Source organism: Sulfurospirillum deleyianum DSM 6946 (assembly GCF_000024885.1).
GTDB classification, from domain to species: Bacteria; Campylobacterota; Campylobacteria; order Campylobacterales; family Sulfurospirillaceae; genus Sulfurospirillum; species Sulfurospirillum deleyianum.
In genome coordinates this window covers 2,183,080-2,240,750 of sequence record NC_013512.1, presented here as the reverse complement: position 1 = coordinate 2,240,750, position 57,671 = coordinate 2,183,080, and the positions used below count along the sequence as shown (strand labels likewise).

The following is a 57,671-nucleotide window of genomic DNA, read 5'->3' as shown; positions in this document are numbered from 1 at the left end:
CAATAATCGAATCCGCCCCTGCTGCAAAAATATCACACGTTGGACTAAAGGTTTGCTCACGTCCTCCTGCTATCATTAAAACGCTCTCTTTAGGCAGTTTGGCTTTAAATGTTTTAATAATTTCAAGTGCTTCTGCTTCGCTTAAAGGGTTTGCTTTGAGTGGCAAGGCAGGATTTGAGATATAAAAATTAAGAGGAACAGTTTCAGGGGAAAGTTCACAAATACTTTGGAGTAAAGAGGCTCTATCCGCTTCACTCTCTCCTAGACCGATAATGCCTCCTGTAAATAAAAAGAGTCCTGCTTCTTTTACATTCAAACAGGTTTGGTAACGCCCTTCCCATGTATGCGTGGTACAGATATGAGGGTAAAACTCTTTGGAACTCTCTAAATTATGGTTATACGCATTGACTCCCGCTTCTTTGAGGGCTTTGAGTTGCTCAACACTCGCCGTTCCATTACACGCGATTAAAAGAAGATGTGGAAGTTCGCTTTTTACCGCACGAGCCGCTTCGCAGACGAAGGAGAGTTTTTTATCATCCAGTCCAAGACCTGATGTGACCAAACAAAAACCAAGCGCACCGTTTTGTGAAGCGCATTTGGCTTCGTGAACAATCTGCTCAATGGCTTTGTACTTGTAGCGTTCAATATCAGCGTTATGGTGCGCACTTTGGGTACAAAATCCGCAATCCTCCGCACAACTTCCACTGGAAATATTGCAAATAGAACATAAAAAAATAGGTTTTTTCATTAGGTATTTTTCCTTACATGTAAAAATAGGTGAGATGGTTTTGGAAGAGAAAAAGAGTGCTTACGCCTCTTCTTTGTGTTTGCATTTAATGCATTCATATATCTCTTTTTTACGCAGTTCTCGTTTTGCCATAATGTAACCGCATTCTGGGCATTTTTTATCGGTTGGTTCGTAATTGGAGATAAATTTACATTTGGGGTAATTGCCACAGCCAAAGAATTTTCCCCTACGTGAGCTTCGCTCAATAATCTCTCCCCCACATTCAGGGCAAGGCACACTCAGTGTTACTTTTTCTTTAGGAGCACTTTCACTGACTTTTTTAAGGTTTTGGGTGTATTTACATGTAGGATAAGTACTACATGCTATAAACTCCCCAAAACGCCCTTTTCTTCGCACAAGCTCTTTGCCACATTCAGGGCACATTTCGCCTGTGAAAACGATGACTTTTTGGCTTTGAATCTCCGTTTTTCCTTTGGCAACTTGCGCATCAAAAGGCTCATAAAAATTCCATAAAATTGCCTGCCAATCCTCTTTGTCCTCCGCAATTAAATCCAGACGCTCTTCCATAGTTGAGGTAAAAGAGGAGTCCACAATTTGCGGAAAGTGTTGTTCTAAAAGCTCCGTGACTTGAAACGCCACTTCGGTAGGGACAATCTGTTTCTTTTCAATATTAATGTAATCCCTAGCACTTAAAACCGAAATCGTCGGTGCATACGTGGAAGGTCTGCCAATGCCAAGGCTTTCTAGTTTTTTAATCAAACTGGCTTCTGAGTAGCGAGAAGGTGGCTCTGTAAAGTGTTGATTGGCATCGAGTTTGCTTAAGGTTACCTCTTGTTTGAGCGCTAAATCAGGAAGCAATTTATCTTTATCGTTGTCACCATAGACTTTGTAAAAGCCATCAAACAGGAGTTTTCGTCCACTGGCTTTAAATTTACCACTCTGGCTTTCAAAAATAAGGGTTTGGCTCTCAAAACGGGCATTGTTCATTTGAGACGCTAAAAAGCGGTTGTAAATGAGTGCGTAGAGCTTAAGCTCATCTGGGGCTAAGTACGCACTGGCAATGGCTGGGGTAAACTCTAAAATGGTCGGGCGAATCGCTTCGTGTGCTTCTTGAGCACCTTTGCTTTTGTTGGCATAAAAACGTGCTTTTTCAGGCAAATAGGTTTTGCCGTATTGGCTTAAAATTTGCTCACGTGCCGCTTCAATCGCCTCTTTAGAAACGTTTAAAGAGTCCGTTCGCATATAGGTAATAACCCCTTGCACCCCTTGATGGGTTTTAACACCCTCATAAAGGGTTTGCGCCAGCATCATGGTCTTTTTAGGTGAATACCCCAAAGCGCTTGAGGCACTTTGTTGCAAGGTTGAGGTCATAAAAGCAGGACTTGGGGAGCTTTCACGCTCTTTTTTCTCCAAAAGTGCGACATGAAAGGCTTCTTTTAAGAGTTTTTCTTTAATGGCATAGGCACGCTCTTGATTGCCAATGCTCATTTTTTCAATTTTTTCACCCTCAAACTCTACCAAAGAGGCTTCAATGGTTTTATTAAAAAGTGCGTCAATGCTCCAAAATTCTTCCTCTTTAAAGGCTCGTATCTCTTTTTCTCTATCGACCACAATTTTAAGCGTGGAGGATTGCACACGTCCCGCACTTAAACCTTTTTGAATTTTGGAGGAGAGTAAGGGGGAGAGTTTGTAGCCTACAATTCTATCAAGCAAACGTCTAGCTTGTTGCGCGTTAATGCTACTCTCATCTAAAATACGAGGATTTTCCAGCGCATGAGTGATGGCGTTTTTGGTAATTTCGTGAAAAACAATGCGTGGCAAGCTTTTTGGGTCTTTGCCAATAGCCGTGGCAATGTGAAAACCAATCGCTTCACCCTCACGGTCCTCATCGGTTGCGATATAGACTTGATCGGCTTCTTTGGCAAGCTCTTTAATCTCTTTGACCACACTCGCATGATCTTTAGGTACACGGTACTCTGGAATAAAGGTTTGGTTATCTATTTTTATACCAAAACTGCTTTTGGGAAGATCGCGAATATGCCCTTTTGAGGCGACAACGGTATAGTTTTTACCTAAAAAATTTTTAATCGTTTTGGCTTTAGTGGGTGATTCCACAATAATGAGATTTTTCAATGATTTTTCCATCTTTACATGTAAACGTTTTTTCGTATTCTATCGAAAAAAAAAATCTATGCCAACCGCTAAAGTTTTTTTTTGAGGTGTCGATCTTGTTTTCATCAAAGGCAAGGAAGCCCGAGAAATAAAACGATAAAAGGATTTATCATGCGTATTAACACTAACGTCTCTGCTCTTGCAGCACAAACCAATCTTTCTAAGACTAACAGTGCTCTAAGCAGTTCTTTGTCTAAACTCTCTTCAGGTTTGAGAATCAACACGGCGGCTGATGATGCATCAGGTATGTCTATTGCGGATTCTCTTCGTTCACAAGCAAACTCTTTAGGTCAAGCGATTGCCAATGCGAATGATGGTGTATCTATCGCTCAAATTGCAGACGGTGCGATGGATGAACAGATTAAAATTCTTGATACCATCAAAACCAAAGCAACCCAAGCAGCGCAAGATGGACAGAGTGCTAGTTCACGTAAAGCCCTTCAATCAGACATCTCTAAATTGATGGAAGAGCTTGATATGATTGCAGGTACGACTTCTTTCAACGGTAAAAACTTGCTTTCAGGAACATTTACGAATGCAGAGTTTCAAGTTGGCGCTTACAACAACCAAACGGTTAATATGAGTATTGGTGCCACTAGTTCTGATAAAATTGGTCAAACTCGTTTTGAAACCAGTGAAATGGGAACAACACTGGGTGCTCAAACTATTGTATATACTGATGCAAATGGTACAGCAACAACATTTGAAACAGCCATTGTAAGTACCAGCGCAGGCACAGGTATTGGTGCAGTGGCTGCCGTTATTAACAAAAACTCTGAAGCAACAGGTGTTACTGCAAGCTGGAGTTTAACCCAAACAGGTACTGCAGCAGTTGCATCAGGCACTGTAACAAACTTAACCATCAATGGAACTGTTGTTGCAGCATCTTTAGATGTTGCAGACAATGATAGTACAGGTGTATTGATTGATGCGATTAATCAATACAGCGCGACTACGGGCGTAACTGCAAGTATTGACCAAGAGGGTCAGTTAGAGCTTACTTCAACCGATGGTAGAGCAATTCAGGTCGCCGGTCTTGCAACAGTTGGTACTATCGCAGATGGTACGTCTACTGGTCGTTTAACCTTGACAAAAGCGGGTGCTGCCGATATCAATATGACTATCACAAACTTTGCGACAAGCAATGTTGCGAGTTTAGGTTTAAGTGATATGATGGGTGAAATTAGTGCAGCTAACGCAGAAGCAATTGGTGCATTTACGAGTGATAATGCTTCAGGTTCTGGTCAAAAATTAACTGCGGGTGTTACTACTTATGCGGGTGCTCAAGCGATGATTAAAATCGCTCAAACAGCGCAAGAGAAACTTGATAGCGTTCGTGCGGACATCGGTTCTGTTCAAAATCAGTTGACATCAACCATCAACAATATCTCTGTCACACAAGTAAACGTAACATCAGCGGAATCTCAAATCCGTGACGTTGACTTTGCTGAAGAGTCTGCAAGCTTCTCAAAATATAACATCATGGCGCAAGCTGGAAGTTATGCTTTAAGTCAAGCAAACTCTACACAACAGAATGTATTGAAATTGTTACAATAGTAACAATCTTCTCTCTAAGGGTAGGTGGGGCAACTCATCTACCCTTTTTTTGTAGGTATAGTTCTTGCTTTTAAAAGGGCTACGTGACACAAAAGGTGAACCATGGCTTTGTATGAAAAAAATTTCTCAGCACTTTTGTTAAAAAATCCTTCTCTTGCCCATGTACTAAGTCGCCTGTCTTTAGAAATTCCGTATGAGATTTTTATGGAAAATGAAGCGCTTGAAACGCTCAATCTCATCCATACAACAACGTTTGCACCTTTGTATGCGACCAAACCACACGTTGTTTTAGAAGTGCAAAAAGAGCAGTTTAACGTCTTTCAAGAGTACCCCTACCTTTACTTTTTTGGAATGGGCAATGGGGCATTGTTGAAACACCTTTTGGCAAACAAAAAACACCAACGCATTGTGGTCATTGAGCCTGAGCCATATATCATCCACATTCTGTTTCACTTGATTGATTTTTCAGAGGAGTTAAACAGTGAACGCTTGATACTTCTTGGAAAAGATGAGCTTAATTTTCCTATCATTTCCACACTTTTTAGTACCTTTGAGACACAGCGTTACGCAAAGCTGTATGATTTACATGTAAATGGTGCGTTTTATGAGATACATGAAGAGCTCATCCTTCAGTGCAATCGTCTGTTTTTGGAGTGTTTGCAACAAAACGTGCAATTTGCTGGCAATGATATGCACGACGCACTTGTGGGGGTGGAGCATCATTTTATGAACCTTCCTTTAATGCTTACTACACCTCCTTTGCTTCAGTTTTTTAAACGAGCTAAAACGACTGAGGTAGCGGTCTTAGTCTCTACCGGTCCTTCTTTGGCAAAACAGTTACCGCTTTTGAAACAGATGGTACCGTACATCACGATTTTTGCGGTGGATGCGAGCTTTCCTGTTTTAACACGCTATGGGATTAAGCCCGATGTGGTGGTCTCTATGGAACGCATTCCTTTAACGGGGCGTTTTTTCAAAGAGACGCCCAAAGAGGCGTTTGAAGGCGTTATTTTTTCTCTAAGCTCCTTGCAACACCCTGAGGTAGTGGGAAGCATAAAAGCTGGGATTATGCAGATGAATATGCGTCCTTTTGGCTATATGATGGAGACAGGTGCGCATGCGTGGGGGTATGTGGGTATTGGGATGAGTGCGGCGAATAAAGCGTATGAACTTATTTACCACAGTGGCTTCAAAACCTGCGTGCTCATTGGGCAAGATTTGGCGTACAGCGATGAGGGCAAAAGTCACTCAGCAGGGCATGTGTTTGGTGAAGATGAGGTCAAACATAAAGCAGGCGATGGCTATACTGAGCGTTACGGTGGTGGTGGGGTCATCAAAACCACGGCGGTGTGGAACTGGTTTCGAGCCTTTTTTGAAAAAGATATCGCCGAAACCAAAGGGCGTATGCAAACCATCAATGCCACGGAGGGTGGTGCTCGCATTTTTGGAGCGATGGAACGTCCGTTTGCTGAGGTGATGGGGGCGGTAGATAAAAGCAAGACCAAAAAGCCCATTGAATTAACACCTCTTAGTGAAGGAGAACTTAAGCGTGTGCAGCACGAAGTGGCGCAGAAGGTTGAAGCCATAGGCTCTTTTTTAGCAGAGCAGAGGGCAAAAGCAGAAGAACTTTTTTTAAAAACCGCAGTGCTGTGTGAAGCCTTAGACGCACATGAAAATGTGGAAATGAAGCGATTAGAAGCTCTTGAAGTAGAGATTTTGGAATTTCGTAAGGGAGCAAGAGAAGAGCGTTTTGAACGGTTAATTTGGCATGTGGGACAATCCATGCTTTTGGTGCAAGAGATGGAACTTGCCCGCATTGAAGTGCGTTTTACATGTAATGATGCGGAACGCTATGAAAAGCTTACGTTATGGATACACGCCCATAAAGGGTGGCTGTTTGCGCTTGCGGGGTGCATTGATGCGATTCAGGTGGCGATGGAGCGTAAGGGAAGCCACTATAGTCATACATCTGAGGTAAAGGCATGAATGTGATGATAGATGATGCGTATGTTGCAAAACTCGCTGAAGTGCTCTCTCATCCCTTGGATTTTGAGACATTTGAAGGTGTTTTACGCTCCAATATGCCTGAGCTTTATAAGCGTTCAAGCGTGAGCGGAACATTGCAATGCTCCCATGAACATGTGATAAATCTTTTGCAAGCCTTACGTGTTCGGTTGTATGGGTATCTTAAAGAGGGTCACCTTCTAGAGAATAATTATATTAATCTGTGGTTTTTATTTTCTCAAACGCCCTTGGTGCAGGATGCAACATTAAGCTCCTTTATAGCCTTACTTGAGCAGAGTTATGCGACGTATGATGTCACTCAAAAAGAGTGTTTTATCTTTGCGCATCTTTTGTTCGTTTTAAAAATGGCAAATGGCGAGGGAGTAAAGTGTTTGTCGTGGTTTATGGGGGAGCACCTGTGGTTTGATGGAAAAAGTTATCATCTCATGGATGCCAATGCCAAAGCCCTAAGAAGTTTTTGTGAATCGTTTGAAATCCCTGTGGAATGGGTGATTCAAGGCTTAGCAGACTCGTTGGACATAGAGCGTTTTTTAAAAGCAAACTATGCGACTCGTATGGGGATTGGTACATGGATACTCGGCTTTTTTTGGCAAATCAAGGGGTTTGAAAATCATGCTTCTTGGAGAGATATTTTATACCCCGTTTTGAAGCAACTCTTTGTTACATGTAAAGAGCGTGGGATGATGGAGGAGGTGATGAATTTGCACTTTTTAATGAGTCATATTGTCACCAATCGTATTCAAACACAAGAAGAGATGAAAGCATTTAACATTGAAATTGAAGAAGAGGCAAGTGCTTTTTATGCCAAATGGGCGGAAGAACAGAAGCTTCCTTTGCCTAAAATATCTTTACATGTAAAGAAGAAAATCGCATTGGTGAAAGATAGAATCGTGGAGAATTCTCCTTTTAAGGTCGAGTTTTCGCTTCTTAGTGCATTGGCGGAGGATAAAGATTTTAAGGAAAAATACGAATTAGTTGTTTATTCGATGGCAATCATTGAAAAAAGTCTAGACGATGAAAAATGCATTGAAAGTATCCGAAATTTGGGCTTTGATGTAAGATGTGTTGCGTTTGAGAGTCTCAACCTCGCAAATAATTTTCAAAGCCATTTAACACGGGCTTTAGCGATACGTAATGATATGCAAAAAAATGAAATTGACACCATGATTGTAGCCAATAACAACACGCCCATTGCGAGTTTTTTATTGAGTTCAAGAAGTGTAGAAAAACAGATATTTTGGAGTCATGGAAATTTTGAGTATGATGTGCTGGGAATCGATAAGAGAATGAGTCATTTTTCAGCAGAAACAAAATTTAAGTTTAGTCTATTTGACATTCCTATTTTAGAACAATTTTCAAATCCTCAGAGTGATTTTTTTGAAAAAGAAGCCATTAAGATACGTAAAAAATGGACTGGAAAGCGTATCCTTGGAAGCATTGGGAGGTTGATTAAGATAGATAGTGATATGTATCTTGAAGCACTTTCAAAAATACTTAACAATAATCCAAATACGATCTATCTTGCCTGTGGAAAAGGAGATATGCAGAATATTCGTGAAAAGCTTATTCGTTACAATATAGACGAAGAGAGGTTTATTTTTACAGGTTTTGTGAATCCTCATCTTTATGGTTATGTTATTGATTATTATTTAGATACGTTTCCCCTGCATTCAGGGGAAGCATTGAATGAATACATAGCAAAAGGGCGTGTTCCTTTGATTTTATTAAATAAAAATCATATTGCAAAAGATGCTTATATTAGGTTGGGTATGTTGGATTCTCTTGAGAAAATACATGCATTTAGCGTGGAAGAGTATGTCAAAATAGCCAATTACATTTTAAGTGATGATACTATTTTTGAAAAAGTGAAAAAAAATATGATCCTTTTTGCAAAGCAGGTAAGTGAAAAACTTTTAGAGATTAAAAAGACAGTTGATGACTTTGTAAACATTGTAGAAGAAGTAAATCATGCGTAAAGATGGTTTAATTATTTTAGAAGAAGAATACACGCCAATTGCATCGGCTTTAAAAACATTAAAACACAGTTTTTTGGTCAAAATTGTTGGATTTTTTGGAGCTTTAATTTTTATGGTTGCTTTGCCAGTGGTTGGATTATTGAATGTAGTATTCCCTGTGAAGAAAAAACGTGTTATGGTTGGAACACATTCTCTTGTCAGCAATATTCACTATAAACATCTGCTCAATGGAGCTTTGGCTGATTATGACATTGAAATTTTTGTTTTTACCGATTGGCTAAATGAACCTTCTTATTATGATATTCAAGCAAAAGATATTTTGCCAAAATGGTTGATGTGTTATGATGTTTACTTGCTCTCTCCTTATGTTGTATTTATTTGGGCGATGCGTCGTTATAGAGGATTTTATTGGCATCTTGATGGTGCTATTTTAGAGAGAACTGCGTTGTGGCGGTGGGAGCCGTTGCTTTTAGAATTATTTTCTAAGAAAGTTATCATCCAGGCCTATGGATCAGATCAGTGGACTTTATTGCAAAGTACGGATAATATAAATTTTAAATTTGGACTCTCAAGATTTAGAAAACGTTATTTTATGATGGATTTTAAACGCATAGAAAGAAGTTATATGTGGGCACAATATGCTCATTTAATAGCTGGAGATATACGCTATTTGCCTCGCGTTAGTTCCTTTAGTATGGCACATTTTTATGTAGATTTGGATCTTTTGCCTTATAGATATAATGAAAATATGGATAAAATTATTATTGCTCATTTTGCTAATCATCGTGAGCGAAAAGGCTCTTATGCCATTGAAGCGATTTGTGAAGAGCTTAAGGCTGAGGGATATGCGATAGAGTATAGGAGTATTTATGGGGTCAGTCGCCAAGAAGCACTGAACATTTTAGATGAGTCTCATATATTTATAGAACATCTTTTTAATGGCGTTATGGGAACAGGAGCCCTTGAAGCAATGGCAAAAGGAAATGTAGTCTTGACAAATTTTGATCAACGTTTGATCGATTTTTGTTTAGTTCAAAATTATACGTTTTATGCTCCATTTTTTAAAGAAATGCCTATGGTAAATGTGAATGTTTATACACTTAAGCAAGCGTTGGTCTCACTCATAGAAGATAAGGATACGTTAAAAAAACGAATTGAAGATTCTCGTAAGTTTGTTGAGCTGAGTAGCAAACGGGTTGTTGATGGTTTTAAAAATGAAAGTATGATTAAACAAATTTTTGAAGATTAAAGGATGTTGTTTTGAAATATAGTTTTGATATTGAAATTTCTTCTGCATGCAATCTCTCCTGTATAAATTGTGCATACAATAAATCAATATCAAAAAAACAATTTATGACGTTGGAAAATTTTATAAATATTCAAAAACATATTGAAGCTCAGTTCCCACAAAATAGGTCTATCAGTCTTATTGGCTTGGGAGAACAAACACTACATCCTCAATTTTCAATAATAGTAGACAATTTGAAAAGTGGAATTAAAAAAGATCTTTTTATTTCAACTAATGGAACAACACTCAAAGAGTTATATAATGATTTGAATAAATTTGATTATGTTAGTGTTAGTGTGGATGCAATAAGTAGTTCAGTATATAATAAAGTACGTCCAGGATTTGATTTTGATCGTTTGGTTCAATCTTTCTCTTTATTGCGTCCTTTGAAAATAAAACAATCTTCGTTTGTAATTAACGAAGATAATGCCCATGAAGCTAAAGATTTTATAGCTTTTTCTTTGGATCATGGTTTCAATAAAATTTATTTTGAAATTGCTAATTCTCCATGGCACCAAAACCATAAAGATTTGAAACCGTTATGGTTAGAATTACAACATTTTGTAAAAAAACAAAATTTAGATCATTTTGTTTCATTTCAAAAACCTACATCAAGAATTTGTGATTATGTTTCTACGATTATCAAAATAGGTGTTAATGGAAACATACGTATATGTCCTTTTATAGATAAGGAAGGGGCAGAATTTTTAGCTAAAAGTAGTGTTTGGATTGATGCGCAAAATAAATTTTTATTAAAACAAATTGAGCTTGGAAAGATGAAAGAATGTTTTACATGTAATCATCTTGGTCTGGATTCATTAAAGGTAGATTAATTATGAAATATGGATTTAAAAAACATTTATCACCACATTTTCCTTCTCAGATTATTGTTGATTTAACACAACTGTGTAATCTTGCTTGTATTCATTGTCCTCATCCAATTTTTGTTAAATCCTCACATTTTACTGGCAAACACCTTGATGTTTCGTTGCATAATAAAATGATTGATGAGGTTGCTAAAGAATCGAATGGCTTGTGTCAATATATTCGTTATACTGCAAATGGAGAGACTCTTTTGCATCCACAGTTTGAAGAGATTATTGGTTATGCAGGGGAATATTCAAAAACAAAAATTAATATAACGACCAATGGACACTTACTTGATGATAAGAAGATAAAGGCTATTTTAGATGCAAAAGTAGATGTGATTGATATTAGCCTTGATGCTTTTACTCCCGAAACGTATGCTAAAATTAGAATTCATGGTGATCTTGAAAAAGTGCGAAACAATATTTTACATGTTCTATCGATTATTAAAGAAAAAAAGTTGCCAACAAAAATAATTGTTAGTTTTGTGGAACAGCCTCATAATGTTCACGAAAAACAACAATTTTACGATTATTGGACGGAAGTAGGGGCTCATTTTGTTGTCATGAGAGAGCTACACTCTTCTGCTGGCTTTAAAGCACAAATATCAAAAAAAATGCAACAAAATAGTGATGCTGAAAAAAAATTGAGAAGACCTTGTATGTATCCTTGGGAAAGGCTTACACTCGCTCCAGATGGTATGCTGGCATTTTGTCCTGCTGATTGGAAGAGCGGTTCGCACTTTATAGATTTTAGAACAACAACGATTAAAGAAGCATGGCAGTCCGAGTTTATGCAGAAATTAAGAGAAGCTCATCTTGAAAATAATTATAAAGATTTTCCTCTTTGTGAAAAATGTCCAGATTGGGTCAATACAAAATGGGAAGATGATGAGGGTATTATGTATCATGACGTTATGAAGTCATTAATGGTAGATGATACTAGCAAAAAAGGTTAGCGCATGAATCATCTTTTTTATCATCAAAACTCTTTTACTGTTGTCAATGATTTGACACCTCCTTTTTCTGCAAAAGATGAGTTGATTTATTTTTTAAAGCGTTTGGTGATAGATATATTCGTGGGTACTCCAATTATATTTTTGCTAATAATTGCTATTCCTTTTAGATTGTGGCTTATGCCAATGGTTAAAGGAAAAATTTTGCTTGGCACTATACCTTTGATTATTTTCAAAACGTATCATGCTTTATTATCGAAATCATTTGATACTACATTGTTTGCTATGGAGGATTACTCAAAAGGATCTTTTCATGATGGTGAGACACTTCGTACAATAGCTCCATCATGGATAGCTCGTTATACTTATTTTATAGGTCCTTATTATGCCTTTGTTTGGGCATTATGTAAGTTTGAGGTATTTTTTTTGTATTTTGATAGTGGATTTCTAGAGAGAACATTTTGGTGGCGTATAGAGCCGATTTTATTGCAATGGTATGGTAAAAAAAGCGTTATGGTTCCCTATGGTAGTGATGTTTGGTCTATTGAATCAATGTCTAATTTAATTAAAAAATTAGGATTAGGATTATTTAAAAGAAAATATTTTGGGCTAGATTTTAAAAGAAGAGAGAGAAACTACTGGTGGTGTAAGTATGCTACTGTAGTTTTTGGCATTGTTGATTTTGTAAAATATCTCCCAAGAGTAGATATTCTTACTTTAAATGGGCATATTATATTGGAAGATGAAAATAGTTATGTTCCATGTGTGGTAACTGCTAAGATTAAAATTATACATATTGCTAATGATGCATATCGTAAAGGTTCAATGGAAATAGATAGGCTTTTAAAAAACTTATCTTTGAAAAGAGATGATTTTGAGTATGAAATATTAACAGGATTGCCGAGAGAAGAAGTCATGCAAAAAATAAGTGAGGCACATATTGTTATTGATACTCCCATTGACGGTTTTATCCAATATACAACTATGGAAGCGGCACTAAAAGGTAAGATTGTTATGGCACATTTGGATCATAATCTTAATAACTTTTTTTGTTATTTAAATCCTAGTTACTATAAAAAACATTTTGAAGATATGCCAATTATTGATATCGATCTTGAAACATTAGAGAAAAAATTGATTGATGTTTTGGATAATCGTGATTCTTTTGAAAAAATTAGTCAATGCACACGCTCTTTTGCACAAAAGACAATAGAAGAAAATAGTCAATTTTTAATTAACTTTGTGAGAGCACTGCTTGATAATCAGCATGATAAAATTATAAATAAGGATCTTTAATGAAAAAAACGTTTCTCATTACGGGTGGAGCTGGATTTATAGGTTCTAATTTTTTACATTACATTTTTACTACGTATCCTCATTCAAAAATTATTGTTTTAGATCTTTTAACGTATGCGGGTAATGTAGATAATTTCCCCGTTAGACCCAACAATAATTCTGGACGTTTTGAGTTTTGGTATGGAAGCGTGACCAATAGCGCATTGGTGGAAGAACTTGTTGAAAGAGCTGATATCGTGGTGCATTTTGCAGCAGAAACACATGTGACACGCTCTATTTATGATAATCGAAATTTCTTTGAAACCGATGTTCTTGGAACGCAAACAATCGCTAATGCGGTACTTAAAAATAAAAAAAGTGTTGAGAGGTTTATTCACATCTCTACTTCAGAAGTGTATGGGACGGCTGAGAATTGTGCCTTTATGGATGAAAAGCACCCCCTAAACCCAGCATCTCCTTATGCTGCAGCAAAGGTAGGTGCGGATAGATTGGTTTATTCGTATGTAAATACCTATGATATTCCAGCAACCATCATTCGCCCTTTTAATAATTATGGGCCTAGACAGCACCTTGAAAAAGCCATTCCTCGTTTTATAACCTCTCTTCTTTTAGGTGAAAAATTGACGGTTCATGGAAAAGGAGAAGCTTCAAGGGATTGGATTTATGTGGAAGATACATGCAGGGGTATCGATGCTATTTTATCTGCTCCAATCGATAAGGTGAAAGGTGAAGTTTTTAACTTAGGAACCAGTAAAACCATCTCTATTCGTGATGTAGCATTACGTGTTGCTGGTTTATTTGGTTTTCGAGAAGAAAAAATTATTTACAATGAAGACAGACCTGGCCAAGTCGATTGCCATTTAGCAGACATTTCTAAAATAGAACGTATGTTGGGGTGGACGCCAAAAGTTACTTTTGAAGAGGGGCTTCAAGAGACAATAGCATGGTATAAAAACAACAAACACATGTGGGAAAAACAGATTTGGATGCGTCAAGTGCCTATTATTTTAAAAGATGGTAAGAGAGTGATTCATTAAATATGTGTAGCATTATTCCAAAGTTACTTTATGCGGATGTTCTAAAGAATTATAGAGAGTTACGTAAAAAACTTGTCCCATCATCTAGTGAAGAAGTACTTGAAGATTATATAAATTCGATTTGTAAAATTAATGAATTACCTCGTTTTGAAAAGTTTTTTACCAGCAAAAAAGAAGATAGGCGTTATCTTGAAATCGGAAGTGGTTTTGGGTTTAATCTTATCAATGCCATTCAAGCAGGCTATAACATCGTAGGTATTGAACCTGGGAAAAGCATAGGTTTTGAAGATAGATTTAATCTCGCTTTGAAGCTTATAGAAGCAAATGGCATTAGCCCCGCTGAACAGTATCTTTACGATATGGTTGCCGAAAATTTAAGTCATTTTGAAAATGAAACCTTTGATATGGTGTTTAGCATTGCTGTATTAGAGCATGTTCGGGATATAAAAAAATCACTGAGTGAAGCACAAAGGGTTTTAAAAAAACAAGGCATTATGTATATGAATATTCCAAATTATAACTCTTTTTTTGAAGGGCATTACACGATGCTTTGGCTTCCATACGTGTTACTTTATAAGCCTCTTGCAAAATTATATGTTAGATTGAGAGGAAGGTCTGATTTTTTTATTGATGAGCTTAATTTTACAACACCTTCACTCATTGATGCTTTGGCACACGAAGTTTTAAAAGAGGGAAAGTATTATATCTTGCCTCATTTTGATGGTTGGCTTGGAAAATTTGGATTTTATTACTATTTTTTACGTACCGACTTACCAAATAATAATGCTTTTTTGCTTTTTGTAAGAAAAAAGAGTTGGTTGAAATTTCTTGCAAATGGTGTGGTGAGTGTGGTTGTGAAAATGGGGATGTTTTTAGGTTTATGTAAAGTATTTAATTTGCTCTATATTAAAGATGAGCAAGGATTTAAAGGACGATTTTATGCATAAAAAAGCATTAGAGTATTTGGTGTGCCCTTCTTGCCAGAGTGATTTTGAGCTGAAAGATGTTGTTGAAGAGAGTGGCTGCATCAAAGAGGGAAAACTTTTTTGTCCATCGTGTCAAGCATCGTTTAAAATTCATCATTTTATTCCTCGTTTTGTAGAAGATCAAGAATATGTTGCTTCATTTGGTGAAGAGTGGCACCTTTTTAAAAATGTAAAAAATACAAGACCATATATGTCAAAAGATGAAATGCATCACTACATGGGACTTATCAAAGAAGATATTGAAGGCAAAGAGGTTCTTGAAATTGGGTGTGGGGCTGGGCCTTATTTGGATATAAGTGCAAGAGAATTTAATGCCAAACACATCATCGGTGTCGATTTGAGTCGTGCCGTGGACGCTGCTTATGAAAACGTAGGGCATTTGGACAATGTAACGATCATTCAAGCCAATCTTTTCAATCTTCCTTTACGAAAAAAGAGTTTTGATGTGGTGTATTCTTTAGGTGTCTTGCATCATACGCCAGATACACACAAAGCATTTCAAGCCATTGCCCCTTTTGTGAAGCCTAAAGGGCTTTTGAGTATTTGGTTGTATGGAGCGTATTGGTTGAAAAAAAGTGTGAATCAAGACCGCATTAGAAAGCTTTTTACGTCTAAAATGTCACCGATGGCACTGTATCGTTTTTCTATGATCGCTTCATGGCTTTATTATCTCTACAAAATTCCTTTTATAGGGCATGCGTTTAGGGAAACATTGCCGATTGCGATGGATAAAGATCGTCATGTGAGGGCACTCAATACCTATGATCTTTACAGCCCAATGTATATCAATCGGCATTATGTCGATGAGGTGTATCGATGGTTTAGCGAAGAAGGGTTTGAAAAAATTGAGCCGTGTCATTATATTTTGGGCATGAAAGGCTATAAGCGTGAAGTATAATCCTCCCTATATTTTTAAAATAGCAGATATCCCAGAAGATCGTTCCTTGATACTGTACGGTGGGGGACATGCTGGGAAAATTTTAATGGCTCTTTTGCGGATATATCGCCCACATCAGCGCATCAGTTATATTGTTGATGATGCACACGTTGGTGACATAGATGGTATCGCTATTATTTCTTCTGCTGAACTTGAGCAAATTTATACGCCAGAATATTTGATTTTGGTTTCTGTGCTTTTATGTGAGAATATTTTAAGTGTATTAGAGCGAATGAATATAACGCATTATGCATTGATTCGGTTGAATTACCCCCACGATTTAAAAGAGTGTGAAGCATTAGCAAAAATGCATCAAGACTCTTATGCCATAACTCCAAGCTATCGTTCAATAAAAGAGTATTGCAACGGATATTTTGAGCGTGTCATAGAACTGTTTGAAAAAGAAGAAGACAGAGCGTTATACAGCATGATAATTCATAATTGGCATAAGCGAAATTTTGATGTGAGGGATTATTATGTTCATCATTTTCCTTTTATAGGAAGGCATTATTTGGAGCATTTAGATTTTTCTGATGTTAAAGTAATGATAGAAGGTGGACTGGCTGATGGTACCAATACGATTGAATTTTTACATGTAATGCCACATATAGAAAAAATATATGGATTTGAACCTCTTTATAACTCTTATGAGCACCCTTATGCATCGTATCTTATGTCAAATCCAAAGATAGAAATTGTAACACAGGGTCTTTGGCATGAAGATAGTGTGTTGGCAATAGATACATCCAGTGATCTTCCACTTGCGAGTGTTAGTACTTTAGAGGACGTTCATTTTGCTTCTCATGTTGAAATTGAAGTGGTGAGTATAGATCATTTTGTGGAAGAGCGAAAGATTGAAAAGGTTGATTTTATCAAATTTGACATCGAAGGCGCAGAATTAAATGCGCTTAGAGGCGCTTCTAAAACCCTTCAAAAAGATAGACCAAAATTAGCCATTTCCATTTATCACGCTTATGAAGATTTATACCAAATTGCCCTTTATTTAAATGAAACACTGAAGAATTATAGTTATCGTTTAGGGCAGTACCACTATGATTTAGGTGAGACGGTGTTGTATGCTTTTCCGAAGGAGATGTAAGGCGTGAATAGGGTAGAAAAATTTTCAAACTTTTGTGCCTATACGCTCATTCCTTTGCTGACGGGTGCTAAGAAAGCGCCAGATGTATACATTACCGATGGATTTTATCTTAATTGGAGGCAAATGAAGCACTCTATGCACAAAGCAAAAGAGTATGCTACGGGGGTCTGCTTGGACATTGGCGCTGGTAAAGCACCTTACAAGCACTACCTTGAGTCCCATTGCAAAAACTACATTATTACCGATAGTGAAACAACACATAGTCATATGTTCAAAGACTCACACACCAATTTTGTGATAGCAGAAGCCACGTTGCTCCCTTTTGATAATGAAAGTATAGATACGGTTATTTTAACGCAAGTGCTAGAACACGTCTTTGATTATGAAAAGGCTTTGCGTGAAGCGGTGAGAGTTATGAAAAAAGAGGGTGTTATGTTGCTCTCCGTTCCTTTTATATATCAAGCCCATGCAACGCCCTATGATTATCATCGTTTTAGTGAATATGGATTAAAAATACTTCTCCAAACGTATGAATTAGAAGTGCTTGAATGGCATTATCAAGGTTATCTTGGAACCACTCTTTTTTCTATCATCAATGGTTTTATATGGGAAAAACTAGCCTGCATACGATCTCTTCGCAATAGTGTGTTGCTTCCTTTTATCTTGACGATATTTACATGTAACAATGTTTTTGGGTTGATTGTAGATCTTATCCCTGCGAAACATTTTTCACCAAATTTTTTTGTGATAGCTAGAAAAAAAGCATGAAAAATATAGCAATTATTACCCACAATCTCTGTCTTGGTGGTGTGCAAAAAAATGTTTCATTGCTTGCAAATGCACTCTCTTCAACCCATAAAGTCACTCTTATTTTATTTGAAGATAAACCTTTTTCCTATCATTTGGACTCTACAATAACCGTCTATACCCTTTCACCCCATGCTTTGCAGCTGGACAATAAAACAAAAGAAGAACTTCAAAACATAGGCGAAGTGCTTTTTGATGCGAGAAGCAAAGAACTTGCACACCTTTTTGAAAGTCATGTATTTGATGTTGTGGTTTCCTTTGAGGATTATAATAATCTTTGCACACTTAACGCTCTTAAAAAAGGAATGAAAGCTATTGTCTCTTCACGGGTGAGTTTGGAGCATGGCTATAAAAATCGCTTGATTCATCTTTTGCCCCCTTCTTTTTACAAAACAACGATGCAAAAGCTCTACCCAAAAGCTGAATGTGTGGTATCCGTCAGTGATGGCGTCAAAGAGGAGTTGGCAAAACTTGGGATACGTGCTAAGACCATTGCGAACGGAATAGAGCTTAAAAAACTTCAAACACTCTCTCAAGAAGCGTGTGCATTGAATGATGAATTCTTTTTACATGTAGGACGGTTTGATACCGCTCAAAAAGCACAACATGAAGTCATAGAGGCATACAGAAGTGTGGCAAAAGAGCTTCAAAGCGCACTGGTGTTTGTAGGGGATGGAAAAGACAGAGCTAAGCTAGAAGCGTTGGTTGGAAATTACGGTTTGCAAAAGCGTATTTTTTTTATGGGATTTGACGAAAATCCTTACCGATATATGCAAAGATGCAAAGGTTTTATCTTTTCATCTTACTACGAGGGAATGCCAAATGCTTTATTGGAAGCATTAAGCCTTGGGTGTGCGGTTGTGGCGTACAAGTTTGAGCCATCATGGAGAGAATTTGATGGCAAAGAGGCAGTTTTATTTGTAGAAAAAGGCGATATAAAAGAGCTTTCAAAGGCTTTAGTGCGCTTGGAAAAAGAGCCGATACTAAGAGAAACATTGCAAAAAAATGCCCAATGTCTTATTCAAAAGTATTCTCAAGAGATGTGTCAAAAGCGTTGGAGAGAGCTTATAGAAACTGTTGCGAAAAAGGAAGATCAATCGTGTGCGGAATTTTAACAGCCATTGGCAATCATAATAAAAAAACCTTTGAAAAAGCGCTGTGTAAACTCTCCCACCGTGGACCTGACGCTTTTGGAATTTGGAAGGAAAAAGATGTTCTTATGGGGCATACAAGGCTTGCTATCATAGACCTTGATGCAAGAGCAAATCAGCCGATGGTTGATGAGCGGTATGCGTTGGTGTTTAATGGCGAGATTTACAATTTTGAAGAACTAAAAAAAGAGTATAGCCTTACATGTAAAACCACCAGCGACACGGAAGTGCTCATAAAGCTCTATGAAAAATTGGGTCATGCCATGCTCTTAAAACTCAATGGCATGTTTGCTTTTTGCCTTTACGACAGGCTCAAAGAGGAGCTCTTTATGGCACGAGACCGCTTTGGGAAGAAACCTTTGTACTTTAGTCAAAGCAAAGGCTTGATAGTCTCCAGTGAAATAAAGGCGATTTTAGAGCTTTTAGGAACAATGCCTGCGATGAATCAGCAAGGGGTTCAGAGCTATTTTGCTTTTCAAAGTACCCTACCGCCTCATACGTTTTATGAGGGAATTCATAAGCTAGAAGCGGGCATGTATGCAACCTTTTCAAAAGGAACGTTTACATGTAAACGCTACTACGAGGTTGGAGCAAAAGCACTTTTACATGTCAGCGAAAAAGAAGCACTCGAAAAGATAGAAGCATTGCTTTTAGATGCCGTGCAAAAGCGTTTGGTGGGCGATGTCGAGGTGGCTTCATTGCTTTCAGGAGGGATTGATTCTTCACTGGTGAGTGCTATTTATACGAAAGTCTCGGGCAAAAAAATCAATACCTTTTCCATCGGGTATGATGAGCATTTGCATTACGATGAACTCACTCAAGCCAAAGAGGCATCGGTGCACATTGGTTCACAGCATCATGAGCTTCGCATTAACAAAAAAACCTATATTGACGCTATTGAAAATACCCTAAGCCATTTGGATGAACCGATGGGCGATACAGCGTGTATGCCGACCTATCTGCTCTCACAAATGGTGCATGAACAGGGTATTAAAGTCTGCTTGAGCGGCGAGGGAAGTGATGAAATCTTTTTGGGGTACGATAACTACTTTGAGATGGCAAAATACTATCAGATGCATTCGGAGCTTTCAGCACCCAGTAAGATGCTCTTAAAAAACTACTTAGAACGCAATCCTAATTGGTCTCGTAATTGGGAGTCTTTAAGGCGTATTAGCTCTGATGAGCATCCCTTTTACAGTGGAGGTGAAACCTTCACAAAACGCCAGTTTGATGCCCTCTGCGGTGTAGAAACGAAGGATGTACGCACACGCGTTGCTATTGATAAGAATTCGTTTTTATGGATGAGTACGATTGATTTTAAGATTTGGGTTGCTGAGGTGCTGATGAGCAAGATTGACCGTATGTCGATGGCGCACTCTTTAGAACTTCGAGCTCCCTTTTTGGATTATCGTTTGGTGGAGTATTGCCTTGCCCTGCCTCCTGCTTTACGAGCGGGCGATACCAACAAATACCTCCTCAAGCAGATTGCTAAAAAATACATCCCTCTTTCTATCATTGAGCGTAAGAAGAAAGGGTTTAGCTCACCCTTTATTGAGTGGTTGTATGCTGAATATGGCGATGAAATTTTAAAATTAATGGTACATGTAAGCCATCATAGTGGTTTATTTGACCCTACATTTGTGACATTTTTATACCACGAAGGCAAAGAGGGGCGCTTTAAACAGCATGTTTGGTCACTGTATCTCTTTTGCAGATGGTATAATCAGTTTTATTTATAAGGATAACCATGCAATTAACATCTCATGACCATACCATTTTTGAAGCCATTGAAGCGATTCGGACGAAGCGAAAAGCACAAGATACGCTCATTGCTCTTGTGGATTATGGTGCAGGAGATCCTGAGGCGACACGAAGTCCTGAACAGATGTATCAAGGGGTTCCAAAAGAGACTACCATCGCACAACTTTCATCCATTGGCTTAAAGGGTGAATGGGCACAGAGGCTTTATTCTTTGGTGCAAAAGCATCGTCCCAAAAAGGTTTTAGAACTTGGAACGTGTTGTGGTTTTTCAGCGATTTATATGGCAAAAGCGTGCAGTGATTCACATATTTATACCCTTGAAGGTGATCCTAACGTTGCCGCTTTGGCGAAAGAAAATATAAAAGAAGCAGGGTGCGAAAATATCACGCAGTATATTGGGCGTTTTCAAGATGTTTTACCTACGATTTTAGAAGCACCTTTGCAGATTGATTTTGCATTTATAGATGGGCATCATGACAAAGAGGCAACGGTGCGTTATTTGGAGATGCTTAAACCTTATTTGAGTTCAAAAGCGGTGGTGGTTTTTGATGATATTTCATGGTCTCAGGGTATGCAAGAGGCATGGGAGAAGATTTGTAAAGATTCTTTTTTTGAATCGTGTGTGGATATGAAAAAATTAGGAATATGCTTTGTTCAAGGAGAGATGAATGATTTGGTTTGACCTTGTGACTCCAAAATCGGTACTCTTTTTTATTCCCATTATCAAGCAGATTGAAAACAAAGGGCGTAAGACACTTATTACGGCACGTGAAGGAGAAGGCTACAGTGAAGTTGTGGAATTGTTACGTTTACATAACATCCCTTTTACCAATCGTGGTGAGTTTGGTGGGGCGTGTTTGAGAGATAAATTGCACGCTTCCATTGAGCGTCAAAAGGCGTTGATGGAATTTGTGAGCCTATACAACATCGACCGCTTGGTCTGTCTGTGCTCGGTGGATGCCAATCGTGTGGCATTTGGACTGGGCATTCCTGTGATTAATTTTTACGATATTCCTTTGTCTGACCATAAGGAAAACTTCAAAAAAGCGCTGCCTCAAGCCCGTTTGACATTGCCACTTTCTAACCGTGTGATTAAACCGTTTGTCGTTCCCGATGATATTTTTCGCCGTTTTTCACTGGACGATGAGCAGATTTTTTCTTATGGGTTTATCGACCCTGTCATTTGGCTCAAAGATTTTAAACCAGAGCGAAAAAGCCTTGAAGCGATTTTGGAGCCTTATAAGCTTGATTTGAAAAAGCCGTTGATTGTGATCCGTGAAGAGGAGTACAAGGCAAGTTATGTCGATAAACACTACCCCATTTTGTACGATGCGATGCAAGAGATTGCGGAACAAACAGGGGCAAATATTGTTATTATTCCTCGTTATGAGAGTGCGTATCTCAAAGCGCAATTTTCTTTTGTGAGTGTGTTGGAAGAAAAGGTGGTCATTCAGCATCTTTTAGCCTATGCGGACTTGTTTATCGGAGGGGGTGGAACGCTCAATACTGAGGCGTGCTACTTTGGAACACCGACCATCTCCACACGCAGCTTTATCAGCCACTATGACAAATACCAAATTGACCAAGGCTTGATGGAGTGGGTCAACACGAAAGAAGAACTCTTAGAAGCGGTGAATCGTATGCTCTCCAAACGCTACGATGCCAAAGCCAAAGAGGTGTTTGGTGCGATGGTGGTCGATGTTGAGGGCATTGTCAAGGCAATTTTAGACTAACATCTCCCACGTAAGACGCTCTCCTTTGTGCAGATGCTTAGAGGCACGTTTGCCTAAAACTTCTCCTAAATGTTTGGGGTGCAAGCCATACCCTGGGCGAATCGAGCGGATATTTTCCTCAGTGAATACTTCACTTTTTTGTATCTCTTTTGTCACATACAAGCTTCTTGCAAATTGCCGTCCTTTGATGGTGTGAGGCTCATGATGGTAATGCACTTCCCCTCGTAATTTTTCCGCCTCACGCACCGCTTTGCTCATTTGAGAAAAGGCTTCCACATCCAGTGAAAAAGAGGCATCGGCTCCGCCAATGCTTTTATCTAAGATAAAATGCTTCTCAATCACTTTGGCTCCAAGGGCTACTGCCATGACAGGAGCGGTGATACCTAGCGTGTGGTCTGAAAATCCCGCAACAACTCCAAAACGCTCTTGTAAATCAGGAATCATTAGAAGATTGGCGTTCTCTAGTGGGGCTGGGTAAGCGGAAGTACATTGAAGCAAAACAATCTCCTCATTTCCCTCTTCTTTGCAGATGCGCACCACATCTTCGATTTCTTCAAGCGTGGCAATGCCTGTGGAGATGATGATGGGGCGTTTTTTGGAAGCCACATAGCGCACCAAAGCGTAATCACTCACTTCAAAACTGGCAATTTTGTAGGCGGGCGGGTTAAATTGTTCTAAAAAATCCACCGCACTTTTATCAAAGGGAGTGGAAAAACAGAGCAATCCCTCCTCTTTCGCACACGCAAAAAGCTCTTCGTGCCACTCCCATGGCGTATAAGCTTCTTGATAGAGTTCATACAAGGTTTTATTATCCCAGAGTGTTCCGCCTTTGAGCACAAAATCCTCTGTGTTGCAGTCAATGGTGAGTGTATCGGCGGTGTAGGTTTGAAGCTTGATGGCATCCGCCCCTGCTTTTTTAGCCGCTCGTATTGTTTCTTTTGCTGTTTCGAGGCTATTGCCATGGTTCGCTGAGAGTTCGGCGATGATAAAGGTGTGTGGTTGTTCTAAATCAAAGTGGGCGATTTTCATAAGCTAACTCCATACAAATAATCTCGTGTTTATTTATTGTTTTTCGTGCTGTCTCGCAAAATCCAAAGGTTTCATACAGTGCTTTCGCTTTGGTATTAAATGCAAAGGCTTCCGCACAAAGTCTTTTTACATGTAAGGTTTCAAAACCATACGTGATGATAGCACGCATCAGCTCTTTGCCTACACCTTTGCGAGAGAGTGTGGGATTGGCGTAGAGTCCTATGGTTGCCCTCAACGGCGTAATATCCGTAAAATCAATCACCCCAATGGCAACATCTTCGTTATAGACCAAAAAATAGCGTTTATCCTGCGCTGTTTTTAAGCTCTCTATAAAACGCAAGTGCTCTTTTTCTGAGATGGTATGTGTGGTGTACATAAACGCCTTGATTTTTTCGTGGTTGCGCCATGTTAAAACCATTGCTTTTTGGGCATCACTGAGCGTTGTAAAGTCGCATAAATGAAGATGCATTCCACTCCTTTAGTACAGGGTATCCTTTTTGTTGAAGGTACGTAGCCATTTCTTCTTGATTTTGGGCTGTTTGAATGGCAAGAAAGGGCAGTTCCATAAAAAGCACTTCCTGTACCATTACACTAGGTGTTGTGATGACAAAACAGCTTTGGTGAAGCACTTTTGCAACCTCGTTGGAGTTTACATGTAAAGCGATGTTGGGCTTATCCGCTACAAAAGAGTGTAGGTCTTTAAGATGGGCATTCGCTGTGGTGGTAAGAATGCTTACATGTAAGGTGCTAGGAAGGGTTTTTAAAACGCCAAGCGTGATATTCGCACTATCACTTCCACCCATGGCAATACACACATCGTAGATTTTCTCACGCTGAATCGTTTTTTCTGTATGGAACTCTTCTCGTATCAAAGGCTTTCCACAGCGTAATTCACACCCTTTTGGTACAAAAGCTTCATAACGTGAAGCATCAGCATACACATTAGGGTTGAGCAGAATGTCACAGTGGTGTTTTTCGTAGGTATCATCAAGGCTGAGGATTTTCACCCCTGTCGCCTCTTTCACCGTTTGCTCGTAAATGGCATCAATGCCATAATGGTCAATCACCAAAAGGGTTACATGTAAAGATTTTATGAGTGCGATAAGCTCATCCACATCGTTGGATTGTAAGATTTTGACTTCGTAAGGAATGTGCTCTATGATATTGCCCTCTAAATTTTGGCAGGCAAAAAACACCTCTTCTTTAAATTCTTTGGCAAGCACCACATCTCGCATAATGTGCCCAAGACCGATGGTGCTTGAACTATCAGCTCGTATGAGTGTTGTCATGAAGAACCTTATACATGAGCTCCGCTCTCACCCAATCCTCAAGCGTGTCGATGTCTTGCACTAAATGGCGGGGCAAAAGGATGGGAATACTCTCACTTCCAAAGAGAACATCGTGCGAGGTTTTATGAAGATTGTGCCAGTAAAATTGCCCCGCATCCTGATACGCTTCTTCTAAATCTTGTGAGCGTTTTGAAAAATTTTCCTTCCAAAACATTTCACAGCGCTCATTTTGGGTAATTTTAAAGGTGCGCCAAATGGGAAAGGGCATAGAGGTCGCCGAAAACGAAAAGATGGCGTCACTGTGTAAAAGCTTTTCAAACCCTTTGATGAGGTAAGAGGGCTCTAGTAAAGGAGCCGTCGCATACAAGGTACACGCAAAGTCATAGCGCTCCCCTGCATGTGCAAGTGTTTCAAGAGCATGCGCTACGACCGCTCCTGTGCCTGTAAAGTCATCACTTAGCTTAGAAGGTCTTAAAAAAGGAACGTCTGCTCCGTAGTCTTTGGCAACACGGGCGATCTCTTCATCATCGGTGCTGACGATAATTTTCTCAAAAAGCCCACTTTTTTGAGCAGTTTCAATGCTATAAGCGATGATGGGTTTACCGCAAAACTCCTTGATATTTTTGCGAGGAATGCGCTTGCTTCCTCCTCGTGCTGGGATAATCGCCACATTCATCGGTGACACCCTTTGATGGATTCGCAGACTTCCAAAAGGGTTTGAATGACATACTGCGCCTCTTCCATGCTCATGCCTTGATGGCAAGGAATAGAGAGTTCGGCTCGGTAAAAATCCTCGGTATTGGGCAGGTAAAGCTCCCCAAAACGCTCTTTGTAGTAGTTAAATTGGTAAATGGGTTTATAATGTACTTGAACGCCCACCCCTTTTACATGTAACGCTTGAAAAATTTCCTCTTTAGAGCACCAAAGATTTTTGGCGAGCAAAATGGGGTAGAGGTGGTGGCTACTTTTTTTGCTTTTATCGATACCAATGGGTGTAAAGTAGGGCGTTTGCGCAAAAGCGACATCGTAAGCATGAGCGATGGCGTTTCGCTTTGCTATAAAGCTATCTAAGCGTTTAAGCTGACTTAGCCCCAAAGCGCACGCCACATCACTTAAGCGGTAGTTCTCCCCCAAAAGCACCATATCAGAGTTCCATAAGGTTTTTTTCACAATGCCATGGCTTCGGTGTAGTTTGGCTTTTTCGTAAAAAGCGGTGTTATTGGTCGCAATGGCTCCACCTTCAAAGGTGGTGATAGGTTTAATGGCATGAAAGCTAAAAATGCTCATATCTGCTTTCTGTCCCACTTTTTGCCCGTTGATTTCACTGCCTAGAGCATGGCTTGCATCTTCAATTAAAAAGAGATGGTGCGCATCGCACAGTGTTCGAAGCGCATCTATCTCCACAGGATTTCCGCCAAAGTCCACAGGCACGAGGGCTTTCGTGTTGGGGGTAATCAGTGCTTCAACTTTTTTCTCATTGATGTTGCCATCAAATTTAATGTCGCAAAAAATGGGAGTCGCATGGCATTGAAGAGCCGTGTTGGAGGTGGCGGCAAAGCTCAGAGGGGTGGTAATGATTTCATCTCCCTCTTTAAGCCCAATGATTTGATACGCCACGTGCAAAGCAGAAGTGGCAGAATTCATCACGCAGACATGCTTGACGCCTAGATAGGAAGCCAGTGCTTCTTCAAACGCTTCTACCTTCTCTCCGCCTGTGAGAAAATCACCTTTGAGTGCCTCAACCACCGCCTCTATATCGCAGGGTTCTATGCTTTGTCTGCTATAGGGTATCATGCCTCTATCATCTCCAAAAGTCCTTTGGCATCGAGCCACTCTTTGTTGGTTTCTGAACTGTACTCAAAACCGTAAGGAACGCTTACACCCTGCTCTTTTAAACCATTACATGTAAAGTCTGCTTTTTGAACAAACTGAATGCTAGGCTGAATGACGAAGTGGTCGTGAAACTCTAAGGTAAGGTGGCTGTCATCTTTGGGCACCATCACCTCGTGCATCTTCTCTCCTGGGCGAATCCCAATCATCTTAACCCCTAAATGTGGCGCTAAGGCATGAGCTAAATCAACCATTTTCATGGAAGGAATTTTAGGAATAAAGATTTCTCCGCCTTGCATTCGCTCAAAGTTTTTCAAAACAAAATGAACCCCTTGCTCTAAGGTAATCCAAAAGCGACTCATGCGCTCATCGGTAATGGGAAGCTCTTTAGCCCCCTCAGCGATGAGTCTTTTAAACAAAGGAACCACAGAGCCTCTGCTGCCTACGACATTGCCGTAGCGTACGACGGAGAATTGGGTACGTTTGGAGCCTCGTATATTATTGGCGGCGACAAAGAGTTTATCACTAGCAAGTTTGGTTGCCCCGTAGAGGTTAATGGGATTGGCGGCTTTATCGGTGGAGAGGGCGATGACTTTTTGCACGCCACACTCCAAGCAGGCATCAATGACGTTCTGTGCCCCGTTAATGTTGGTCTTAATGCACTCCATCGGGTTGTATTCTGCAATAGGAACGTGTTTGAGCGCTGCAGCATGAATGACAAAATCCACCCCATCCATTGCGCGTTTTAAACGCTCCACGTCTCTCACATCACCAATAAAAAAGCGCATACATGGGTGTTTGTACTGTTGTGCCATTTCGTATTGCTTCAGCTCATCTCGTGAGAAAATAATAATCTTATTGGGTTGGTACTTTTTTAAAAGAATTTCGGTGTATTTTTTACCAAAACTGCCTGTTCCGCCTGTAATGAGTATATTTTTTCCATTAAACACTATGATGCCTTTGTCGAGGGTTTTGTGTTTTAAAGCAATTCTAATTCCGTGCTCTATTTGACAACACTATGATAGGAGTAGTATAATAAAGACATCTTTAAGGAAGGGGCATGTCATGAAAATTTCAAGCAGTTCCAATACCCAAATTCTCAACCTTATTTCACAAAACAAAGAGAATACTTCTGCCACTTTAGAAAAAATTGGTGCGATGAAAGAGCTTCAAGGCGTTGATAGTGCCAATCTTGTCATCTCCGATGCCCTCTCTTCCCAAATCTCTTCACTCACCCAAAGTGTGCAAAACGCCAATGAAACGGTGAGTATGTACCAAATTGCTGATAGTTCACTCCAAGCGCTTCAAGCCAATAGTGATAGACTCAATGAACTCTCCGTTCGTTACAACAGCGCTTCACTCAATGATGACCAAAGAGCGATGGTGCAAGAGGAGTTTAGTGCCATTCAAGGAGCGATGCAAGACATTACAGAGCAGACCACCTATAATGGTCAAAATATGCTCTCCAGCGCTTATGGACTCGAAGTTTCAGGACTCTTAGAACTCTCCGTAGAAGATCAAGAGGGGATTGCCAATTTTAGGGAGAATTTAAGCAGTCTAAGCCAAACCGCAAGCAGTAGCATTAATGGCGCTATGAGCGAGATTACCAATTCGCTGACAGCCGTTACCAATTTAAGCAGCGCCAATGCACAAATTGCCGAAAAACCGATGGAAGAGAAAATCGCCCAACTCAATAGTGATGAGATCAAACTCACCAGTTCAACCCTTGCTCAAGTGCATCAGAACAGTTTGATGCAACAAAGTATTATGGCACTTTTAAATTAAACGTGCCTCTTCTTCTTTTGATTTTTTGAATGCCTCGTATTGACAATCAGCGTTTTTACCAAAATGCCATTAAGCGCTATGGGTGTACCGCTCGTGGGCTGAATTGGAACTCTAAGGGTTCACAGCAGATTCGCTTTGAGGTGATTCATGAACTGTTAATGCCTCATGTCCATCAGAGTAGTCTTATTGATGCGGGGTGTGGTTTTGGTGATTTTTATCTTTTTTTAGAACAAAGAGGTGCGCGTCCTTTGAAGTACATTGGGTATGATATTTTGCTAGAAGCGCTTTTTGTGGCGCAAAAACGTACCAAACAGCACTGTGTTAAGTGTGATATTTTAAACGATAGATTGGCGTTGGCTGATTTTTATGTTGCGAGTGGGTCGATGAATATTTTAAGCCGTGAAGAGACGTTTACCTTTATTCGCCGTTGTTTTGAAGCGTCCAATAAGGGATTTATTTTTAATCTCTTAAAAGGTCAAGCCCAAGAGGGGCATTTTAACTACTTTTTACCCGAAGAGATTGAGGCGTATGTGAGTGACTTTGCCTATGAAGTGCAGATGTATGAGGGGTATATGGAAGGTGATTTTACGGTGTTTTTGAAGAAGGAAGGGGTATGATTAAAGTGCTTATAGGCGTTGTAGTGTTGTATGTGGGGGCGATGGGGTATCTCTATTTTACCCAAGAGAAGCAGATTTTTGCAGCGCACCTCATTGAAGAAAAACCAGCCCCTCAGGGTGAAAACCTAGAGCCACTGGTGTTACATGTAAACGAAAAAGTTGTTTTAGAAGGGATTTTACGCAAAGACGAAGAGAGCAACGCAGGGTTACTCCTTTACTTTGGCGGTAATGCCGATGATGCCACTCGTTTTGTTTTACATGTAAAAGCCTTGCAAGGCTATGATGTGATAGCGTTTAATTACCGAGGCTATGGTAAAAGTAGCGGAGAGCCTAGCGAAGAGGCATTTTTTAGCGATGCGCTCAAAATTTACGACACCTACGCACGGGGTCGAAAAGTGGTGATTATGGGGCGAAGTTTGGGCAGTGGCGTGGCAAGTTTTTTGGCATCCAAAAGGGTGGCAGATGGTTTGGTGCTTTTAACGCCGTATGATTCGATTGTCTCAATGGCACAGAAAAAATACCCCATTTTCCCTATTGAATTTTTACTCAAACACACATTTGAGAGTGTGCGGTATGTCCCTCTTGTAACAGTTCCCATTGCGGTCATGGAAGTGCAAAACGATACAACGATTCCACGCTACCATCTTGAAAAATTACTCGAAGCGATGCCTCAAACACCTTTACATGTAAGCTTCTCAAATACCACGCACGGCGATGTTTTAACTCACCCCTCATTTAGCGAGGAACTTCAAAAATTATTAGGAAATTTCAATGAATAAAGTCTATATTAAACACTCTATCGTCCCCAAACTAAGACGTTTTAGCCCGTGGGTTTATGCCAACGAAATTGACTCACCTTTGGAAGAATTTACAAGCGGTGAAGTGGTCGCTTTGTTTTCCAAAAAAGATGGCTTTCTAGGCACGGCGTATGTCAATCCAAAATGTTCGATTTTCGCACGAGTCCTTAGTTTTGGCAAAGAAGAGATTGGCAAAAAGTTTTTTCATAACCGCATTAAAAATGCCATTAAAAAGCGTGAATCACTTTTAAACGTGAGCAATGCGGTGCGCCTTATCCACTCAGAAGCCGACTTTTTACCTGGACTTATTGTCGATAAATACGGTGAAAATCTTGCCATTCAAATCAACACCGCAGGAATGGAAAACTTTCGTGAATTGATTATTGGCACCCTCAAACAGTTTTTAAATCCGCAATGGATGGTCGAAAAATCTGACCTGTATTCTCGTGAAATTGAGGGGTTAGAGGATAAAAACGGCACGCTGTTTGGTGAGCCTTGTGCACAGTTTGAATTGGTTGAAAATGGACTGAGTTTTTTAGTCGACATTGAAGATGCGCAAAAAACAGGCTTTTACCTTGATCAACGAAAAAATAGACAGATATGCGCAAACTACATTAAAGAGGGCGATACGGTGTTGGATTTGTGCTGTAACGCAGGTGGTTTTGGCATTTATGCGCTACGTGCTGGGGCTAAAGAGTGCGTGTTTGTCGATGTTTCCGAATCTGCCATTGCACAAACTAAAGCCAATGTGGAGCGCAATGAACTCACCTGCGAATCTTTACATGTAAAAGATGTTTTCACCTTTTTAAAAGAGCAAAAATACAAAAATAGTTTTAATATGGTCATTATCGACCCACCATCCTTCGCTAAAAACAAAGAGCAAGCGGTGGGGGCGAAACGAGGCTTTAAACATCTTTTGATGGAGAGCACCAAAGCAGTGAAAAACGCTGGATTGATTGGTTTTTTCTCCTGTTCTCACCATGTAGGACGCAAAGAACTTTTGGAGATTGTGATGGAAGTCTCGCACGATTTGAAAGTGCAGTTTATCCTTCTAGAGCAGATGCAACAAGACAGTGACCACCCGTGTTTGATTAATGCCTCTGCTTCGTTTTACTTAAATGGGTTGTTGCTTAGGGTAGAGAAGTAAATGAGAAGTTTTATTTGGCTCTTTTTTATTCTTTTTTTTGTTCAAAACAGTTATGCTCAATGCACTAAGCGTTTCTCTTTAATGAATAATAATGCTGAAGTCTATGACAAAAAAACAGGCTTAATATGGAGTCGATGTACGCATGGTTTATCTTGGAAAAAAGGGAAGGGTTGTGTTGGTGAGATAGAGCTTTTAACGTTGAGCGAAGCTCGAAAGATAGAGAAAAATAATCAGGGGTGGCGCTTACCAACGGTTGAAGAACTTGCAAGTTTAGTTGAGCTAGAGTGCAAAAAATACGCTATTAATGTAACAATTTTTACTGATGTCCCCTCGGATGAAGGGGAATCAACCTATTGGAGTACTTCGACATATCTGAGCAATATTGGTATAGAGAAGATGCCATCACTTTTTTATACCATAGATTTTCAGCAAGGTATTGTGGATGCACATACGCAAGGAATTCCTTATAGAATACGTTGGGTAAGAGATAACAAGTAGTTATTTAAACACCCCTGTATCAATAAAACTTAAAAACTCCGCTTTAAATTTGGTACGGTTTTCTTTATCTTGAATCCATGCAAGATGAATGGAGCTCTCCGCCTCGATGATGGGAAACCATGTGGTTTTGAGCTCAGCATCTAGCATACACCTATCGTAAATAGACTCTAAAAGTTCCATGAAAAATCCTTTAGTTCAGAGTAAAATAGGTATGTGTACCCGCTAACATGCATTCAATACGTGGGTCGTCTTTAGCACAGCCATATACGTCACAAAAGAGAGCTTCAAGCCAGCGTTTTAGGGTCTCTTTTTGAAGCGTTTTGTGTGGGTAATGTAGCAGTAAAAGCGCCATAGGTGGAGGTGTATCATTGCTTTGAAGCGGTAAACTATAATCCAATGGCTCAATTTTTAAGGCACCCATTTTACGGTAAAATCGCTCTCTTTTTTCACGAATTTCCTGCTCAGAAGAGGCGTGTTTTGGAGAGTCTATTTCAATCAACACAGGACGAATTCCCTCTGTTTCAAAAAGCAGATTTAGGCTTGTTTGGAGTAAAAAAGAGCCTACTCCTTTGGCTTGAATGTGTGGGGTAATGGCAATGTACTCGAGCAGAAAAAAGTCATCTTTTTGGGGATGATACATAATGCAAAATCCGACTATTTTTTCGTCATCATAGGCTAAAAAAATGGTGTAAAAAGGAGCATAGAGCATGGCTAAAAGAGTCTCTTGACTCTTTTGTTCGCTCAGTGGAAATGCCTTTGTGTAGATGGCGTAAAAGCCATCAAATGCTAAGGTATTTTGAGCGGTTAAACGCTTTACATGTAAAGGCATTTTTGGGTTATTTTAAAATGCGTGGCAAGGTAATACCTGTTTGACCTTGGTATTTTCCTTTTTTGTCTTTATAAGTGGTTTCACACTCGCTATCACCCTCCAAAAAGAGCACTTGCGCAATGCCTTCGTTGGCATAAATTTTTGCAGGGAGTGGGGTGGTGTTTGAAATTTCGATGGTAATGTGTCCCTCAAATTCAGGTTCAAAAGGAGTGACATTGACAATGATACCACAGCGTGCATAGGTACTTTTTCCCAGACAAATAGCTAGCACATTTTTAGGAATACGAAAGTACTCAACCGTACGAGCTAACGCAAAAGAGTTAGGTGGAACAATGCAAATGTCTCCTTCAAAATCAATGACATTTTTATCGTCAAATTCTTTAGGATCAACGACGGTCGAATTGACATTGGTGAAGATTTTAAACTCACGTCCCACACGGATGTCATAGCCGTAACTACTTACACCATAACTCACCACATCTTTGCCTACTTGCTCTTCGCAAAAAGGTTCTATCATACGCTCTTTTAGCGATTTTTCACGTATCCAACTGTCTGCTTTTAAACCCATAACTTTCCTTAAGTGATCGTATATCTTTAGTGTGGTATTATAACACACTTTATGTTATGCCAAAAAATGGCAAATTATTAGGAGAATTGTATGGATAAAAATGAAATTAGAGAGTTAATGCGTTTTTTTGATAAGAGTGATATCACAAAACTAAAAATTAAAGAGGGTGATTTTAGTATTGAGCTTCAAAAGGGATATGAATCAAACGTCATTCATACAGCCCCAATGGTTTCTGCACCCATCGCACCTGTCTCTGCCGCACCTGCACCTGCTGTTATGATGAGCGGAGAAGTGAGTGTGGATGCTGCACCTGCTGGTTTGAGTATTAAATCACCTATGGTTGGAACATTTTATAAATCTCCTTCTCCTGGGGCAGCTGCATTTGCAAAAGTAGGTGATGTGGTACGCAAAGGTCAGCCAATCGCCATTATTGAAGCGATGAAAATTATGAATGAGCTTGAAGCGGAGTTTGACTGCAAAATCTTAGATATTTTAGTTGCCGATGGTCAGCCTGTTGAGTTTGATATGCCAATCTTCTTGGTGGAGAAAGTTTAATGAAGATTGAGAAAATTCTTGTTGCAAATCGCGGTGAAATAGCCCTTCGTGCAATAAGAACCATCAAAGAGATGGGGAAACAAGCCATTGCGGTTTATTCAACAGCGGATAAAGATGCGCTTTATCTTCAACATGCTGATGCGAGTATTTGTATTGGTGGGGCAAAATCGAGCGAGAGTTATTTGAGTATTCCTGCCATTATTAGTGCCGCAGAAATTAGCGGGTGTGATGCTATCTTCCCAGGGTATGGATTTTTGAGTGAAAATCAAACCTTTGTGGAAGTGTGTCAACATCACAATATCAAATTTATTGGACCTTCTGTTGATTCCATGGTGTTAATGAGTGATAAATCCAAAGCCAAAGAAGTGATGAAAAAAGCAGGAGTACCTGTTATTTTAGGAAGCGATGGCGCACTGAAAGATGTTGCACAGGCTAAAGAGCTTGCGACTCAAATTGGGCTTCCTGTGATTGTAAAAGCCAGTGCGGGTGGCGGTGGACGTGGTATGCGTGTGGTTGAAAAGATGGAAGACCTAGAAAAATCATACCTTGCCGCTGAAAGCGAAGCGATTAGTGCGTTTGGTGATGGTACGCTTTATATGGAAAAATACATCAAAAATCCACGTCACATTGAAGTACAAGTCATTGGTGACTCTTTTGGCAATGTGGTGCATATTGGTGAGCGTGATTGTTCGATGCAAAGACGTCATCAAAAACTCATTGAAGAATCCCCTGCTATTGCACTGGATGATAAAACACGCACACGCCTTCACGAAGTGGCGGTAAAAGCAACGAAGTACATTGGCTATGAAAATGCGGGTACGTTTGAATTCCTTTTAGATGCGGATAAAAATTTCTACTTTATGGAGATGAATACACGTCTTCAAGTCGAACACTGTGTGAGTGAAATGGTGAGTGGGATTGATATCATTGAGTGGATGATTCGTGTAGCAGAGGGTGAAAAACTGTTTGAGCAAAGTGCGTTAACATTTCGTGGTCATGCTATTGAGTGTCGTATCACCGCAGAAGACCCTGTGAAATTTATTCCAAGTCCTGGAAAAATCACCAAGTATATTATCCCTGGTGGTCGCAATGTGCGTATGGATTCACATGCGTATCAAGGCTATTCTGTACCACCGCATTATGATTCCATGATTGGAAAACTTATTGTTTGGGGTGAAGATAGAAATCGTGCGATTAAGAAGATGAAACAAGCTTTAAGTGAGTTACAAATCGAGGGAATTAAAACGGTACGTGATTTTCACTTAGGAATGATGGACAATAAAGATTTTATAGAGAATAAATTCGATACAAACTATCTTTCACGCTATTAATACAAAAGGGTCGCTAAAAGAGCGACCCTTTAAAACTACTTATGGTAAACGTACGACTTTTATATTGGCAGAGGATTTGAGTTTTTCAAAATACTCTTCAATCGCTTTTTGCTCTTTCCCCTCTGATAATTTAGCATGAATATAATTTTTCGCATCGTCAAACGCAACTGTTTGTGCGTTGTGTTTATTTTTCACGAAAAACATAACATAGTTTTGGTCTGATTTGACAATGCTTGAAAAACTACTGGTCGCTGTTTTGTTCAATAACGTTGCAAGATTGGCGTCCATTTTACCTGCTTGAAAACTTCCCTCTTTAAGCTCTACATCTTTAAATGTACTCATAGGATTCTTTTTCAAACTGATAAGGCTCTCTTGATTTGCGCTGGTGTAAATCGTTACATCAAAGCCATTGGCTTGTGAAAATTCATGGAGATTTTCATCGTAATAGGCTTTGAGTTCACCATCGCTTATTTGTTGAAGTTTGTTGCTGATAATTTTACGATAGAGTTTATCACGTTTGAGTTTATTGGTAAGTTCTTCTTTGTATTCAAAAACATCCACATTTTTAGAGCGAATCATGGCGAGAAAATCGGTTGTGTTCATGTTATTGTTGGTTGCTAGTGTTTCAATGTATTGATCCACTTCATAATTTTCAACACTAATGCCTAATTTTTTAATTTCAGCTTCCTCGAGTTTTTGGCGTACCAAGATATCTAAAGCATCTTTTTTCGAGAGGTTGAAGCGTTGAGAATATTTAAAAACATCGTAAAGTGTGATAGGTTCTTTGTTAATAATTAAGGAGATTCCATCGACTGTTCCAGCGTTTGCGGGAGAGAAAAGAAGGGTCGCACCCAAAGTTACAAAAGTTAACACCTTTAATTTAATCTTCATTCATAATCCTTTGTTTTAAGAAAACTCGCTATATAATCACTGCGTATTAATAATGTAAGAAGCCCCAAATGATAACATTTTTTTGAACAAAATAAATTAAAAAGATGTTTTTTTATAGGGTTTCTTTCGAAAAATTTGTTCACTGCGTAACAAAATGATACATAATTTTGACATAATTAAAAGGTTTGATGGTATGGTTGTGACACGTTTTGCCCCAAGTCCTACAGGGTATTTGCACATTGGTGGACTTCGAACGGCGCTTTATAGTTACCTTTGGGCAAAAAGAAACAATGGAAAATTTTTGTTTCGTATTGAAGATACCGATTTGGCACGTAACTCCAAAGAAGCCGCAGAGGCGATCGTAGAAGCGTTTAAATGGGTTGGTTTAGCACATGAGGGTGAGATTGTTTATCAGTCTGAGCGATTTGATCTCTACAAAAGCTATGTTCAAAAGCTTTTAGAAGAGGGAAAAGCCTACAAATGTTATATGAGTAAAGAAGAGTTAGATGCGCTTCGTGAGGCACAAATGGCACGTAAAGAGCGTCCTCGCTATGATGGGCGTTACCGTAATTTTACAGGCACACCACCAGCGGGGGTTGAGCCTGTGATTCGTATTAAAGCGCCAACGAGCGGTGTTATTTCGTTTGTCGATGGTGTCAAAGGCGAAGTCTCTTTTAATGCCAGTGATATGTTAGATGATTTTATTATCGCTCGTAGTGATGGTACGCCAACGTATAATTTTGTGGTTGTCATTGATGATGCGCTGATGGGCGTGAATGAAGTCATTCGTGGGGATGACCATCTTTCTAATACTCCCAAACAGATTATTTTGTATCAGGCTTTAGGATTTGATGTTCCTAAGTTTTACCATGTGCCAATGATTTTAAATCCTGAGGGTAAAAAGCTCTCAAAACGTGATGGCGCAGTCGATGTGATGGAGTACAAACGTGAGGGGTATTTGCCTGAAGCGCTTTTGAATTTCCTCATTCGTTTAGGATGGAGTCATGGTGATCAAGAAATTTTCTCTTTTGATGAGATGAAAGAATGGTTTGACCCTAATAACATCAATAAATCAGCATCTGCCTACAATCAAGAAAAACTGTTGTGGCTTAATGCCCATTATATTAAACAAGCAAGTTATGAGCGTTTAATCGAAGAATTACGCTTTTTTGATGTTGATTTATCTTTACATGTAAAGAAAACGTTACTGATTGACGCACTTAGAGATAGAGCTAAGACCTTAGTGGAGTTTGCAAACTTAACAAAACAGATTTTGGAAGCACCAATATGTTACGATGAAAAAGCAGTTGAGAAGTTTCTCAACAACGATACAGTCATACTTTTAGAACATTATTTTGAGGCATTAAAAAATGAAAAAATGCTGCAAGAAGCGAGTGAATTTGAAACATTTACGAAAGCATTTTTAGAAGAGCGTGGTTTAAAACTGAAAGATTTAGCACAAGCCATTCGCATTGCGATGGTAGGAAGCTCCGTGAGCCCTTCCATTTTTGAAGTTTTAGAAATTATTGGATACGCAGGTGTGATTGAGAGAATAGAAAAATTAATATCTTTTAAAAGGAGTTAGGTGTGAGTAAAGGAAAAGTAACCAAAGAGGAATCGTTAGCGTACCACATAGGTGGAAAAATCGAGATTAATGTGAAATCACGTTGTGATACAGCGAGAGATTTGTCTATGGCATACACCCCAGGTGTTGCGCATCCGTGTTTAGAGATTGAAAAAGATAATGAATTGGCGTACCAATATACCAATAAGGGAAATCTCGTTGCGGTTATTTCTGATGGTACAGCGGTTTTAGGCTTAGGCGATATCGGTGCGATTGCGGGTAAGCCTGTTATGGAAGGAAAATCTGTTCTTTTCAAAAAATTTGCCAACGTTGATGCCTTTGATATTGAATTAGACGAACATGATGCTGATAAAATCGTCGAGATTTGTAAAGCACTTTCTCCAACGTTTGGTGGTATTAACCTTGAAGATATTAAAGCGCCTAAATGTTTTGATATTGAGCAAAAACTTCAAGCATGTGTGAATATTCCTGTTATGCACGATGACCAACATGGAACAGCGATGATTACGAGTGCGGGTTTAATTAATGCGCTTGAAATCAGTGGTAAAAAAATCGAAGAGATGAAGATTGTTGTCTCTGGTGCGGGTGCGGCTGGTATTGCATGTGCAAAAATGTATAAACTCTTAGGTGCTAAAAACATTGTGATGATTGACACTAAAGGTGTGATTCATTCAGGTAGAACAGACTTGAACAAATACAAAGCAGAATTTGCACTTGAAACCAGTGATAGAACGTTAGAAGATGCAATGAAAGGCGCAGATATGTTCTTAGGTCTCTCCGCTCCTGGTGTTGTGACTCAGGATATGGTTAAGTCTATGAATCCTTACCCCATCATTTTTGCTCTAGCAAACCCAACACCAGAAATTTTACCAGAAGAAGTCTATGCGGTAAGAGATGATGTCATGATGGGAACAGGTCGAAGTGACTATCCAAATCAGGTCAATAACGTTTTAGGTTTCCCTTTTATCTTTAGAGGTGCCCTAGACGTTAAAGCCACTAAAGTTACTGAAGGTATGAAAATGGCAGCTGCGGTTGCGTTGGCAAAACTGGCTAAAGAAGAAGTACCTGAGTATGTTAAAGCAGCGTACAATGGTGAGGATTTGAAGTTTGGTTACAACTACATTATTCCAAAACCATTTGATAGACGTGTGTTGGTATGGGTTAGTGCAGCGGTTGCGGAAGCGGCGATTAACGATGGTGTTGCACGTGTAGCAGATTTTGATATTGGTCTTTACAAAAGAGACCTTCAAGAAATTATTGATGCAGAGCAAAAATAGATGAAAAACGTCCACGTCATCAAACACCCTTTGATTGAGCATAAACTCTCGATTTTAAGAGATGAGAAAACAGAACCCTTTCAATTTAGACTTTTGGTAGATGAAATCTCATACTTAATGTTGTTTGAGGCGACACGTGATTTGCCTTTGCGCTTTGTGCGTGTGCAAACACCTGTGGCGGTTGCGAATGCTCAAAAATTGGATGCAAAGATTATGATTTGCCCCATTTTACGAGCAGCGCTTGGTATGCTTGATAGCGTTTTTAAGTTGATTCCTGATGCCAGTGTTGGATTTTTGGGTTTTCAGCGCAATGAAAAAACGCTTGAGCCAGAGTTTTATTATGCGAAACTTCCAGCCGATCACAAAGAGCGTACAGCGATTATTATTGATCCGATGTTTGCTACAGGCGGTACGGCCATTGATGCGGTGAATTTTTTGAAACAAAAAGGAATTCAAGATATTCGCTTTTTAGCGCTTGTCTCTGCTCCTGAAGGTTTAAAACGCTTTGCTGAGGTTCATCCAGACGTACCTGTGTATACAGCGTGTATTGATGATGGTTTGAATGAAAATGGCTATATTGTCCCCGGTCTTGGCGATGCGGGAGATAGAGTGTTTAATACAGAAGGCGCTTCATCGTAATTGTTACATGTAAAGCAGGATTTCCTGCTTTACATCTTTTTTAATGCTCTTTTTCTCTTAAAAATTCCAGTACATTTTCTTCTGGCATAGGTTTAGAAATCAAATACCCCTGAATGTAGCGACATCCAATCTGCTCTAAAAATTTGCATTGCTCTTCTGTTTCGACTCCTTCAACAATGACATTGACATTAAAATTTTTGCCTAAGGCTAAAACCGATTGGGTAATGGCGATATCGCTTTGTGAGTCTGGAAGGTCTTGAACAAAAATACGGTCTAGTTTTAATTTATTCAAAGGTAAGACTTTGAGGTATTGAAGCGAGGAGTAGCCACTTCCAAAATCATCCAATGCAATGCAAAAACCGTATGTTTTAAGTGCTGCTAGTTTTTGCGAAACTTCTTCGATATTTTCTAAAAAGAGACTCTCCGTGACTTCTAAACAGACCAGTTGCGCTCGAAGGGTAGAAGCTTCTAAGGCGTGAATTAAACTCTCTTGAAAGGGAGCAACACTAAATTGCACAGGAGAAATATTGATAGAGACGAACAGCTCTCTTCCTAGGGCTTCATTGAGTTTTTTTATAAAATGAAAGACAGAAATAAAGAGGTTACTACTTGCTTCTGCAATCATTTTTGTCTCTTCCATAACAGATAAAAAGGTGTCAGGGAAGTAGGTAACTCCTTTATAATTCCAGCGCATCAAGGCTTCAAGTCCAATGATTTCCTTTTTTTGGAGGTCATAAATGGGTTGGTAGTGCATGAAAAATTCATGCTTTTCGACGGCTTTTTTAAGGCGTTCTTCGAGCTTAACACTCTCCTTAATAAAATCACTGAGTGCGGTGGTAAAAATTTCGTATGAACCTCTCCCATTTGTTTTAGAGCGATACATGGCGATATCTGCGTTTTTGAGCAGGGTTTTCATTGTATCGCCATCGTTGGGGTAGTACGTAATACCGATGCTTGTTGAGGTTGAGATGGTTCTGCCCTCAAGATAAAAGGGTTGAGATAAAGCGGCAATGATGCCTTTTGCAACACTGATGGCTGTTTCGTAATGCGTTATATCTTCTAAAATTACCAAAAATTCATCACCGCCCAAACGGCAGACCGTATCGCTTTGGGAGCAGAGTGCTTGAATTCTTTTTGCGACTTCAATCAGCAACAAATCTCCAATATCGTGTCCTAGGGTATCATTAATATTTTTAAATTTATCGAGATCTAAAAAGAGAACACTCACCAAACGTCGACGTGATTTGGCATTGGTAATGGCATGTTGGAGCCTGTCATAAGCTAATGTTCTGTTGGCAAGTTTTGTGAGAGGATCGTAATACGCTTGTTGATGTAACTTTTCCTCATTGTGTTTGAGAACAGAAATATCATGTTGAATAAAAACGATGTAAGAGATGTGCCCTTCACGATTTAAAATAGGATGAATAATCAGTAAAGCTGGATAGAGCGTACCATCTTTACGTTTATTCCAAAGTTCACCCTGCCATGCTGTATTGGAAAATACGGTATCCCATATCTCTTTGTAGAGTGAGTCTGGGTGTTTGTAAGAGCGTAAAAGGCGGATATCTTGACCGAGAACTTCATGAGGTGCATAGTGTGTCATAGCACTAAAGGCATCGTTTATTTGAAGCACAATGCCCTCTAAATTGGTAATAGCGATTCCTTCAATGGTATTGGAGAAAATTTTGGCAAAGATTTCGAGTTTTTCCTCTTGCTCTTTTTTAATGTCAAGTTGTTCTTGAATGGTTTGATTGAGTAAAAGAAGCTCTGAGGTGCGCTCTTGTACCTTTTTTTCTAAAGAAGCATTGAGGGTCATCACCGTATCCATATACCCTTTAAGAGAGTGAGCCATCTGGTTAAATGCGTTTGCGAGGATGCCAATTTCATCATTGGATTCGACATTGATGTGATACGTTAAGTTGTTTTTGGCGAATTCGTTGGAGCCTTTTAAGAGGGCGTCAAGACGTTTTCGTAAGTGGTTTGAGAGCCACATAGCAATTAAAATCATGAAAAAGATGAGCAAGAGGGTTGAGTAAGTTAGCTCATCCATAACGCTTTTGACATGTTTGCTGGTTTCCTCTTCTGCTTGGGTCATCATCGTGTCAATTTCGCCTAATTTGTTTTGAACAATGCCTTCTAAGTTCTCTTTGGTTGCATTGGCAGCTTTGTGAAATTCATCGACATTAGCACCTATGGTCACAAACCCAAATCCTCGAGGCGTTGAGCCGTATTGCCCTGTGTAGTAGGGGATGGTGGCTGCGGTGGTAAGTTTCCAAACATTGCTCCAAAAGATAATAAACGAGCCAAGATCACTGTTCTCCGTGAGTTGCATCCAGCCTTGACATTGCGGGGCAAAGTTGAGATAGCGACAATCAAGCCCTAATTCTCCTTTTTTAATCTGCTCAAGGTTGGGTTTTTTCTCTAAACTTTGCTCATGAAAGAGTGGATAACTTTTTAGGAAGGTGTGAATATTGGAGACATTGGATTCGTTAAAAGCGTTTGTGAGGTCTTGACTGAGCCATGGAGTGGCATATTCGCCACTTTTTTCATCAAAGCCTACAATAAAATAATCCCTCGCATGGGAGATATTTCGTCCTTTATAATCCCACATAAAAGCATAATTTCCCTCACCTGCATCAGGAATATCTGTTTTTGAGTATGCAAGGGGATCAACAGTATCGGTAAATTCCATGATGTGTCGATGATCGAGTGCTAAAGAGAGATAGCCTATCTTTTTATCACCTTCATACACAGGTGTGACAAAACGAATAATGCCCTCAAAGCGTTTACCTTTAGGATTCTCTTTACCTGCATAGGCATGATTTTCTGGCTCAAATGCAATCCCTGCTTTTTGGGCAGTTTCTGGGGAAAAAGTGCCAATAATACGGCTAGGAATGTATTTTCCAATGACTTCAGAGACATAAATCTCATTTTTTTTCAAAGAGGAGAGATGTTTAAAGTAGTTTTCTGCTTTTAAGTAGGTGTTTGATTTTTGGGCAACATTGACTTTATTGGGGCTTAGGGAGGAGATTTTGATTTGCTCATTGCCTTTTAAATCTAAAAAAGTAATCTCTTTATAAAGAGGAATGGCTTTGGATTGAAACGGTTTAGGGTCAATACGTTGAAACTCTCGTTTGTTATCGGGAAGTTTTGCTTCATTAAAATATGTTTCGAGCTCATTTTGTGTTTGGTAGACCCATTTTTTTTCATGCTCATCATAAACATATTTTTGGGTATCCACATCCATAATATAGCGTTTTTTTGTCTCTAAAAACGTTTGATACATTTCAGGATTGGGTTTTGATTGGGATAAAAAAAGCAGGTCATGATCTCGCTCATAGAGGAAATTAGCGACTGCTTGTGCGATTTGAGTGGAGAGAATTTCGAGTGAATTTTGCGATTTTTTATCCAGAGCTAAGATACTATCTTCGACGGCAATGGTAGCCGTAGACGTGACAACTTCTTGTGCGGTCTTTTTAATGGCAAGGGTATTTGTGTTCAAAAAAGTGTAGAGTTCATTAATGCCAAAAAGCGCTATCATAGAGATAAGAATGACAGGAATCACCTTAATAAAAACGAAGATAATAATAAGTTTAGTTTTAATGTTGAGGTCTTTAAATGCTTTCATCATAGCCCACTTTAATCGTCAAAGAATTTCTTTTTCCTCATTATACTCATAGTTGTGTTAGTTTGGCGTTGTATGAAAGAAGAGAAAAAAATAAACAGAGGCTACCGCCAAAAGATTTGATATACAGGGGTAGTGGTGTCACTTTTGCCATCAAATCTTTTGAACTTAAGCTTAAGTTCAAAAGTATATAATAGACCGATAGTTTATAAAAGGATACAGATGCCAAAAATGGTCAATAAAGAGGAAAAAATAGATTTTATTTGTGATGAAGCGTATAAAATGTTTGCAGACATTGGAATTGAAGCTTTTTCTTTAAATCAATTTATTGTAAGTATCAACATGTCAAAAGGGCAGTTTTATCACTATTTTTCTACAAAAGAGCAGTTGATATACCAAGTGATGTCCAAAAAAGTGTTTGAATTAAATGCGCATATTATCGAAGTGTGTAAGCATAAAAAGAGTTTTATGGAAAAATTAAATCTTTTGTTTGCCATCTATATGAGTGAGGAAGCGTATTATACAGATTTTAGGAAACTGATGGTAGATACGATGCATTTGTATATCAACTCTCATGATAGCACGATACGAGAATTTAACACTACGATGTACCAAACAGTTTTTGCCATTTTAGACGAGATTTTTGATGAAGAGATACAAAAAGACAATTTTCATAAAGACGCAAAATCTATTGCTAAATCCATTTGCGCAACCGCAGATGGGATGTTTTTACAATCGTTAATGGTTGATAACTATGATTTGAAAGTAGAGTTATCAAACTACTTTTTAGAAATTGAAAAATTATTGAAAAAAAAGTAGGCATAACCGTATGAATGTCACCAAAGACAATATAGCATCCATCTTTTTCCAATACTCCATCCCCTCAGTAATGGGAATGTTGGCTATTTCATCCGCAAACATTGTTGATGGATTTTTTATAGGTAATTATGTAGGCGACTTTGGGCTTGCGGCAATTAACATCAGTTTACCTATTTTCTCGTTTTTGTTTGGGTTTGCTTTGATGTTGGCAATTGGGAGCAGTGTCCTCGCAGGCAAATTCATAGGTGAAGAAAACGTTAAAAACGCTTCTCTTATTTTTAGCAAAACGATTGTTACTATCACGCTTTTTAGCTTTTTAACTTCGAGTGTTTTATTTTTAAATATTAAGACACTTTTACATTTTTTTGGTGCAGATGAAAACTTGGCAAAAATTGCAATCGAGTATTTGTCTATTATGTTGCTTTTTATTCCTTTTTTGATGATTGGGGTTGTTTTAGATTATTTTGTAAGGGTTGATAATCGACCAAATCTTGCTTTTATAGCTTTACTTTTCAGTGCTCTTATCAATGTGCTGTTGGATTGGTTTATGATTGTTTATCTACAAAAAGGTATTTTTGGAGCAGCCTTAGCAACGGGTATTTCGCAACTTATTTTGTTGTTTATTTTATTGCCTCATTTTTTCTCAAAAAAAGCAACACTTCAATTTGTAAAACCAATAGGAAGTTACGCACACATTCTTAAAGCTTTTTACAATGGGGCTTCAGAGTTTGTTAATGAAATTTCAATAGGCATCATGACGTTAGTTTTTAACTACGTGATGATAAAAAATTTCGGTATGGAAGGGATTGCCGCATTTACGGTTATCAATTATCTATTATTCATTGGCGTGATGATAAGTTTTGGTATCAGCGACTCCTTGCAACCCATCATTAGTAAAAATTTTGGAGCCAAAGAGCACAAAAGAATAGGAGCATTTTTAAAATTAGCTTTTATCGCTACTAGTTTGGTTGGTGTCGTTATGATACTCTTACTCCTTTTTGTGCCAGATACCTTAGCAGATATTTTTTTAGAAGAGAGCAATGATACAACAAAACAAATTGTTCTTAGTTTTGCTACATACTTATGGATAATTTTTCTTTTTGATGGTATTAATTTGGTGATTTCTGCTTATTTAACAGCGATTCATAAACCCTTGGCTTCTATGGTAATTGCGCTATCAAGAAGTTTGATTTTTCCTGTATTTTTTATAGTGATGTTACCTTTTGTATTTGATAAAAACGGAATATTTATGGCAATACCGATGGCTGAAGCGGTTAGTTTTATAATCGCAATGAGTTTATTTAGAAAATTTAGCCCTCAAAATTTAGGAGAACTCAATGAATCATCATAAAAATGAATTAAATATTGCTCTTAGGATTGTACACGCATCAGAATTTGAAAAATTTAAGGGTGATTTGCAAAGTGCTTTTAGCGTATCCGCAGAAAAAGAGTTTGGTCATACGCTTGATGAACCGATTCCCTCTGATGAAGATATTGAAGAGTCCATTCTTGCTCAGGGTGCCATCGTCTATTGGATAGAGGCAAATCAAGAAATTGTCGGCGGTGCAGTTGTTATAATCGACGAAGCCACACAGCATAACTCCCTCTCTTTTTTCTTTATCTCAACAAAGAATCAGAGTCGTGGCGTTGGGCTTCTTGCATGGAAAGCTATTGAAGAAGCGCATCCAAATACGAAGATTTGGGAAACAGTTACCCCCTACTTTGAGAAAAGAAATATACATTTTTACGTCAATAGATGCGGCTTCAGAATCGTTGAGTTTTACAATAAGCTCACCCCCGATCCACACCAGGATACGACTACTTTTCAAGATGATGATGAGGATGACGAGATGTTTAGATTTGAGAAAGTGATGAAATGATACGAGGCTACTTTAACGAATTTGAGCAATAAAACTTTTACATGTAAAGAAAAAGTAAACTCTGAACATTGATTTGTTATGAGAGAATTACCTTTACATGTAAAACGGGCATAAGCCCGTTTTATTACACAGCCCCTTGGTCAATCATCGCGTCAGCGACTTTTCGAAATCCTGCGATATTGGCTCCTAGCATCAGGTTGCCTTCATCTCCGAACTCTTTAGAAGTGGCATAAGAGAGCTCAAAAATGGATTTCATGATATGGCGTAGTTTGTTGTCTACTTCAGCAAAACTCCATTTTTGCATACTCGCATTTTGGCTCATTTCGAGTTGACTGGTGGCGACTCCGCCTGCGTTAGCCGCTTTGGCTGGTCCAAATAAAATCCCATTTTTTTGCATATAAGCAATGGCATTTAGGGTGCTTGGCATATTGGCACCTTCATTGACCAAATGGCATCCGTTGGCGTGGAGTATTTGTATATCTTCAAGATTGAGCTCATTTTGCGTGGCACTTGGGAACGCCGCAAAACATGGGATACTCCAAACGGCATTGGTACCTTCTTTGTACTCACTTCGTGGAATATACGTTGCATGTGGATGAACTTTGAGATACTCTCTTAAATCGTTTCTAGCAACTTCTTTAATACTTTTGAGTGAGTTTAAATGAATACCATTTTTGTCGTAAATCATCCCTTTAGAATCACTACATGTCACAGGGAGTGCACCTAATTCATAGAGTTTTTGAATGGTATAAATGGCAACGTTCCCAGAACCTGAAATTGTGCATGTTTTGCCTTTTAAGGTTTCGCCTTGTTTATTTAAGATGTTCTCCGCAAAATAGACCGAGCCAAATCCTGTGGCTTCTGTGCGTGCGAGTGAACCACCCCAATTAATACCTTTGCCGGTTAAAATACCTTCATAGCGGTTAGTAAGACGTTTATACATACCAAACATATAGCCAATTTCTCGACCTCCCACGCCAATGTCACCTGCTGGAACGTCAATGGTTTCGCCAATGTGTTTGGAGAGTTCTACCATAAAAGATTGACAAAAGCGCATGATTTCACCCTCGCTCTTTCCTTTAGGGTCGAAGTCACTGCCTCCCTTTCCCCCACCAATGGCAAGTCCTGTCAGTGAATTTTTGAAAATCTGCTCAAATCCTAAGAATTTGATAATGCTTAAATTTACACTAGGATGAAAGCGAAGCCCACCTTTGTAAGGTCCTATGGCATTGTTAAATTGGACACGGTAGCCGATATTGGTGCGAATTTTTCCCGCATCATCGATCCATGGAACACGAAAAATAATTTGACGATCAGGGATAATGAGTCGTTCAAGAATGTTGTGTTTTGTGTACTTTGAATCCGAAACGAGCAACGGTTCAAGAGAGCTTAGAACCTCTTTGACGGCTTGATAAAATTCATCTTGTTCAGGGGTGCTGTGTTTGGTTGCTTTGAGTGCATCTTCGATAAAATTTTCCATCTACTTCCTTGTGAGCGTATGTGCTTTTTTTAGAAACATAAAGAGTGCTTTTTGCTCTTTCTTCTCAATAGTATAACTGATGAGTTTGAGATACTCTAAAATATCTTTTTCACTAATGCCTCGCTCTTTCGCATAATGTTGCAAAATGTAACGGGGAATTTTAATGGGTTTACGTACAAATTGTGTGGCGAGGTTTTTGTAAAAGGTCTGTTTTGTATTGATACAAAATCGTGCAAATACAAACGGAAGATGGTATTTTTCATGCCATACTTGTGCTAAATCAACATAACTGTTAGGATTTTCAAGGTAAAGTTTTAGTGCTCTATCTCCGATAAAAACTTCCCCTTCGACACCTAAAACACGTGAGAGCATATTTGATGTTGCAGAAGCTGGATCTGTTTTTCGCTCCCCTTTTTTTACGATTACACTTTTTACATTTTTTTGCGCCACGATGCCTACATGTAACGGGGTAATGGTCTTGCGTTTGCTCTCAATACTCGAGATAAATGCCGCATCAACTCGGCGTTTGCGCAATTTACGGTTAATGATAGCAGGAACATTTTTATGGTGTTCAGATGAGCGTTTAAAGGCACTGGGGAGAGAGGATTGCTTCAAAAAGACGTGAAACGGAAGGAGATTAATATAGTCTATTTTCCCAAAAATCATCAAGGCTCCTTTTTTAAGGTCAAGGATTATAACGTGAAGAAGCTTAATGGGGATAAGGTATTTTATACCCAAAAAGCGGTAGAATAAAACAAAAATTAACAGAAGGATATTACGAAGCGATGATTGAGTCACTTTTGAGCGTAGAGTCATTAGTAGCGTTGTTAACGCTTACAGCATTAGAGATTGTTTTAGGCATTGATAATATTATTTTCATTGCTATTTTGGTTGGAAGATTGCCTGCGCATCAGAGGGATAAGGGGCGTGTGTTTGGATTGGCATTGGCGATGCTGACACGTATTGCACTTTTACTCTCTTTATTTTGGATTATGAAGCTTACCAATCCTTTGTTTACCATTTTTTTACAAGAGATTTCAGGGCGTGATTTGATTTTGATTATAGGTGGTCTTTTCTTACTGGCTAAGTCAACGATGGAGATTCACCATGGTATTGAAAATGCGGGAGAAGAAGAGAAAGAACTGAAAAAAACACCTCGTAATTTTTTCAATGTTTTAATTCAAATTGCCATCTTAGATATTGTCTTCTCGTTAGACTCTGTTATTACTGCGGTGGGAATGGCAAATGATGTGCTTATTATGATTATTGCTGTGGTGATTGCTGTGGGTGTCATGATGGTGGCGAGTAAAAGTATTTCTAATTTTATTGATGCCAATCCAACGATTAAAATTTTAGCGCTTTCGTTTTTGATTTTGGTGGGTGTTACGTTGATTGCTGAGGGATTAGATTTGCATATCTCTAAAGGGTATGTTTATTTTGCGATGGCATTCTCGTTGGCGGTTGAGTCGATTAATATTTACAGTAGAAAAAAACAGATTAAAGAAGATACCAAATCACTTTGAGAGCTTTGCTTGAAAAGTGTGATAGGAATTTAAAATAAAGCACGAAAGTGCGTGGGCTTTGCGCCGAGCAAAACACAGCGTTAGCGTAACTTTGAGAGCTTTGCTTGAAAAGTGTGATAGGAATTTAAAATAAAAAAGAGGTCAGATGTTTTCGTTTATACGTTCTTCAAACGCATCGTTTGCCATTGATTTAGGGACGAACAATACCCTTGTGTATCAACCACATAAGGGTATTATTTTAGAAGAGCCTACCTCTATTGCGTTTGATTCGAAGCGACGCTCTTTTTTTGAATGTGGTGAGAGTTCTAAACGGATGGTTGGCAAAAATCCAAAAAATATTGAGATTATGCAACCGCTTTCTAAAGGTGCGATTTCAAATTTAACCGTAGCAAAAGCGTATATTAAAGAGGTCATCGCCCGTATTTCACGCAAGAATTTTTTAAAACCGCATATTGTGGTGAGTGTTCCGAGTGATTTAAATGTGATGGAACGCAATGCGGTGATTGAAGCGGGGCGTGAGGGGGGAGCTAAAAGTGTACAGCTGATTAAAGACCCTTTAGCCGCAGCGCTAGGTTCTCATCATGCGGTGGAAAAACCTCAAGGCGTTTTAGTTTTGGATGTGGGAGCGGGTGTCAGTGATATCTCCTTGCTTTCACTAGGGGGCATTGTGATGTCCAAATCGCTTCGTATGGCGGGTAATGACATTGACGAGGCGATTATTGAGTATTTTAAAGCCTCAAAGCGTGTGCTTATCTCTCCTTTAGATGCGGAGCGCATCAAACATGAGCTTGGAAATCTGTTTAAAGAAGAAGAGAAAGTGTTGAATGTCAGTGTGAAAAATCTCATTACCCGTTTGCCTGAGACTTTTTATGTGAGTTCTTTGGACGTTCATCAAGCTATTTTGCCCATTGCGGATAAAATAGTTAGGTTAACACACAGTATGCTCTCTGAACTTCCCCCTGTGTTTGCTCAGGATATTTACGATCGAGGTATTGTTCTAACTGGAGGCTCGTCGATGCTTAAAGGATTAGATGCTTACCTCTCTTCTAAGTTAGAGATTGCGGTCAATCCCGTGGAAAATCCTCTGCACAACATCATTTTAGGAGCGGGGCGTGTCATCGAAGAGGAGCGTTATGGGAGCCTTTTAGGGGCTTAATTAGCGTGAGGCGAGGGTTTTTGCTAAGGCTCTTTGAATGCGCTCGTATTGTTTATCGAGGGGATGGGTGTTTTTCTCTGAGGATTCAACAAAGGCTTTAGCCTCAGCGTAGCGTTTTTCCCAAAGATCAATCTCTTTGTTTTTATTGCTTAGGCGCATTTCACTCTCTTCTGCACTTTTGCGTGTTTTATTTTTTTCACTTAAAAAAGTATCCTCTTTTTTAAAGAGTTTTGCCATCAATGCTTTGCGTCCTACAACAGTTTCGACTCCATTTTCGCTAAAGGTTACCTCTTCCGCCGAGCTCTCTTCTAGTTTATCAATGGTGCGATGAATCTGAGCAATTTTCTCTTCAATGGCTTTTAGGTGATTCTGAATGGCATTCATCTCTTGTAAAATCTCTTTTTGGTCGAGTTTGAGCGCTTCAAGTTTCTTTTTCATGGTAATCAGGGCATTTCTCTTATCGTAGAGCGCTTGTTTGGCTTTTTTATGTTGAAGCATCGTAGAGCGAATGGTGGTGATGTTCCACGCATGGTTGCTCTCATCTAAAATAGGATTGGGTTTGTGACGATTCCCTTTGGAGTCAATCGTTTCATGCACACTAAAGGCACTTAAAAATTCGATGGCTTTACGATCGGTGTTAGAAAAATGAAAGAGAATATCTTGCGCAATAAGAAGCATCATATCATCAAAAAGTTCACGTAAAAGGTAGAAACTAAACCCCCGAATTGTTTTAAGCTCTTCAAAATGAGTCTGTAAAATGACAACGGTTTCAACGAGATTAACCAGTACGGGGATAAAAACACGCTTGAAAGAGGCAGGTGTTAACTTTCGAAAGCTAAGGTTTTCTTCCATAACAAAGTGCAAAAGGTCTAAAATGGCTTTTTTATATTCATCGTTAGGGAAAAACTGCTTTTTGTACTGTTCAAGAAGGGCAGGTTCTATCCCACAAGCTCTTCGGTCTGAACTCTCTCCTTCATTTTGAGGAAGTTGAAAAAAGAGTTTAATATAAACGCCACCTTCAACAAAAAGCACCAAATCATTGGGCTGAAGCTCTAAATGCTGGATGATTTTTTCACGCAAAAAATCTTTGTAAGAAGCGTAATGTTTTGGGAGTTTACAGTTGTTCATAAGGGCGATGATTTCGACCATCTCGCTGTCTTCAAATCCATAAAGGGTTTCGTGAATTTTATGTGCTTCGATAGGAAAATTTTGAAAGAAGTGATCGACTCTCTCCTCAACTTCGCTCAAAGAGAGGGCACTGTTTTCAAAATTTTCTATTGATTCTTCCATATTTTATCCGTCATAAAAATGTTTTTAGGATTTATTGTATCAAAAAGACGTTGCAAATGCGTTGCATTTATAACATATCAAGATATATTGATATGTTATGGAGAATTATGGTATGCTTTCGCATTCTTACATGTAAAAGGTTTTAAGATGAAAAAAGTGTTGATTTTGTGTACGGGAAACAGTTGCCGAAGCATCATCGCAGAAGCGCTGGTGAATGCGAAGTTAGAAGGCATTGAAGCTTACAGTGCGGGGGTTCGTGCGAGTGGAAAAGTCAATGCGTATGCGAAAAGAGTCTTAGAAGAAGAGGGCATTTGGAAGGATTCGTACTATTCTAAAACAGTGGATGAAGTCTTACATGTAAACTTTGATTTGGTGGTGACAGTGTGTGACCATGCGAACGAGACGTGCCCCATGTTTCCTAAAGCGATTCCTAAAATTCATGTGGGATTTTCTGATCCTGATGGGAAAGATTATGGGGCGTTTATTCTTACATGTAAAGCCATTGAAGCAGAACTTTTACCGATTATCAAAGAAAAAATTATTTTCTGAGGAGAAAAAGATGGATAATTATATTCGTAGCCTCGATATAAGGGCTATTGTCAGTGATAATGTTAAGGCAGATGGTTTTAGAGCACTGTGCAATTACACTCAAGACCTTCATTTGGAAGCTTAGAGATGGAGTATTTACTTTATTTTGGGGTGACGCTGGTTATCTCAACTCTCTTTTCCATTGGAGGAACAGGTTCGGCAGTAGCACTCATTCCTGTGCTTAGTTTTTTAGGGGTAGGATTTGACCTTGCCAAAGCGGTCGGTTTGTTTGCCAACACAGCTTCAACGATAGGTGCATCGGTGATGAATGCCCTACGCAAAAGCATTGATGTCAAGCACGTCTTACCGTTTGTTTTAATGTCAGTAGTCTGTTCCCCTTTGGGTGCGTATGTCTCAACACGCATAGATGTCCATTGGGTGAAAATCCTTTTTGCTTTGTTCTTACTGTTTAGCGCCACGATGATGTTCATACAAAAGAAAAAAGGAGCATTCACCTATACGAAAATGTGGTTTATGGTGTGTATGGGTGGCATTGTTGGTTTTTTAAGTGGACTTTTGGGTATCGGTGGGGGAGCGATGATTATTCCTTTGTTGATTTATTTAGGATATGACGCAAAACAGACAGCCATTACCGTTAGTTTTATGATTCCATTTTCGACCCTTTCTGCTTTTATCACCTATGTTTATCTTATTGAGATAGATTGGATTTTGTTGGGTGTGGTTGCCATTGCGGCAGCTCTTGGGGGTGTGCTTGGCAATTATATTATGATTTTTAAACTCAGCGTTGAGCAGACACGAAAGTTTATCGCTTTGTCGTTGTATCTACTTGGGTTTAAAATGCTTTATACATTAATGGTATAAGAAGGAGTTCAGCGATGTTTGAGTGGTGGGAGACGTTGAGTGCTTGGCTGGTTTTTTATTTGTTTGGATTAGAAAAAGGCTTACAGCTTGGTGAAGCGGTGCACTTTTTTCTCTACGATACCCTTAAAATTTATATACTTTTAGTGATGATTATTTTTGCGGTGAGTTTTTTGCGTACTTATTTCAATACCGAAAAAGTACGGGTCTATTTGCAAGGAAAGAGTGAGTTTAGTGGCAATATTTTAGCCTCCCTCTTTGGCATTATTACCCCATTTTGTAGTTGTTCGGCGATTCCTCTTTTTTTAGGGTTTATGCAAGCGCGCATTCCTATGGGCATTACCTTTAGTTTTCTCATCTCCGCACCTCTCAATAATGAAATTGCCATTGCAATGCTCTTTGGGCTTTTTGGTTGGAAGATTACGGCACTCTATATTGGGTGTGGACTTTTGGTGGCGATTTTGGGGGGATTTATCATTGGAAAATGCAAGCTAGAAAAATATGTTCTGATTCCAGTTACACCTATGAGTGGGGATTTGGAAGATATTGAAATTAAGATGAGCATAAAAAAAAGAGCCAAAGATGCATGGGCATATACCATAGATATTTTCAAAAAAATATATCTTTATGTGCTGATGGGTGTGGGCATTGGGGCGTTTATTCACGGGTATATTCCTACTGAATTTATCGCCAATTATGCAGGCGGTGATGCGTGGTATGCGGTGCCTTTGGCGGTATTACTCGGCATTCCCATGTATTCCAATGCAGCGGGGGTTATGCCTTTAATTGAAGTGTTAACAGGAAAAGGAATGTTGCTTGGAACAGCGCTTAGTTTTATGATGGCGATTACGGCGCTAAGCTTACCTGAGGCGATGATCCTCAAGCGCATTTTACATGTAAAGCTTATTGCGCTCTTTTTTGGCGTCGTGGGATTTGGAATTTTGGTGGTAGGCTATCTTTTTAATGCGATTTTATAAGGAGAAACAATGAAAATCGAAATTTTAGGAACAGGGTGTGCGAAGTGTGCTTCGTTGTACGAAAACACGAAAAAAGCCGTGGCGCAAAAAGGCATCTTTGCACAGATTGAAAAAGTGGAAGATATAGTGAAAATCATGGAGTATGGTGTCACGTCTACGCCTGCGTTGGTGGTGGATGGCAAGGTGCGAAGCAGTGGAAAGCTCCTAAGTGTTGAGGAAATTTTGGCGTTGGTGTGAAATCATTTTGTGTTATAATCGTGCATTCGAAGGAGTGCCTTATGCGGTTAAAAACAAAAGTGGTTGTGATTATTGCGGGTTTGTTGTTGGGTGTTTCGATTTTAGGGTCGTTGTTTAATTATCTTAAAAGTGTCAATGAGACGCAAGCGCAACTGCAAAACACCTCTTTGCCCCTTTCGGTGGATAATATCTATACCGAAATTCAACAGCGCATGATTGAGCCATTGCTTGTCTCCTCGCTGATGGCGCACGATACTTTTATGCGGGATTGGATTATGGAGGGAGAGGGCGACATGAATGGCATTGTGCGCTATCTCACTGAGATTCAGCAAAAATATGACATTTTTACCACCTTTTTGGTCTCCGATGTGACCAAACACTACTACCACCCTCGTGGATTTATTGATGTGGTCAATGAGCAAAACAGTGCGGATGCGTGGTACTTTCGGTTTAAAAATCAGCCTGAGGTATATGAAATTAATTTAGACTACAATGCAAATTTAAGCGATGCGCTGATTATGTTTATTAACTACAAGGTGATGAACTACAAAAATGAGATGATTGGCGCAACGGGTGTGGGTGTGAAGCTCTTAAACATCGAGGCGATGCTCAACTCCTTTAAGAGCAAATACAAATACGATGTCTATTTTATTGACCCAAAAGGCGAACTCATGCTCTACTCACAAGGGCTGAACAAACGAGGAAATATCGCCAATATTGCGGGACTTAGTGAGCTTAAAGAGGCGATTTTTAGTGGAAAACAGACGCAATTTGAGTACAAAGACACAGAGGGCGAATACCTTTTAAACACTAAATACATCGACAAACTCAAACTCCATCTTTTTGTGGAGATTAATAAAAAAGAGTATTTGGCTACCTTGCAAAAAACCTTTTACACCAACTTGCTCATGTCGCTTTTGGTGACACTGCTGGTGATTGCGATTATTGTCTATACGATTAATATCTATCAAAAACAGTTGGTACAGCTTGCGAGTGAAGATGCTTTGACGAAGCTGTACAATCGTAGAGAGTTTAATGAGCAATTTGAGAGATTCTCTAAAATGCATCATAAAGGTCAGACTTCTTTGGCATTGATGCTCATTGATGTGGATGATTTTAAAGAGGTCAATGATACGTTTGGGCATTTGGTCGGGGATGAAGTTTTAGTGCGATTAGCTCAACTTTTAAAAGAAAATGTACGTTCTTCGGATATTGTGGCACGCTGGGGAGGGGAAGAGTTTGCGATTTTATTGGTAGGAGTTTGCATTGAAACCACAGAGGAGATTGCGCAGATTCTTTGTGAGCGTATTAAACACGATGCTGTATTGCAAGGCATTTTAGGAAGAGCTTTGAGTGTGAGTATCGGTGTGGGGATGTTTAACCATTTGGAGAGTCAAGACGGGTTGGTTCATAAAGTGGACAATGCGCTCTATGCGGCAAAAAAAGCGGGTAAAGACCAAGTGGTTATTGCCTAGTGTAGCTTTACATGTAAAGCTACACTTGAACGTTTTACGCTTCTATCCATCCTCCGCCTAAGACTAAATCATTTTGATAGACCACAAGGGCTTGACCGCTGGCTAAGCCATACACACCCTCTTCAAGTTCGGTGATGATTTTATCACCCTCGATTTTTACATGGGCTTTGACTTGAGGGCTTCGGTAGCGCACTTTGACGCCATATGTTCCCTCTTTAAAATCCTCAGCTAAAGAGAAGTTTTGTGCCACCACACGTTTTTGAAGCAACTCCTCTTTTTTGCCTGCAATCACGGTGTTCGTTTTAGCGTCAATGCCTACGACAAAATGAGGGTCATGTGCGCCGTTGATGGTGAGTCCTTTGCGCTTTCCAATGGTGTAGTGCATGTAGCCTTTGTGTTCACCAATCACCTTTCCGCTTGTATCTTTAATAAGTCCCTTTTGGTCGACATTGAGGTGTTTTTGAAGGATGTCGATGTAGGTATCGGTGACAAAACAAATCTCTTGCGAATCTTTATAGCTCTCCAAACTTCCAAGCCACGGCAATTTTTCAAGAGCGATGGGTTTAATCTCCTCTTTTTTCATCTCACCTAAGGGGAAAATGATTTTTTCAATCACTTCACGTTTGAGTCCAAAAAGGAAGTAACTTTGGTCTTTGCTTTTATCCTTTGCTTCTTGAATATGCCCCTCTTTTACTCTAGCGTAGTGTCCTGTGGCGATTTTTTCACACCCAAATTCTAGGGCTTTCTCAAACGCAAAGCCAAATTTCATCTTAGGGTTACAAAAGGCGCAGGGATTGGGCGTTAAGCCTTGTTCATAGGAGCGCACAAAGTAGTCATAAATCTGCTCTTTAAAAAGTGCTTTAGCGTCAATGATGTGTGTTTTTATGCCTAAGTGTTGGCTTACTTTTTCGATATTGGCGATATTAACGCCGTGTTTTTTGTCATCATCATGCAGTTTGAGGTAAATCCCCACAACCTCATGACCTTCTTCTTTGAGCAAATAAGCGCAGTAACTTGAGTCGATACCTCCGCTCATTAATAGTGCAATTTTCATAATATCCTCTTTTTATTTTTGACACGTGCACAAAGCAAAGCTCTTTGCACTGCGTTAGCCACTGGGACACTAAAGCTAGCCTCTAGGAGGCAGAAAGTGCGCCTTTGTCGCTTCAATAATTTCGACGTCTAAAGAGTAAAAGTCTTTACGTTTCGTGTTGGCTCTTAAAAGAAGCACCTTATACATCAAATTCAAATTCAAACGCTGAGCTTTGGTCGTAAATCCCATAAAATCCTTTTTACATGTAAACTATTTTATCGCCATTTACAGTAAGCTGTATGTTCTTTTTTGTGATGCCCTAAGCACCCTTTGTAGAGAACATAACACTCTTATTTTATCTAAATTTCCCAAGTTCCCACACTACTTATCTGTTGAAAGAGCTTAAGGCTCGAAGAAAATATAAGAGGCATTTGCTTTTACATGTAAGGATTTTTAGAGTTCATAAGCGAGTTGGTTACGCCCTTGTTTTTTTGCCAAATACAAGAGCTCATCGGCTTTTTGAATAAACGCCTTTTCATTCATATCAGGCTTTGGATAGACACTCACCACGCCAATACTCAGTGTAAGAATGGGCATAATCGGCGATTTTGGGTTGGGGAGCCTCAGTGCTATTGTTTTTTCTAAGCACGTTTGCATCATCCCCAGTGCCTTTTCAAGTGGCGTGTCCCCTAAAATAATCACAAACTCTTCACCCCCATAGCGTGCGCATAAATCGCTGGGTCGATGAATGGTTCGTTGGAGCATATGGGCGATTTTGCGAAGGTATTCATCACCTTTGAGGTGTCCGTAGGTGTCGTTGATGTATTTAAAATAGTCAATGTCTATCATCGCCATCGTAAGGGGTGTGTGAGTCCGCATTGCACGTCGCCACTCATGTGATAAAAATTGGCTAAAGGCTCGGTAATTGGGAAGTTTAGTCAGCCCATCTACTTTAGAGAGATTCAAAATGGCATTTTCTGCTATTTTACGCTCAGTGATATTGTGGTGAGCAATAACCACGTAGCTTTGCTCAAAAGAGAGCAGTGGGGTAACACGCATCATAAACCAGCGTTTTTGCGTGGGGCTGTGGCAAGGATACTCCAGATAAAAGCTCTCTTCTTCTTTGTGAATGATTTTAAGAATACCTTTAAGTGCTTTAGAAGCGCCTGTATCACCATGCTGTGCGGCGTGTTCGCAAATCTTTAAATAATTGACGCTCTCCCACTCAATGGGTTTTGCGTCGTTGTTAAGGCTAAAATCAATCCAGCTTTGATTGACAAAAACGATGTTCCCTTCAAAATCAAGGACGGCAATCTGTTCGGTCATGGAATTTAAAATAGCTTTTAAAAAGATTGAAGCGTCATTCATGAAAGACCTTTGTCACATAAAATGCCCACGCAACACAGAAAGATGAAAGCATTTTAGCACATTAAAGGCTTTTACATGTAAAGACTAAAAATCTTTTTGACGTGCGTAATAACGCATAAAAAAAGAGTGCAACCAAAGCGAAAAAGCAATGACAATGCTTCCTAAAAGCAGTAAGGTGAGGTTGGTTTTACTCCCCCAGAGCAGAAGATTCATTAAGAGTCCCACAGGCACCAAAGCGTTGTTCATAATCGCCAAAACACCTGCATCCACCTCACACGCTCCTTTGTTCCACCAAAAATAGCCCACACCTGAAGCAACACATCCAAGCCAGAGTAAAAT

General features: G+C 39.3%; 56 protein-coding genes (2 of these 56 only partly in view). 36 read left to right on the top strand and 20 right to left on the bottom strand.

What is annotated here, in order from left to right:
- Positions 1-748 carry the 5' portion of a biotin synthase gene (locus SDEL_RS11260; protein WP_012857988.1) on the bottom strand. The gene continues 104 nt to the left of window position 1, outside the view, so the window shows 748 of its 852 coding nt (coding positions 1-748); the start codon lies at positions 746-748; its stop codon lies off the left edge, out of view.
- Between the two features lie 60 nt (positions 749-808).
- On the bottom strand, positions 809-2,893 hold the full coding sequence (gene topA / locus SDEL_RS11255; protein ID WP_012857987.1) for a type I DNA topoisomerase: 2,085 nt from the start codon (positions 2,891-2,893) through the stop codon (positions 809-811).
- Positions 2,894-3,031: 138 nt separating this feature from the next.
- Here topA and SDEL_RS11250 point away from each other — a divergent pair, with 138 nt between their 5' ends.
- The 16 genes from SDEL_RS11250 to SDEL_RS11175 all read left to right on the top strand — a co-directional run bounded on the left by SDEL_RS11250 (position 3,032) and on the right by SDEL_RS11175 (position 22,395).
- Positions 3,032-4,477 (top strand): flagellin B, encoded by a 1,446-nt coding sequence (locus tag SDEL_RS11250; RefSeq protein WP_012857986.1) that lies wholly within the window; start codon positions 3,032-3,034, stop codon positions 4,475-4,477.
- Between the two features lie 102 nt (positions 4,478-4,579).
- Positions 4,580-6,463, top strand: a complete 1,884-nt coding sequence (locus SDEL_RS11245) for a motility associated factor glycosyltransferase family protein (RefSeq protein ID WP_012857985.1) — start codon at positions 4,580-4,582, stop codon at positions 6,461-6,463.
- Positions 6,460-8,478 (top strand): glycosyltransferase family protein, encoded by a 2,019-nt coding sequence (locus tag SDEL_RS11240; RefSeq protein ID WP_012857984.1) that lies wholly within the window; start codon positions 6,460-6,462, stop codon positions 8,476-8,478. Before SDEL_RS11245 ends, SDEL_RS11240 begins: the two co-directional genes overlap by 4 nt.
- Positions 8,471-9,727, top strand: coding sequence for a hypothetical protein (locus SDEL_RS11235; protein WP_012857983.1), 1,257 nt, complete (start codon positions 8,471-8,473; stop codon positions 9,725-9,727). The genes SDEL_RS11240 and SDEL_RS11235 overlap by 8 nt, the downstream gene beginning before the upstream one ends.
- A gap of 11 nt (positions 9,728-9,738) precedes the next feature.
- Positions 9,739-10,599, top strand: a complete 861-nt coding sequence (locus SDEL_RS11230) for a radical SAM protein (RefSeq protein WP_012857982.1) — start codon at positions 9,739-9,741, stop codon at positions 10,597-10,599.
- A 2-nt stretch (positions 10,600-10,601) separates the two neighbouring features.
- Positions 10,602-11,591 (top strand): radical SAM/SPASM domain-containing protein, encoded by a 990-nt coding sequence (locus SDEL_RS11225; RefSeq protein ID WP_012857981.1) that lies wholly within the window; start codon positions 10,602-10,604, stop codon positions 11,589-11,591.
- A 3-nt stretch (positions 11,592-11,594) separates the two neighbouring features.
- Positions 11,595-12,884, top strand: coding sequence for a hypothetical protein (locus tag SDEL_RS11220; RefSeq protein WP_012857980.1), 1,290 nt, complete (start codon positions 11,595-11,597; stop codon positions 12,882-12,884).
- Positions 12,884-13,921, top strand: coding sequence for a dTDP-glucose 4,6-dehydratase (locus tag SDEL_RS11215; RefSeq protein WP_012857979.1), 1,038 nt, complete (start codon positions 12,884-12,886; stop codon positions 13,919-13,921). Before SDEL_RS11220 ends, SDEL_RS11215 begins: the two co-directional genes overlap by 1 nt.
- A gap of 2 nt (positions 13,922-13,923) precedes the next feature.
- The gene (locus tag SDEL_RS11210) at positions 13,924-14,868 is read left to right on the top strand and encodes a class I SAM-dependent methyltransferase (protein WP_012857978.1); all 945 of its coding nucleotides are present in this window, start codon (positions 13,924-13,926) and stop codon (positions 14,866-14,868) included.
- On the top strand, positions 14,861-15,805 hold the full coding sequence (locus SDEL_RS11205) for a class I SAM-dependent methyltransferase (protein WP_012857977.1): 945 nt from the start codon (positions 14,861-14,863) through the stop codon (positions 15,803-15,805). The genes SDEL_RS11210 and SDEL_RS11205 overlap by 8 nt, the downstream gene beginning before the upstream one ends.
- Positions 15,795-16,943: an FkbM family methyltransferase gene (locus SDEL_RS11200; protein WP_012857976.1), complete on the top strand. Its 1,149-nt coding sequence runs from the start codon at positions 15,795-15,797 to the stop codon at positions 16,941-16,943. Before SDEL_RS11205 ends, SDEL_RS11200 begins: the two co-directional genes overlap by 11 nt.
- A 3-nt stretch (positions 16,944-16,946) precedes the next feature.
- Positions 16,947-17,711, top strand: coding sequence for a class I SAM-dependent methyltransferase (locus SDEL_RS11195; protein WP_012857975.1), 765 nt, complete (start codon positions 16,947-16,949; stop codon positions 17,709-17,711).
- Positions 17,708-18,865: a glycosyltransferase gene (locus SDEL_RS11190; protein ID WP_012857974.1), complete on the top strand. Its 1,158-nt coding sequence runs from the start codon at positions 17,708-17,710 to the stop codon at positions 18,863-18,865. Before SDEL_RS11195 ends, SDEL_RS11190 begins: the two co-directional genes overlap by 4 nt.
- The gene (gene asnB / locus SDEL_RS11185) at positions 18,850-20,640 is read left to right on the top strand and encodes an asparagine synthase (glutamine-hydrolyzing) (protein ID WP_012857973.1); all 1,791 of its coding nucleotides are present in this window, start codon (positions 18,850-18,852) and stop codon (positions 20,638-20,640) included. Before SDEL_RS11190 ends, asnB begins: the two co-directional genes overlap by 16 nt.
- 8 nt (positions 20,641-20,648) lie before the next feature.
- Positions 20,649-21,344: an O-methyltransferase gene (locus tag SDEL_RS11180; protein ID WP_012857972.1), complete on the top strand. Its 696-nt coding sequence runs from the start codon at positions 20,649-20,651 to the stop codon at positions 21,342-21,344.
- Positions 21,331-22,395 (top strand): DUF354 domain-containing protein, encoded by a 1,065-nt coding sequence (locus SDEL_RS11175; RefSeq protein WP_012857971.1) that lies wholly within the window; start codon positions 21,331-21,333, stop codon positions 22,393-22,395. The genes SDEL_RS11180 and SDEL_RS11175 overlap by 14 nt, the downstream gene beginning before the upstream one ends.
- Here SDEL_RS11175 and pseI read toward each other — a convergent pair.
- Genes pseI through pseB form a run of 6 tightly spaced genes read right to left on the bottom strand, consistent with a single transcriptional unit; the run spans position 22,387 to position 27,493 of the window.
- Entirely contained in the window at positions 22,387-23,424 is a 1,038-nt protein-coding gene (gene pseI / locus SDEL_RS11170; protein WP_012857970.1) for a pseudaminic acid synthase, read from the bottom strand. The genes SDEL_RS11175 and pseI overlap by 9 nt on opposite strands.
- A complete protein-coding gene (pseH, locus tag SDEL_RS11165; protein WP_012857969.1) occupies positions 23,405-23,893 on the bottom strand; it encodes a UDP-4-amino-4,6-dideoxy-N-acetyl-beta-L-altrosamine N-acetyltransferase in 489 nt (162 codons plus the stop codon). Before pseH ends, pseI begins: the two co-directional genes overlap by 20 nt.
- Positions 23,856-24,713: a UDP-2,4-diacetamido-2,4,6-trideoxy-beta-L-altropyranose hydrolase gene (gene pseG, locus SDEL_RS11160; protein WP_012857968.1), complete on the bottom strand. Its 858-nt coding sequence runs from the start codon at positions 24,711-24,713 to the stop codon at positions 23,856-23,858. Before pseG ends, pseH begins: the two co-directional genes overlap by 38 nt.
- On the bottom strand, positions 24,691-25,389 hold the full coding sequence (gene pseF / locus SDEL_RS11155) for a pseudaminic acid cytidylyltransferase (protein WP_012857967.1): 699 nt from the start codon (positions 25,387-25,389) through the stop codon (positions 24,691-24,693). Before pseF ends, pseG begins: the two co-directional genes overlap by 23 nt.
- On the bottom strand, positions 25,386-26,507 hold the full coding sequence (gene pseC, locus SDEL_RS11150) for a UDP-4-amino-4,6-dideoxy-N-acetyl-beta-L-altrosamine transaminase (RefSeq protein WP_012857966.1): 1,122 nt from the start codon (positions 26,505-26,507) through the stop codon (positions 25,386-25,388). The genes pseF and pseC overlap by 4 nt, the downstream gene beginning before the upstream one ends.
- The gene (gene pseB / locus SDEL_RS11145) at positions 26,504-27,493 is read right to left on the bottom strand and encodes a UDP-N-acetylglucosamine 4,6-dehydratase (inverting) (RefSeq protein WP_012857965.1); all 990 of its coding nucleotides are present in this window, start codon (positions 27,491-27,493) and stop codon (positions 26,504-26,506) included. Before pseB ends, pseC begins: the two co-directional genes overlap by 4 nt.
- A gap of 115 nt (positions 27,494-27,608) precedes the next feature.
- Between pseB and SDEL_RS11140 the strand changes: the two genes are divergently transcribed.
- Genes SDEL_RS11140 through SDEL_RS11120 form a run of 5 tightly spaced genes read left to right on the top strand, consistent with a single transcriptional unit; the run spans position 27,609 to position 31,387 of the window.
- Positions 27,609-28,328, top strand: coding sequence for a flagellin (locus SDEL_RS11140; RefSeq protein WP_012857964.1), 720 nt, complete (start codon positions 27,609-27,611; stop codon positions 28,326-28,328).
- Positions 28,329-28,357: 29 nt separating this feature from the next.
- Positions 28,358-28,945: a class I SAM-dependent methyltransferase gene (locus tag SDEL_RS11135; RefSeq protein WP_012857963.1), complete on the top strand. Its 588-nt coding sequence runs from the start codon at positions 28,358-28,360 to the stop codon at positions 28,943-28,945.
- Positions 28,942-29,724 (top strand): alpha/beta hydrolase, encoded by a 783-nt coding sequence (locus SDEL_RS11130; RefSeq protein ID WP_012857962.1) that lies wholly within the window; start codon positions 28,942-28,944, stop codon positions 29,722-29,724. The genes SDEL_RS11135 and SDEL_RS11130 overlap by 4 nt, the downstream gene beginning before the upstream one ends.
- Positions 29,717-30,889 carry a class I SAM-dependent rRNA methyltransferase gene (locus SDEL_RS11125; protein ID WP_012857961.1) on the top strand — a complete coding sequence of 391 codons (1,173 nt, stop codon included), beginning with the start codon at positions 29,717-29,719 and terminating at the stop codon, positions 30,887-30,889. Before SDEL_RS11130 ends, SDEL_RS11125 begins: the two co-directional genes overlap by 8 nt.
- Positions 30,890-31,387 carry an Lcl C-terminal domain-containing protein gene (locus SDEL_RS11120; protein WP_012857960.1) on the top strand — a complete coding sequence of 166 codons (498 nt, stop codon included), beginning with the start codon at positions 30,890-30,892 and terminating at the stop codon, positions 31,385-31,387.
- On the opposite strand, the gene SDEL_RS11115 is transcribed toward SDEL_RS11120, so the two are convergent.
- Genes SDEL_RS11115 through dcd form a run of 3 tightly spaced genes read right to left on the bottom strand, consistent with a single transcriptional unit; the run spans position 31,388 to position 32,784 of the window.
- A complete protein-coding gene (locus tag SDEL_RS11115; RefSeq protein ID WP_012857959.1) occupies positions 31,388-31,567 on the bottom strand; it encodes a hypothetical protein in 180 nt (59 codons plus the stop codon).
- A gap of 10 nt (positions 31,568-31,577) precedes the next feature.
- Positions 31,578-32,216: a GNAT family N-acetyltransferase gene (locus tag SDEL_RS11110; RefSeq protein ID WP_012857958.1), complete on the bottom strand. Its 639-nt coding sequence runs from the start codon at positions 32,214-32,216 to the stop codon at positions 31,578-31,580.
- 7 nt (positions 32,217-32,223) lie between these two features.
- Positions 32,224-32,784 carry a dCTP deaminase gene (gene dcd, locus SDEL_RS11105; RefSeq protein WP_012857957.1) on the bottom strand — a complete coding sequence of 187 codons (561 nt, stop codon included), beginning with the start codon at positions 32,782-32,784 and terminating at the stop codon, positions 32,224-32,226.
- 90 nt (positions 32,785-32,874) lie between these two features.
- Between dcd and accB the strand changes: the two genes are divergently transcribed.
- The gene (accB, locus tag SDEL_RS11100) at positions 32,875-33,339 is read left to right on the top strand and encodes an acetyl-CoA carboxylase biotin carboxyl carrier protein (RefSeq protein WP_012857956.1); all 465 of its coding nucleotides are present in this window, start codon (positions 32,875-32,877) and stop codon (positions 33,337-33,339) included.
- Complete coding sequence (locus SDEL_RS11095) at positions 33,339-34,670, top strand: acetyl-CoA carboxylase biotin carboxylase subunit (protein WP_012857955.1); 1,332 nt, start codon at positions 33,339-33,341, stop codon at positions 34,668-34,670. Before accB ends, SDEL_RS11095 begins: the two co-directional genes overlap by 1 nt.
- A 39-nt stretch (positions 34,671-34,709) precedes the next feature.
- Here the strand turns inward: SDEL_RS11095 and SDEL_RS11090 are convergent, their stop codons facing one another.
- On the bottom strand, positions 34,710-35,561 hold the full coding sequence (locus SDEL_RS11090; protein ID WP_012857954.1) for a peptidylprolyl isomerase: 852 nt from the start codon (positions 35,559-35,561) through the stop codon (positions 34,710-34,712).
- Positions 35,562-35,754: 193 nt separating this feature from the next.
- Here SDEL_RS11090 and gltX point away from each other — a divergent pair, with 193 nt between their 5' ends.
- Genes gltX through upp form a run of 3 tightly spaced genes read left to right on the top strand, consistent with a single transcriptional unit; the run spans position 35,755 to position 39,062 of the window.
- Positions 35,755-37,146: a glutamate--tRNA ligase gene (gene gltX / locus SDEL_RS11085; RefSeq protein WP_012857953.1), complete on the top strand. Its 1,392-nt coding sequence runs from the start codon at positions 35,755-35,757 to the stop codon at positions 37,144-37,146.
- Positions 37,147-37,148: 2 nt separating this feature from the next.
- Entirely contained in the window at positions 37,149-38,423 is a 1,275-nt protein-coding gene (locus SDEL_RS11080) for a malic enzyme-like NAD(P)-binding protein (RefSeq protein ID WP_012857952.1), read from the top strand.
- Positions 38,424-39,062 (top strand): uracil phosphoribosyltransferase, encoded by a 639-nt coding sequence (gene upp / locus SDEL_RS11075; RefSeq protein ID WP_012857951.1) that lies wholly within the window; start codon positions 38,424-38,426, stop codon positions 39,060-39,062.
- A gap of 40 nt (positions 39,063-39,102) precedes the next feature.
- On the opposite strand, the gene SDEL_RS11735 is transcribed toward upp, so the two are convergent.
- On the bottom strand, positions 39,103-42,693 hold the full coding sequence (locus SDEL_RS11735) for an EAL domain-containing protein (protein ID WP_012857950.1): 3,591 nt from the start codon (positions 42,691-42,693) through the stop codon (positions 39,103-39,105).
- A gap of 216 nt (positions 42,694-42,909) precedes the next feature.
- Between SDEL_RS11735 and SDEL_RS11065 the strand changes: the two genes are divergently transcribed.
- Genes SDEL_RS11065 through SDEL_RS11055 form a run of 3 tightly spaced genes read left to right on the top strand, consistent with a single transcriptional unit; the run spans position 42,910 to position 45,386 of the window.
- Positions 42,910-43,506, top strand: coding sequence for a TetR/AcrR family transcriptional regulator (locus SDEL_RS11065; protein WP_012857949.1), 597 nt, complete (start codon positions 42,910-42,912; stop codon positions 43,504-43,506).
- A gap of 10 nt (positions 43,507-43,516) precedes the next feature.
- Positions 43,517-44,857: an MATE family efflux transporter gene (locus SDEL_RS11060; RefSeq protein ID WP_012857948.1), complete on the top strand. Its 1,341-nt coding sequence runs from the start codon at positions 43,517-43,519 to the stop codon at positions 44,855-44,857.
- Complete coding sequence (locus SDEL_RS11055; protein WP_012857947.1) at positions 44,844-45,386, top strand: GNAT family N-acetyltransferase; 543 nt, start codon at positions 44,844-44,846, stop codon at positions 45,384-45,386. Before SDEL_RS11060 ends, SDEL_RS11055 begins: the two co-directional genes overlap by 14 nt.
- A gap of 124 nt (positions 45,387-45,510) precedes the next feature.
- Here the strand turns inward: SDEL_RS11055 and gdhA are convergent, their stop codons facing one another.
- Positions 45,511-46,866 (bottom strand): NADP-specific glutamate dehydrogenase, encoded by a 1,356-nt coding sequence (gene gdhA / locus SDEL_RS11050; protein WP_012857946.1) that lies wholly within the window; start codon positions 46,864-46,866, stop codon positions 45,511-45,513.
- Entirely contained in the window at positions 46,867-47,532 is a 666-nt protein-coding gene (locus SDEL_RS11045) for an MqnA/MqnD/SBP family protein (protein ID WP_012857945.1), read from the bottom strand.
- Between the two features lie 119 nt (positions 47,533-47,651).
- Between SDEL_RS11045 and SDEL_RS11040 the strand changes: the two genes are divergently transcribed.
- Positions 47,652-48,389: a TerC family protein gene (locus tag SDEL_RS11040; protein ID WP_012857944.1), complete on the top strand. Its 738-nt coding sequence runs from the start codon at positions 47,652-47,654 to the stop codon at positions 48,387-48,389.
- A 145-nt stretch (positions 48,390-48,534) separates the two neighbouring features.
- Entirely contained in the window at positions 48,535-49,545 is a 1,011-nt protein-coding gene (locus tag SDEL_RS11035) for a rod shape-determining protein (protein ID WP_012857943.1), read from the top strand.
- Here the strand turns inward: SDEL_RS11035 and SDEL_RS11030 are convergent, their stop codons facing one another.
- Positions 49,546-50,835 (bottom strand): coiled-coil domain-containing protein, encoded by a 1,290-nt coding sequence (locus SDEL_RS11030; protein WP_012857942.1) that lies wholly within the window; start codon positions 50,833-50,835, stop codon positions 49,546-49,548. It lies immediately after the preceding gene.
- 147 nt (positions 50,836-50,982) lie between these two features.
- On the opposite strand from SDEL_RS11030, the gene SDEL_RS11025 reads away from it, so the two are divergent.
- From SDEL_RS11025 to SDEL_RS11005, 5 genes are all read left to right on the top strand, one after another.
- Entirely contained in the window at positions 50,983-51,384 is a 402-nt protein-coding gene (locus SDEL_RS11025; protein ID WP_012857941.1) for an arsenate reductase ArsC, read from the top strand.
- A 126-nt stretch (positions 51,385-51,510) separates the two neighbouring features.
- Positions 51,511-52,245 carry a sulfite exporter TauE/SafE family protein gene (locus SDEL_RS11020; protein ID WP_012857939.1) on the top strand — a complete coding sequence of 245 codons (735 nt, stop codon included), beginning with the start codon at positions 51,511-51,513 and terminating at the stop codon, positions 52,243-52,245.
- 14 nt (positions 52,246-52,259) lie between these two features.
- Positions 52,260-53,219 (top strand): permease, encoded by a 960-nt coding sequence (locus tag SDEL_RS11015; protein WP_012857938.1) that lies wholly within the window; start codon positions 52,260-52,262, stop codon positions 53,217-53,219.
- 9 nt (positions 53,220-53,228) lie between these two features.
- Positions 53,229-53,456 carry a thioredoxin family protein gene (locus tag SDEL_RS11010; protein WP_012857937.1) on the top strand — a complete coding sequence of 76 codons (228 nt, stop codon included), beginning with the start codon at positions 53,229-53,231 and terminating at the stop codon, positions 53,454-53,456.
- Between the two features lie 41 nt (positions 53,457-53,497).
- On the top strand, positions 53,498-54,931 hold the full coding sequence (locus SDEL_RS11005) for a sensor domain-containing diguanylate cyclase (RefSeq protein WP_012857936.1): 1,434 nt from the start codon (positions 53,498-53,500) through the stop codon (positions 54,929-54,931).
- 34 nt (positions 54,932-54,965) lie between these two features.
- On the opposite strand, the gene mnmA is transcribed toward SDEL_RS11005, so the two are convergent.
- The 4 genes from mnmA to SDEL_RS10990 form a co-directional block, all read right to left on the bottom strand.
- Positions 54,966-55,985 carry a tRNA 2-thiouridine(34) synthase MnmA gene (mnmA, locus tag SDEL_RS11000; protein WP_012857935.1) on the bottom strand — a complete coding sequence of 340 codons (1,020 nt, stop codon included), beginning with the start codon at positions 55,983-55,985 and terminating at the stop codon, positions 54,966-54,968.
- Between the two features lie 75 nt (positions 55,986-56,060).
- Positions 56,061-56,213, bottom strand: a complete 153-nt coding sequence (locus SDEL_RS12300; protein ID WP_012857934.1) for a hypothetical protein — start codon at positions 56,211-56,213, stop codon at positions 56,061-56,063.
- Between the two features lie 204 nt (positions 56,214-56,417).
- Complete coding sequence (locus SDEL_RS10995) at positions 56,418-57,332, bottom strand: sensor domain-containing diguanylate cyclase (RefSeq protein ID WP_012857933.1); 915 nt, start codon at positions 57,330-57,332, stop codon at positions 56,418-56,420.
- 84 nt (positions 57,333-57,416) lie between these two features.
- On the bottom strand, positions 57,417-57,671 hold the final stretch of the coding sequence (locus tag SDEL_RS10990; protein WP_012857932.1) for a DMT family transporter. It continues 615 nt past the right edge of the window; the window shows 255 of its 870 coding nt (coding positions 616-870); its start codon lies beyond the right edge, outside the window; its stop codon occupies positions 57,417-57,419.

Excerpts from the sequence above, each read along its gene's own strand:
- topA (WP_012857987.1), bottom strand. The coding sequence starts at position 2,893 with ATGGAAAAATCATTGAAAAATCTCATTATTGTGGAATCACCCACTAAA.
- SDEL_RS11250 (WP_012857986.1), top strand. The coding sequence starts at position 3,032 with ATGCGTATTAACACTAACGTCTCTGCTCTTGCAGCACAAACCAATCTT.
- SDEL_RS11245 (WP_012857985.1), top strand. The coding sequence starts at position 4,580 with ATGGCTTTGTATGAAAAAAATTTCTCAGCACTTTTGTTAAAAAATCCT.
- SDEL_RS11240 (WP_012857984.1), top strand. The coding sequence starts at position 6,460 with ATGAATGTGATGATAGATGATGCGTATGTTGCAAAACTCGCTGAAGTG.
- SDEL_RS11235 (WP_012857983.1), top strand. The coding sequence starts at position 8,471 with ATGCGTAAAGATGGTTTAATTATTTTAGAAGAAGAATACACGCCAATT.
- SDEL_RS11225 (WP_012857981.1), top strand. The coding sequence starts at position 10,602 with ATGAAATATGGATTTAAAAAACATTTATCACCACATTTTCCTTCTCAG.
- SDEL_RS11220 (WP_012857980.1), top strand. The coding sequence starts at position 11,595 with ATGAATCATCTTTTTTATCATCAAAACTCTTTTACTGTTGTCAATGAT.
- SDEL_RS11215 (WP_012857979.1), top strand. The coding sequence starts at position 12,884 with ATGAAAAAAACGTTTCTCATTACGGGTGGAGCTGGATTTATAGGTTCT.
- SDEL_RS11210 (WP_012857978.1), top strand. The coding sequence starts at position 13,924 with ATGTGTAGCATTATTCCAAAGTTACTTTATGCGGATGTTCTAAAGAAT.
- SDEL_RS11205 (WP_012857977.1), top strand. The coding sequence starts at position 14,861 with ATGCATAAAAAAGCATTAGAGTATTTGGTGTGCCCTTCTTGCCAGAGT.
- SDEL_RS11190 (WP_012857974.1), top strand. The coding sequence starts at position 17,708 with ATGAAAAATATAGCAATTATTACCCACAATCTCTGTCTTGGTGGTGTG.
- SDEL_RS11180 (WP_012857972.1), top strand. The coding sequence starts at position 20,649 with ATGCAATTAACATCTCATGACCATACCATTTTTGAAGCCATTGAAGCG.
- SDEL_RS11175 (WP_012857971.1), top strand. The coding sequence starts at position 21,331 with ATGATTTGGTTTGACCTTGTGACTCCAAAATCGGTACTCTTTTTTATT.
- pseI (WP_012857970.1), bottom strand. The coding sequence starts at position 23,424 with ATGAAAATCGCCCACTTTGATTTAGAACAACCACACACCTTTATCATC.
- pseH (WP_012857969.1), bottom strand. The coding sequence starts at position 23,893 with ATGCATCTTCATTTATGCGACTTTACAACGCTCAGTGATGCCCAAAAA.
- pseG (WP_012857968.1), bottom strand. The coding sequence starts at position 24,713 with ATGACAACACTCATACGAGCTGATAGTTCAAGCACCATCGGTCTTGGG.
- pseF (WP_012857967.1), bottom strand. The coding sequence starts at position 25,389 with ATGAATGTGGCGATTATCCCAGCACGAGGAGGAAGCAAGCGCATTCCT.
- pseC (WP_012857966.1), bottom strand. The coding sequence starts at position 26,507 with ATGATACCCTATAGCAGACAAAGCATAGAACCCTGCGATATAGAGGCG.
- SDEL_RS11140 (WP_012857964.1), top strand. The coding sequence starts at position 27,609 with ATGAAAATTTCAAGCAGTTCCAATACCCAAATTCTCAACCTTATTTCA.
- SDEL_RS11135 (WP_012857963.1), top strand. The coding sequence starts at position 28,358 with ATGCCTCGTATTGACAATCAGCGTTTTTACCAAAATGCCATTAAGCGC.
- SDEL_RS11130 (WP_012857962.1), top strand. The coding sequence starts at position 28,942 with ATGATTAAAGTGCTTATAGGCGTTGTAGTGTTGTATGTGGGGGCGATG.
- SDEL_RS11125 (WP_012857961.1), top strand. The coding sequence starts at position 29,717 with ATGAATAAAGTCTATATTAAACACTCTATCGTCCCCAAACTAAGACGT.
- SDEL_RS11120 (WP_012857960.1), top strand. The coding sequence starts at position 30,890 with ATGAGAAGTTTTATTTGGCTCTTTTTTATTCTTTTTTTTGTTCAAAAC.
- SDEL_RS11115 (WP_012857959.1), bottom strand. The coding sequence starts at position 31,567 with ATGGAACTTTTAGAGTCTATTTACGATAGGTGTATGCTAGATGCTGAG.
- SDEL_RS11110 (WP_012857958.1), bottom strand. The coding sequence starts at position 32,216 with ATGCCTTTACATGTAAAGCGTTTAACCGCTCAAAATACCTTAGCATTT.
- dcd (WP_012857957.1), bottom strand. The coding sequence starts at position 32,784 with ATGGGTTTAAAAGCAGACAGTTGGATACGTGAAAAATCGCTAAAAGAG.
- accB (WP_012857956.1), top strand. The coding sequence starts at position 32,875 with ATGGATAAAAATGAAATTAGAGAGTTAATGCGTTTTTTTGATAAGAGT.
- SDEL_RS11095 (WP_012857955.1), top strand. The coding sequence starts at position 33,339 with ATGAAGATTGAGAAAATTCTTGTTGCAAATCGCGGTGAAATAGCCCTT.
- SDEL_RS11090 (WP_012857954.1), bottom strand. The coding sequence starts at position 35,561 with ATGAAGATTAAATTAAAGGTGTTAACTTTTGTAACTTTGGGTGCGACC.
- gltX (WP_012857953.1), top strand. The coding sequence starts at position 35,755 with ATGGTTGTGACACGTTTTGCCCCAAGTCCTACAGGGTATTTGCACATT.
- upp (WP_012857951.1), top strand. The coding sequence starts at position 38,424 with ATGAAAAACGTCCACGTCATCAAACACCCTTTGATTGAGCATAAACTC.
- SDEL_RS11735 (WP_012857950.1), bottom strand. The coding sequence starts at position 42,693 with ATGATGAAAGCATTTAAAGACCTCAACATTAAAACTAAACTTATTATT.
- SDEL_RS11065 (WP_012857949.1), top strand. The coding sequence starts at position 42,910 with ATGCCAAAAATGGTCAATAAAGAGGAAAAAATAGATTTTATTTGTGAT.
- SDEL_RS11060 (WP_012857948.1), top strand. The coding sequence starts at position 43,517 with ATGAATGTCACCAAAGACAATATAGCATCCATCTTTTTCCAATACTCC.
- SDEL_RS11055 (WP_012857947.1), top strand. The coding sequence starts at position 44,844 with ATGAATCATCATAAAAATGAATTAAATATTGCTCTTAGGATTGTACAC.
- gdhA (WP_012857946.1), bottom strand. The coding sequence starts at position 46,866 with ATGGAAAATTTTATCGAAGATGCACTCAAAGCAACCAAACACAGCACC.
- SDEL_RS11045 (WP_012857945.1), bottom strand. The coding sequence starts at position 47,532 with ATGATTTTTGGGAAAATAGACTATATTAATCTCCTTCCGTTTCACGTC.
- SDEL_RS11040 (WP_012857944.1), top strand. The coding sequence starts at position 47,652 with ATGATTGAGTCACTTTTGAGCGTAGAGTCATTAGTAGCGTTGTTAACG.
- SDEL_RS11035 (WP_012857943.1), top strand. The coding sequence starts at position 48,535 with ATGTTTTCGTTTATACGTTCTTCAAACGCATCGTTTGCCATTGATTTA.
- SDEL_RS11030 (WP_012857942.1), bottom strand. The coding sequence starts at position 50,835 with ATGGAAGAATCAATAGAAAATTTTGAAAACAGTGCCCTCTCTTTGAGC.
- SDEL_RS11025 (WP_012857941.1), top strand. The coding sequence starts at position 50,983 with ATGAAAAAAGTGTTGATTTTGTGTACGGGAAACAGTTGCCGAAGCATC.
- SDEL_RS11020 (WP_012857939.1), top strand. The coding sequence starts at position 51,511 with ATGGAGTATTTACTTTATTTTGGGGTGACGCTGGTTATCTCAACTCTC.
- SDEL_RS11015 (WP_012857938.1), top strand. The coding sequence starts at position 52,260 with ATGTTTGAGTGGTGGGAGACGTTGAGTGCTTGGCTGGTTTTTTATTTG.
- SDEL_RS11010 (WP_012857937.1), top strand. The coding sequence starts at position 53,229 with ATGAAAATCGAAATTTTAGGAACAGGGTGTGCGAAGTGTGCTTCGTTG.
- SDEL_RS11005 (WP_012857936.1), top strand. The coding sequence starts at position 53,498 with ATGCGGTTAAAAACAAAAGTGGTTGTGATTATTGCGGGTTTGTTGTTG.
- mnmA (WP_012857935.1), bottom strand. The coding sequence starts at position 55,985 with ATGAAAATTGCACTATTAATGAGCGGAGGTATCGACTCAAGTTACTGC.
- SDEL_RS12300 (WP_012857934.1), bottom strand. The coding sequence starts at position 56,213 with ATGGGATTTACGACCAAAGCTCAGCGTTTGAATTTGAATTTGATGTAT.
- SDEL_RS10995 (WP_012857933.1), bottom strand. The coding sequence starts at position 57,332 with ATGAATGACGCTTCAATCTTTTTAAAAGCTATTTTAAATTCCATGACC.